This is a genomic window from Haladaptatus sp. CMAA 1909 (genome assembly GCF_043952005.1).
Taxonomy (GTDB): domain Archaea; phylum Halobacteriota; class Halobacteria; order Halobacteriales; family Haladaptataceae; genus Haladaptatus.
Genome location: NZ_JBIOAV010000008.1, coordinates 1 through 56,769, shown reverse-complemented (window position 1 = coordinate 56,769; position 56,769 = coordinate 1). Strand labels below are relative to the sequence as shown.

The window sequence follows — 56,769 nt, the reverse complement described above, 5'->3', positions numbered from 1 at the left end:
TAAATTCGGAAGATCCAGATCAACTCTTCGGAGGAACTGTGCATTGACAGCGACGACGACGGTAGAGAGAGACATTAAAAGGGCACCGACGGCAGGGGACAAAAGAATTCCAATTGGAGCAAGGATCCCCGCTGCCAGTGGAATGGCAAAGACGTTGTAACCGGCTGCCCAGACGAGATTTTCCTGCATCTTTCGGTAGCTCGCTCGACTGAGTTTAACGAGTCGCACGACATCAAGGGGATTGTTCTGAACGAGGATGAGATCCGCAGACTGGACTGCAACATCTGTACCACTCCCGATTGCAATACCTATATCGGCGCGAGTGAGTGCTGGCGCGTCATTGACTCCGTCGCCGACCATTGCGACGAGTTTCCCCTGCTCTTGTAACGTAGTGATTTTCGAATCCTTGTCTTCAGGAAGCACTTCAGCAAAGTACGTGTCAATACCAAGGTCGTCTGCCACGGCTCGTGCAACACCTTCGCTGTCGCCGGTCAGCATTGCAACCTCGATATCTAACTCGTGAAGTGCTTCGATAGTCTGTCGGCTTTCTTCGCGAATTACATCTGCAAGCGCAAATGCGGCTATAGCTTCGTTATCCCGCAGCAGATAGACGACCGTCTGTGCGTTTTTACCAGCAGTATTCGCGAATTGGGTGAGTTCAGGAGCCAGTTCAATAGCCTCCTGTTCGATAAGATTTGGACCGCCGACAAAGACTAAATCATCATCGATGGTTGCGCGGACACCACGGCCTTTGATGGCTTCGAAATTGCTTGCTTGTGGGACGGACAGTCCCTGATTGGCTGCTGCATCACGGAGTGCTTGGGCAATCATATGCTCTGAATCGCGCTCGACAGCAGCAGCCATTGCAACAGCTTCATCATCGTTGATTCCACTGACGGTCATAACGTCAACGACGCCCTGCTCACCTTTCGTGAGAGTCCCCGTCTTATCGAACACGACAATATCGATTTCACGTGCTTGTTCCATAGCGATCCGATCGCGAACGAGCATCCCATTTCGAGCCGCAAGTGACGTGTTGATAGCAACGACAAGCGGCACTGCCAGACCAAGTGCATGTGGACAGGCGATAACGAGGACTGTAACAACTCGTTCAATCACCATCGCATTAAAAGAGATGGCAATCGTCCATCCGATGGCTGTGATGATCGCTGCGGCAACTGCTGCATAGAACAGCCATCCTGCGGCTCGATCAGCAAGAACCTGTGTTCGAGACTTACTCTGTTGGGCTTCCTCGACGAGTCGCATAATACCGGCGAGTGCTGTATCATCGCCAGTAGCCGTGATTTGAACGCGAAGACTGCCATCACCATTGATCGTCCCACCGATCACCTCATCACCAGACTCCTTGAGAACAGGACGGGATTCTCCCGTGATCATCGATTCGTTGACCTCAGAGTGGCCTTCCGCTACTACACCGTCTGCAGGAACATTCGCACCAGGACGGACGAGAACACGGTCGTTGGTCTGGAGGTCACTGACAGGGACTTCTTCCGTAGTGCCATCGTTTCGAATACGTTCTGCAGTGTCGGGAAGCAGTTTTGCTAATTCATTGAGTGCACCAGATGCGCGCCGGACACTCCGCATTTCAATCCAATGACCCAGCAGCATGATGTCGATCAGCGTCACCAGCTCCCAGAAGAATGCTGACGTCGTGGGGAGAATAACGCTCGCAAGACTGTAGACGAAGGCAACGGTGATCGCCATTGAGATCAGCGTCATCATGCCTGGTGAACGATCTCGTAGTTCCGGGAGTGCCATTTTGAGGAACGGCACACCACCATAGGCGAAGACAATTATCGCAAACACTGGATTGATCCATTCACTCCCAGGGAATGCGGGAACCGAGAAGCTAAGCCACTGCTGAAGGGCCTCACTATAGAGGAGAACTGGGATCGAAAGGAGTGTCGACACGAAAAAGCGCCGGCGGAACATCTGCTCGTGACCAGCGTGCATCCCGCCATGACCACCGTGGTCCTGGTCTCCGTCTTTGTGTCGATTGTGAGTTTCGTGTTCTGGTTCTTTCGCGTCTCGTGCTTCGTCCTCTAAGAGCGAACGCTCTACGTGAGACGCCTCTCGTTCCTGCTTAGATTGCTCTCTTTCGTTATCTGAGTGCCTGTCGTGACTGGTTTCATCCTCAGTTTTTTCTACATCCTCTGTCGAGTCGTCGTGCTCGTCCATTACTGAACCTCGAAGAGTCATCTACGTCATCGAGCGTAAAGGAAGTATGGTTGGTTCTCACCCCTTGAATTGTCCTACCTACGTACGAACGCACGTTCCAAAAAACCGGATTGGGCTTCGGGGAAACGTCCGAATTCCGATTTACGCGGACGCCATGTCACGGCAGCTCTCTGCACACTCTTCGAGAACCTCGGCACAGACCTGACAGTGCTCGTGGTCGTGTCGGGAACACTCTTCGGCACATTCTTCGGCCGCACCAGCAGTGGCCTCGGCAAGTTGCGGGCTATAATTGGAGTTGCGCGCCATGAATCGAGCGTGATCGGCGGCGAGGTCGGCCACATCTCGGCACAGGCGAATACACCGCGACATGTCCATATCTTCGTCCAGACATTCGTCAGCACACCATTCGCACGCCTGAACAGCCTCAAAGCAGTCGTTCATACACTTTTCTCCAGTATCGCTCAGTTCGAGTTCTGATAGTGCCATCGCATTCATTACTTCAACGTCTCTCTTTTCCCCTCTTGTTGCTAGCAGGGTAAAGGTACGATGCGTCGAAAAAGGGAGAGAGAAAGTAGGGGCATAAAAAGGCGCCTAGCGTTTCAGATGTAGATTGCCGACACGCTTTACATGATCGCTGGTAGATGTTCGGGACGAGGGATAGATATCATGGTAGAACTCGATCAAACGGATACTGATATTCTGCAACTGTTAATGGACGATGCACGTCGTTCGTACACCGACATCGGAGAGCAAGTCGGATTGTCGGCCCCGAGCGTTTCGAACCGTATTTCCCAGCTTAAAGACCTCGGGGTCATCAACGGCTTTACGGTGAACATCGACCGCTCAATGCTCGCTACAGGAGATGATATTTTGATCGAAATCGAAGCACAGCCTGGCAGTGAAGAGGCGATCGTCGAGTCGTTATCCAATGTGGATACGGTTGAGTGTATCCTACAAGCAGTTGATTTGCGAATTAGTGCTCACGCGTACATGAACGACCAGGAGATCAAACAACTCTTCGACGAGAGACTGAATGACCAACACATCCAGTCGTACGAAGTTCGAAAGATCGCAAATTCGATCTGGAAGCCCCAAATTCACCGGTCTGACCTCGCAATCGAATGTATTGAATGTGGAAAACCAATTCAAGGAGACGGAATAACGGTGGAAACTGATGAACAACAATACTATCTCTGCTGTACGTCCTGTGAATCACTCTTTCGTGATCGATATGATGAGCTGAAGAGTGGCGTTTAAAAACGATATGGTGACACTCTCTGGGTGGCACTATTGGATTCAGTTAGCAGATGCACAGATACTGATAGGGGTATCAGAACCCATAGTAAATCACCATCTTTGGAGAAAATATCCTGCGTGAACTGAACGAAGCCAAGAGAGTTTGCGTTATAACCACTATGAAATTCATAATAATAGAACCCTTACTCTCTCCAAATAGTTTGTTTTATTATTAGTTCGGTTGTTGCCCCTTTGGGGGAAATTCCATGCCCAACGAACCACGAGTTACGAAACAGACACGCAGACAGTTCCTCGGTGTTGTGGGCGGTACTGCGATTGGATTGACATCCACCGTGGCCGCACAAGAAACGTCATCAGGAGGTAACCATCAAGGCATGTGCTGCTTTGCTCTCGGTGGTCGAGTCTCAGGTTGGCAAGGACGAGGGCCACAATCCATCGCAGGACAAAAGAATCCAACACTCCAACTCGAACCCGGCCGGACATACGGAGTAATGTGGCAAAACCTGGATGGACAACCGCATACATTCGCGTTGCGGGATTCGAACGGGAAGAATCTCTCCGTGATATTTCCGAATGTAAGAACGATGCAGAATGGTGGGTCGATGATGGGTGGTCAAAATGGAACATCAATGGGGGGACAGGATGGTCACATGATGGGTGGAGAAAACGGTCCAATGATGGGTGAGCACCAAAACGGTGGAACACCTCCGAAAGATGCCATCAAAGTCACACCGCAACTTGCGAAGAAAGGAGCGGTTCAGATGCTGGCATTTGTCGCCACTCGTGATATCAGTCAGTATCTCTGTACCGTTCACCCAACAACAATGGTCGGGAAGATAAGAATGACACAACAAAGCGGTGATAGCGGGAATCATGGTGGAGAAGGCAATCAAGGTAACACCGAAAATCACGGCCACAGAGAGAAAAGTGGCAACAACGGAGGCTCATAATTGCTGATTTGGAGCCCGTAGTCGACATCTCCAATGATATCGGTTGCTCACAGCGGTCGTAGTCTCTGCTGAGGAGGTGAACAGTCGCAAAAAAACTCACCTATTACTTTGTTCAGTGCCGAGCGCGTTGTCGGTGACGCAGAATTAGGAATCCAAGAGTAATGATAAGAAGTACTTGCACCACTTTATCAATCAGACCGAAACTTCCGACGTGGGGCATTCCATCATTGGTCCACAGGAGGATTTGAACAGCTGTATAGAGAATTCCCACACCATAGAGATACAATCGATTGACACCGATGAAGAACAGACCAATGCCACCGAGGAATCCGAGTCCGGCAAGGGCCATGATCTGTTCGCCGTGTTCGAAATAGAGATAGAAGTGCACAGCAGCAGTAAAGAGCGCAAGTAACGCGACGCCAAAGTGAATCGGAGAGACGGTGAAATCCTGCCGACGTGTACTGGTGTACCGATACGCTGGTGCCGTTGCAACTGTCCCTAACAGGAATAGTCCCCCGACCATCATCAACCAACCATTCAGGAATCCTTCTTCATCACCACTGTGTCCCTCTCCTTCGTGGCTGTGGCCTGATTCGGTCTGACCTTCCTCTGCGTGATCGTTCCCTGCGTCAGTTTCTCCACCATGACCATGTCCTGATGCAGTGGTTGTTTCGGTTCCATGACCGCCTCCCGATTCAACTGTTGTCTCTGTCCCATGGCTTTCCCCTGATTCAGTTGTCGTCTCTGTTCCATGTTGTCCTCCATCATGGTGGCCATCGTCTTGGCTCGATGTTGTCGACGTTGTTGTATGATCTTCACTACTTGCCATTGCAAACCCTGGTGAAGCAACCAGAAAGACAATGCTCAGTATCAAGAGTACGCGTCCGATTCGTTGCCAGTTGGGTTTCATGAGTGGCGGTTGACCGCGATGGGGTATAGTTCACCACGAGCGTTTTCATCCAGTGAAAATACCCTCGGAGGTAATCTTAGCAACTTTATGAAATATCTATTGAGAGAAAGAACAGATATGTACCATTCTATGATCAATTGATTCGGAATTCTATACCGTTCGCTCTATTATGATTTTAACCAGAAGTAGAATACACACCACCACTTCCAGTGTAAAACGCCGGTTCAAAGCCCATATCGTCCAATAACAGGCACCCAGATATCCATAAATTGCATATCGCTACATCAAACATTCAAGGCTCGATGAAGAGTATCTGGTAGAAAATTGATCATAAAATGAGGAATTGTCTCTAAATGTCGATTTTACTTAGAAAATACGAAGCGTAATGGTTTGTATACGATTGTATGGAACCACTCTCGGTACGTGTGGCTGACGATACGGCGGATCAGTACCGCCAAGAAGCCGAAAATCGGGATATGTCGGTTAGTAGCCTTCTGCGAGAAAAGCTAAACCATTACGAAACGATACGCAGTGAAAATGAGGGTAATCCGAATGGAGATGAGAAATTGCGAGAAGAACGGGAAGAATTTCTCAAGAAGTCAGAACGTTTGAAAGGCGAGTTGAATCGAACGAAAGACCTCCTCGATGAGAAAGACGAACGAATCGAAGAACTGCAAGCCGACAAACAAACCCTGAACGCCCGTCTCTCCGAAGCCCAGAAGGCACAGACCTACGCGAACAAGGCGCGAGAGGAAACCGCAGTGCGACCGGCAGAGTCCGCTGAGAACGACTCTCGCGGCCTACTCGCACGGCTCTTTGGCCGATGATCTACTACGGTTCCACTCAATCTTACTCTCCCGCGACTCCCGACAGGTACCACCGGTGCTACCCACTGTGATCGCAGTTCCGAATATGGATCGGCCACTGATTCGCCGCAATTGACTCCTCACAGAGCGGACACGGCCGCCTCCGTTGTCCCCCCTTGTACTGTGTCCGGCAGTTCTCACATACCCGATCAACGTGTGACCGTGCCTCAGATGAGGATATTGGTCGAAATGTGCCAGTGCTGAGACAGAGAGTCGAGCGCGCATCCTCACCGACCAGGTGACAGACACGGTCCGTTGGGGGAGGATCAACCGATACAAGGACGGTCTGCGTCCCCTCGGGTAACTCAAGATCGTCCGTCCGGTCAACGACGACCTCGTTCCCATGCTCGCCACTCATCATTCACTCGTTCCCACCCCTGTCCTGAAATATCTTTCACACCCGACTGCAATGGAACGCAAGTGACGATCTCCCACCCGACAATGAGTAGTACTAGAATCGCGGGAAATCTTTTCGGTGAGAGTTGCGGCTGAAACGTGTGGGCAGTCCCCCGGAAAACCCGCCGTTCTGGCGAGTTTTCATAACTCTTCCATAGAGAGTTATTAGGTTGTTCGACTGTCACCCCAATTCCGCTGACTGAGGGCGGTTGAACCTACTTTTGCGAGTGGTTCCCCCGATTCAAGACTGAAAGTAAGATCCCCCTAGTATGAAGAGTGTTCGAGAAGGGTGATTGCGTGAGAGAAATATAGTAGTGCGTTAGACGTCCGTCTGCTCCACACCGCTCGCGGCGAGTTCAGCGTTCAATTCGGCGACGAGCTGACCGGCTTCACTCTCTAAGTTATAGTGATAGCGGCGACCTCCCGCGGTCTCGGCGACGATACCCAGTTCGACAAGCCGATCAATGTGACGACGGACGCTTTGGGTGCTGATACCCGCGAATTCAGCAAGCTCCGTCTTGTTGAATTCTTTCTTTGGGTCGACCTGTAAGAGTGCGTCGAGTATCAGGTGAATGCTCTCATGCTGGCATAGGTACAACCAGCCGGACGGATATTCGAGCCGTTGCTCTTTCATCGTCATATCGTTGGGTGCGTCGGCGTTAACCGCTGGCTTGCTCATGCCACATCAGAGTATGTCTGGCTACTAAAGAGTTATGCATTTGACGACCAATAGAGTCTGATAAATGCTACATCAAAGTATGTATCTTTATGGTCTCTTACTCTTGAGTAGGGTGTATGAACGAAACAGAACTGATCTGCTCGATAATTCGAGTGCTCGTCACGAACCACAGCTATGGGAAACCTCTTCCTCGTGACGTGATCCTGAACAAAGCGTCATACCCGCCACACAAGGGTGGTGCCGCAAAAGACGCGTTCGAACACTTGTGTGAGCAACCGTTTATCATTGACCACGGTACGCGCGGAGTCAAACTTGATAACGGCGAATTCAGGTCACTCGTTCAGTTCCTGTATGACAAATGTGGATGGGAACGTTTTGAATTAGAATTGCGAATTAAGCATTTCGAAGGATGGGACGACATAAACTGGGAGTGAACTAAAACAGAAATTAGATGATTTACGTTAGTATAAGCTTCTAATCTACGAGTGATTGGTGGCCTGCAATATCGATATCGTCTCAACGAAGGTTCCATTCGGCGCGCGAACTATTAACGCACGTTTGGGACTCAGGAATCATCAACGTACTCTCGAATTGATTCGTGAGTACCTGTGAATTCGATCACATCTTCAATTGCATCGACTGTGAGCTGTAGATCAGCTGCAAGAGAGATTTGCCAATACTGACCACCACTCATACCTAAATTCTGTTTTGACGTATTGACGATCCCGAGCATGTCCATTTCATCGAGATGGTCGCGCATCCACCGACTCGTAAGTGCGTCTGTCGTCCGTTCAGCAAGCACCTGGTACCGCTCATAGAGTTTTTTCGAGCGGATCGGGGTATTTCCTTCAGCCTCAAACGTCGCAAGTGCATAGATAACAAGCCGTTCGTGTTCGTTGAGATTCGCAATTCCATTTGCTAGTTCCTCGCGCTGTAGTTCCTCACGACCGCGCCGAACATGCAATTCCGTAACTCGACCGTCGTTCTCACGGCGTTCGATATCTCCAGCTTTCATGAGCAAATCGAGTGCTTTTCGAGCGTCCCCGGATTCCTGTGCTCCATACGCAGCACAGAGCGGGATCACATCGTCAGAAAGTATGTCATCAAGAAAGGCAACATCTGCTCGTTGCTGAAGCACGGCTCGAAGTTCCTCAGCGTCATAAGGTGGAAATTGAATCGAGCGTTCACAAAGCGAAGAGCGAACTTTTGGCGAGAGTGAATCACGATACGTCATATCGTTAGAAATGCCAATGACAGCAATATTCGTGCTTTGGAGAGTCTCTTTCTCACCGGTACGTGAAAGTTGATAAAGAATACTATCATCTTTCAAATGGTCAACTTCGTCGAGGATAACGAGAAAGGTACCTTCGAGATCATCAATTTCGGCCCAAAGTTGGTCATACACATAGGATTTTGAATGGCCTGTTTCACTAATTTCTTCACCGGAAGCACGGAGTCGATTGAGAAGTTTAACTGCGGTTCGATAACTTGTGTCGGCGTTATCGCAATCAATATATTCAGAGCGAACAGGAATATCGTACTTGCTGGCGTCACTCTCCAGAATTTCAAGAATATATTTTGTTGCGGCAGTTTTACCGACGCCAGTTTTCCCGTATAAAAAGATATTATCGGGATCCTCGCGATTGATCACGGGTTGGAGGGCAGCATGGTAGTTCTCCATCTCGTCATCACGCCCTACAAGTTCATTTGGTGTGTAGTCGTTTTTCAACGCATCACGATTGTTAAAGGGATGATCTTCAGGAGCGAACCGGAGCGTCATACGTTAGTCAACTCCAATCACGAAGGTGTAATAAAACCACCGACCAGCCGTTCCAGTGTTTCCAATGTCCTCTGTTTAGCTGTCGGTGTTTAAATACACAGGTACCCCTCAGTTCCAGTGTCTTTGGTCTCTTGAACAGCCTAAATTTGTATGAGCACTTGAGAGGCGATAGTTTTATTTAGTAATAGATAAAACCATATCCGTAGTAAGTTGGCGAAAAATAGAGTAATAAGATATCTCTGCTTTCTTGGAGATTGTTATCGAAGTCGTAGAACACTGGAACCGAGGGGTGCGGGTATTTATAAGTGAAGTAGTCTATATCAGGACACTGGAACGGGTGGTGGGTTCCATAATTGAATGAGGTAAACAGTGGGACGAGTGTGCTGTATCCCGAGGATTTACGTCGGTAGTACGTGTCTTTGAGTATATCGATGATTTCAAATCGGCGAGCGCCACTCACACCACTTGCGCAAGACGCACTTGATGCACTCGCGAGCGCTGTTTCCAACGACAGTGAACTCACTTACCAGTACGCCTACGAAGTCCTGACCCAGGAAGAAGATCTGAATCGGGCTGCTGCCGAGGATATCATCGAGCAACTCTATCTGCGCGGACATCTCTACGAAGTTGAGGGGACACTCCGACTCACCGACTATTGAATACTTTTGAAGACGATATCGCGATTGGGTATCAAAGAATGGATACAAGCGCTTATGTTGAGGAAGAGTGGCTCGCGCTCTGACGTGGCGGTCTGAATTCTGGTGAAATGGTTGTTGAGCCGTTCCTATCACTCATTCTCATTCCCATACGGGCGCTCATAGAGTGCGTCGTCAAGCTCATCCGGAGCGAGCGATTCACCACATCGCCCTTCATTGAGTACGGCCATCTCATCCGCGACCGCAAAGAGCGGATCACTCGGATCTAGCTCTGCATGCGCATCAATGTATTCAGCAGCGGCTTCGCGCAGCATTTCTTTCAGCGATTTCCCTTCGTCCTGCGCGAGACGACGAAAGCGGGCGTATTCAGTGGTGTTGAGTTCGGTTTGGACGACTTTTGTATCGTCATTCGTGCTCGACCGATTCATAATTGCTTTTCTTTCTCTGTACCACTATATTGTTAGGATACCAAAACGTCCCTTCTCTCGTTCTCCTAGTCTTCGGGGAAGAGCGGTTCGGTGAGATCGGTTCGACGGGCTCCACTTTGACTGTTGATTTCTGCCACGAGGAGATCCCTTCTGGCACGTTCTTTTCACGTATCTCTTATCACGAGAGTAGTGTTCTGAGGTGGTACTAGAATCACGGGAGGTCTTCTCGGTGGAAAATTGCTTCGGAAGTATAGGCGGACCCCCCTGAAACCCCGACAGAATAACGGGTGTAACGACTTTCCGCCCAATACTTGTCATAGAATTTATAAGTTAACATTTTTAATTTGAGAACTAAAACAAAACACTTTTACCCTTACTTCACTAATGATACCCGTAGCAGCGAATGCGAAGCAACGGACGGACTGTGTTCGTCCGTAGCAGCGACCTTGGTCGCTGCTCTTTCCGTTTTCCCGATCTGCGTCCCACAGCACCGCTACCGCAGACAATCGACCGCCTTCGTACTGTTCTTTCCATCTCTCCGACGAGAAGATTTCCCGTGATTGTGGTACCACTTCCGTCCGAATCACATGACGTGACCGGGGTATTCTCGTCAAATCACCCCCTCCTCCAACGAAAGTAGTACTACTCTTCGACCAAGACCGAGCAATATCTCCCGGCCACACTCGTCACTGTGCTTCGACTGCTGCGCTCACGACAGTTTGGACCGATTTTCACTACCACCCGATTGGTTCGACGGACTCAGTACCGATCGCTGGGACTGTCTCGGCGTGTGACCCTGTGTGATCGAAGTGAAAAGTGAGAGCTGTCGCTACGGACTGAACGGGCGTTTGTGGGCGCTGAGCGGCCTATCGTAGCTCGTCTATGCTAGGCGGGGCGTGATGCTCTTCAACGCGGGTTCGATGGTAGGCTCTGACGTTGCTCTCGTACTGTTCGAACACGTGCTTGGCAAACCGTATCAGTTGATGGCATTCATCTTTGGAGTCGTCCTCAACCTCTATCCCGAGCGGTTCCAACTCGGTGGCGTGGAGGTCAAGCGCGACCCGCTGAACGATCACAACCTGTTTCAAGAATTCGCCAAGGTCCCGATGCCACTCCTGTTCAGACTTTTGCACGCCAGTTGCTGCTTGCCACTTCGCGTGCGAGAAGATCGTGGGAACGTTTTTCGCCAGCGATGTGAGCGGCGCGCCTAAGGTCTCTTCGACGGGATCTGCGTCTGCAACCACTTCGTCCATGATTCCCGTGACTGAACTCACGTAGTGGGCTTTCGAGACAAAGAAGACATCTTTGTCTGGGTCGGGGTGTCCCCAGAAGTGGGAACGCACAATCTCGCCGTATTTGTCTCGAATGTACTGTTCTCCACGCTTGTCATCCATCCGTGTCGTCAAATGCGGACAGTACGTCTTGACAAGCTCATCGAGGACGGCTCCCGGTATCATCCCACTCTTGGTTTTTGCTCGTGCCATCCCGGCGAGGATGCGAGAGGCGATTTTGTGATTCTGCCGGAGGGTCGTTTCACCCACGCGACTCGGATGCACTTCGAACGTTTCGTCCCAATAACCACCGTCAACAAGATCGCCAGCAACCTCTCGAAGAGTATCATAGCTACACTCCGCACCTTCACTTGCGAGTTGGTCCGGTGTGATCGGAGCCGAATAGTGGGCGGGATCGCGGTCGGTTGGGTCGTGAGTGTCCTCCTCGTCAAGTTCGAGGTCATCCACTGACAGGTTACCCTGTATGAGCGCGTGTATATCGTCCTCCGACACACGTCCCTCGATGAAGTGAGTGATGTCGAACTCGGGCAAGAGGTCGGCGAACCGGTGTTCAATTGCGTCGCGACCAGCGGCGGACTGCGAACAGTCTAAACCGACACTGATCGCTTCGAGCATTGCTTTCTGGCGTCTGTCGCTGTAGATTTTGACCTGCTCTGTTTTCGCGTCGGTGCTCGTGCTTGCCGCTGCCTCACTCATAGAAAATCACCTCTGTGTTCGACTGCGAACGTGCGTGGAGCGCTCGCGTACTGCACTGCTGACTGCTCTTATCTCGATGCTGCTGGGTCGTACCGCGTGATAGTGAGTCAATCATTGGACGTGTCGTGGGACACGCTGACTCGTCGCAGAGTCACTCTGTCGGACACAAACGGGATTGCTGTCGCTAGCGCAATCCGAACAATTATGCCGACTGAGCAAGAAACAACAGTTGTGTGTTCGTCGGTGGGAGCGGGTGTTGGGCCACCCATTGACCGCCGACGGGGCTGTTATTTCTTGGCGCTGTGATGTGGTTTGCGCAGTCGTACGTTTCTCGATATACGTTATAAATGCTACGGACACACCCCCTGACAAAAAGCTATCGGTCACAGTGGCATCCGTGCATGGACTGCAAGGGACACCGGTCTGACGCACCCTCATGACTGATCACACCTCCGAACGTGCTGCGGCCAGCGGTTCACTGGAATTCGCTGCCGACACATCGGACAGGGACGTGTTCGCGGTTTGCCTGTCTGTTGGGTTTGACAGTTGTCGCAAACACGATCAACTTCCGAGTCCGCTTCGAGGGAGGTAATCCGCTGAAAGGTCCCCTCACTGCCACAGAGAGGGGAGTGACCCCTATCGATTAGATGGCAGACGCGATCATTCGATGGGCCTTTTGTTGGCACGAGGACGGTTCGTGTCCCGTCCGGCAAATTCAGGTCGACCACTGCCGTGGACGAAGCTGTCCACTGTCGGAGATTGGATTGCGTTGTTTCCTGTTGGCTCTGGGGAAAACTCCTTGGGGGTGGCGTGGTTTGTGTCATATGCGGTTTGGAAGGCTTAACGCGGGCGTGTGTTGCAAGCACACGTCCGTTTGGCTTTTGAACGCTGAGCGCCCGCGCTGAGCCGTTGGTATACATTTTTAATCGAGGAACTTAATTCTATTCCTCGTATGGAGTTCCATGTTTCCTCAGAAGCAGTCATAGCTAGTTGGAATGTCGCTGACTTTAGTGTCAGAAGCAACTGTCTCAAACGAATGGTGACACACGTTTCGTGGTTTGCGAAAATCGACTATCCCATCTTTGTGTTCTTCGATAACTATGATATTCGCGCCACTCCGAAAGTCGTCGCCGGCAACATCCAGTACGATAGATCCTATACTGGCAAACGGTTGCGTGCGCTCCGCGATGCTGGTCTACTCATACAAGACGATGAAGGATTCTACACGATTTCTGACCTTGGTCGTGACTTTCTTGCTGGCGATCTTGCGAAAGAAGAGCTCGAAGCGCTCGACCCGAAGAAAACCGAAGACGACGTTGACGAATCCTAGTCCCTGAACGCTTTTCCTCTCTAAGGTGCTCGAACCCAGTCAGCAACAGCGTCTCGCCACATCTCAAATAGCTCTGGGTCAGCTTCTTGCATCCCAACTCGAACAAACATTCCTAACAACTCCCCCCGTGTCATCTGTTCATCTTCGGATGTGGGTCGTCCAAGCTCATTTTCGAGCTCTGTTCCAACTCGATCCAACAACTCAGGATTCGCTTTCAGTACGTCAGTGAGAGCGGCAAGTTCCTTATCCCATATTGAGACGGTTTGATTCGTTCCGCTCGTCGATCGGTTGTGCAAGCTCTCCACGACCGCTTCCTGAAACTCCCGATACGCGTCTTCTTTCGCTACGTCTTGGATTCGATTCCCGCCCTGTGTTTCTTCCTTTAGAGCCTTGAGATCGCTATCAAGATCGCTTTCGTCTACCATTTATGATCTCCTATGTGTATTCCCATGTGGTTTCTCATGTGTATCTCTAAGTGCCTTCCTATGTGCATCCATATGTGGATTCAACTGTGAATTTCTATGTGGTGCTGATGATTATGGTGCGTCATTGTTACTGCACTGATAGAGTGTTGGCAGTGGACTTGCCGACACGTGTCTCAAGGAGTTCTGCATTCGCTTCATACGCCTCTAACGCACGGTGGGCTGTCTTGGATGGTTCTTCGAGCGCAAAGACTGTCTCACCGCGTTTTTGCTGATTCTGAATGTCCTGACTTGACGGAATCTGCTCGCCGATTGCATTTGGGTACTCGTCGGCAAATGCCTCGACATAGTGCCTGCCGAGCTTTGTTCGGAGATCAACCTCGTTTGGAATGACGAGCGTGAGTTCAATAGCGAGGTCGAATTGGTCGTTGATCTCCGCAACATCATCTTGGAGTGCAGCGGCTTGTTCAGCTTCGAAGGGACCTGGACGGACAGGAACCATCACATTCTCGGCGGCCCACAACCCATTGAGCGTGACATTGTTCGTCACTCCCGGTAGGTCAATCAGTACGAAATCATAGCGGCCGTCGATCGAGTTGGTGAGAAACTGGTCGAATCGAGAATACCGCTCGCGAGCGTTGTCTACTGAGTTGAGTTCGGCATCAAGACCATCGAGTGCTTCTGTTGCAGGGATGAGGTCGGGGCCTTCGCCGGTCGGGGTGACAAGCTCGTCAACTGCATCGGGAAGTTTTTCGGTGATTTCCTTCCACTTGTCGCGGAACACGGTGGAGATATCGGGCCACGCATCGGGATCTGGCGTGATCCCAAACTGCTTGCTCAAATCGCCTTGTTTTCCAGCAAAATCGATGAGTAGTACATTGTATCCTCGCTGTGCGAGTGCGACGCCGAGATGGGCGGTAGTTGTGGTTTTTCCCACGCCGCCTTTGTCAACGAACGTTGCAACGGTGTGTGTCGGTTGAGAGTCTGTTTCTTCCGTCATTGGGATCGCCATCTAAACATAGCTAACGCTTTGTGTATAAATTTATCTTAAGCATTGTGTATCGATATGTGGATACACATAGGCGTGGTATGTAGCGATAGGATGCCTAAAAACACGAAATACGATTCTGGGAGAGTGATGACTTTCGCACTATTCAGCGTCGATATGGGCGACACTGACGACTGACTTTCTGGCGATAATTGAACGGAAGGCGGGATAATGTGCCTCTGACTTGGCAGTGGGCCCCACAGAAGTGAGAGACTTGTTGTCCTACGCTCGTGACGAACGCACGAGTAGGTCTCGCACATCGTCGCGGATCCCGATCCCCGCGAGGACAATGAGCGCGATCCCAACCACGGCAGTAACCGTCTTGCCAACGGTCGCGGCAAGCCAGCCGTGGCCGAACAGGGCGAACGCGCCAAGCAAGATCAGCAACAGTTCGTTGCTGTCTCGAATGTGAGTGATGACGTTCATGGCATGATCGGCGGATGTTATCTGTCCCGCCCCGCCGGGAGCGGACTGACCGACACAGCACCCCAAAAAATGGGGGGCTATGGCCTTAAATTAGGCCGAGGATTTTTTATCGCCGTTGCGACCGAATCGAGCGTGTAGAAGACGATTTTAACTTTTTGTTTGGTTTGGCGTGGGGTCGGGACCATCCCTGTTTCCTCTGCTATCAACTGCTCTGAGCAACCGCTACACCAGTCTACTCCACTTTATACGGCGAGCTGCGGGATTTTTATTCGAATTCTGCTTGTCACGACCCAGCAGCCACTCGCTGGAGAATCTGACTGAGAATGTGCATTCGCTTGCGATCGTAGTGGGTGAGGTCATAGCGATTGCTATTGTTGCGCTCACTGAATACCTCGATGATCTCAAACTGCACGAGTAACGCCAGCAAATTTCCCACCATTTGGGGTGTCAGACTAGAGTCGGGAAGATTTTCACTGAGTTGCTTGGTGGAGGGATAGTTCCGTGAGCAGACGTCGAGCGCTTCACGAACACTCTCGTGGTAAGCTTTCAAGAGTCCATACTTCTCAGGTGATGTTTCCTGCAGGCTCTGTGCTTGCTGTTGAAGCGAGTTAGTTATACTCTGTGCGTCACTATCTTCGACCATACTATACTATAAATTCCAGAACTACTTAATCAGAGAGAAATGGGGAGAAACCGACAAGTGGTTCATCCCGATTGAGACAAACCTTCAGAACACACTGATGACTGATTTCTCGACTCGACAAAAGATAGGTGAGTAGCGTTATGGCGCGTCAGACGCCCGGAACGCAGCGAGTGAGTCGCGGAAGTCGCGAACAGCTCCAATCCCGCTGACGATCACGAGGCCGAACGCGACGAGATTGACGGGGTACTGGGGCTTCTTGTGCTTCTTGTGGACTCCATCGCTTCTTGTGTATCTCGTGACCACACCTGTTCAACGAGCGTATCGAGATTCGGATACAGTTGGCCGTGATTGACATCCTTCTCGTACAGATCTTCCATTGCCCGTTTGATCGCAAGTCCGTATAATGGCCCATCTCGGACAATCACAGCGAGTGTACCTCGCTGGAATCCCGAGGGAGTCTTGATCGACGGAACTGCTTCAGTGCTCATCGCGACCCTCCTCTGGAAGCCACCAGATGACGACACGGGGACTGAGCTTCCCACGTTCGAGATCTCCCTGTTCGTGGAGTTGTGTGAGACGTTGGTGGGTTGGAGAGCGAGAGATATCAAATGTGTCTGCGACCCAGCGAGCGGTCACTGCGGGGAATTCTGCGTCGCGTATTGCTCGGAGTATTTCGTCGTCACTTGCATTTTCTGTGAATTGTCCTTGATCGTCCCGCTGTCTCTCTTTTTTATCATTTGGCATGGGTGATAGTATGACTGCCGTCCACTTAATACCACATCATACGAAGGATGCCGCAACCTTTATTACCATAGAACACATAGGATGTGGTAAGGAAGAACGGTGCCCTTGGGCGTGTGTAGAAACGCGCCGGGTGCTGACACACCCGGCACCGGTCTTCCTATGGAGCAAGACCATGAGTACGAAACCGCCTACGGAACTTGAATCTGACGAGAAGGCACAGAAACGCGCACAGTGGGAACAGTTCGGCTTCCACCTCGACGTCCCCGGACAGGTCGAAGTGACCAACGAGAGCCACGACAAGCCCGCTGACCACCAATACGTCGTCACGGTGGACGACGTGACCGAGGACGTGACGGCATGCACCTGCCCGCACCACGTCCACCGCGATGCGTTCTGCAAGCACATGGCCGCTGTCGAGAACGCGACGGACAACGGAACGCTCACGGCGTTCCCGTCGGATGACGACGAGACGGACGAAGACGACGCTGAACCGGACGAGTGCGACTGTGACGGCCTTGGTGACTTCCCGTGCTGGCCGTGCGTTCGTACGGGTCGCAAGGAACTGCCAGCCTAATCCTGTCTCACTCTTCTCATTTATGTCACGCCAAACAACGCTGTCCGATGTTGCCCAGCGAACGCTGAGCGAGTGTGCGGATGCGACCGAACGCGCAGACGAGACCCCGACGACTGAGCGCGATCTGCTCGACCGAGCGCAAGCGCACGCGGCGGACGTCGCCGCTGAGCATTTTCCAGATTTGCCGGTTGAGGCGATTGCGTGGGAGGTGTCCCAGCGACGACAGCGGTCGTCCGGTGCGACGAAGTACGACCCGGCGACCGGCGAGATAACGATCTCGCTCGCGTGGGACGCCTACGATTCGCACGGCTGGGAGCAATTCAGTTCGACCGTGCGTCATGAGTTGATCCATGCATGGCAGTACCACGAGTTCGGAGAGGCGGACCACGGGCGAACATTCGAGCGGTGGACGGATACGCTCGACACAACGCAGCACTGCGAGCGATTCAAATCGCCGAATTGGTGGGTGATTTGCGAGGGATGCGGTGGACAACTCCCGCGCTTCCAGCGTTCGAAGGTCGTCAAACAGCCTGAGAACTACAGTTGTGGCGACTGCGGCGGGTCGCTGCGCGTCGAGGAGGCCACCGAATGACGCCCAAGTACCGCTGTCCGCACTGTCTGCGGCTTATTGGGACGATGACGGTGGCGGGTCCGTCGCGGGTCCATGTGAGTCCGTGCGGTCATCGTCTCGCTGCCCCGAATGCCGTGCTTGAGATGGGTGATCTGCACCCACCGCGCCCTGATGTGTGGGTGACGGACTTCCTCGCTGACTCTCACTGATTCCCGCGAATGCTTCGGCCCTCCCCATTCTATCGTTTGTTTTTCGGTGGTACTGGTGCTAATGCGGGTTAGTATAGTATAGTAATCTTAGAAGCACCCGTCTTTTTGATCTGGCTGGATTTTACCCCGCTGTCGTCGTGTTCTTCCACAGGCCGTAGCTGCCTTGCTTGGCTTCCTGTTGCTTTCGCTCAAACTCCGCTCGCTTGCTGAACTCACCATCTGCCACTCGGGCATAGCCTGATCGGAGCAACTGGGTGTTATACAGCCACTCTCCCGTATAGACGTACATCTGGGGGTGGCCGTCACTGCTGGTTCCTACCTGTGGATCTGTGACGAGCGTGACGGTGCTGTACTCTAGTTGTGCTTTGGTGGTTTGAAGCGCTCGCGTGTGGTACAGACCGCTCTTCGGGACGCGTACACCGATCAGATCAATCGTCTGGGTTTTGCCATTGCGTTTGATTTTGATCGTCGTTGGATCGACGATTTTCGTCACCCGCGCTTCGAAGCGCTGGCTGCCACTGGGTGTCTCGACTCGTGCGGTGGTCTGTGTCGGCACTGTCGTCCGCGCTGTCGTGCTGTTCGGTGACGTTGTTGGTGCTGTGGTGGTCGTTGCTGTGGTCGTGCTGGCTGTCTGCGTGGCTGTTGTGGTTCTGGTCGCTGGCTTGGTTGTCGTCGTTGACGGCGTGCTGGTTGCCGTCTGCGTCGGCTCTGTACTGGCCGGGGTCGTTGTGGTTGTGGGTGAGTCGTCGCTACTATCGCCGAGTCCAAGGCCGCCGAGACAGCCTGCACAGACGATGAGTAGGACAAGGCCGAGAATGGGGAGGGAGCGATGCATACTGGTGGTCGTCTCTGTGTTTAGTTCAACGTTGGGGGTGCCGAATGATGCGCGATGGCGAGCGACTGAATGCGCCGACCCGAACGCACGGCAGCGGATCGCCTCGACCGACCAGACCGCCACTGCTAACGCGGGTGGGACAGTCAGATTGTCCTAGCCGGTGGACAGTCGGATTTCTCATCGGAGCACACCACATTTCCGTAGTAATTTGGCCGTCTTTAGCAGTCCTCGTCCCTCTCCGGCCCATATTGTTTCGCTCTGGGTGACAGTCCCCTTTGGGTCGTGCTGGGCTGACAGTCTGTTGGTGCTCGAGCTCAGAGAGTTCAATGTCTTGCCCGGTGGACAGTCGGCCCTGCTGTGCGTGATGGTTTGCACTCGGTGCAGTGGGCGGTCGACGCCGCAGTTAGCTAGAGGATCGGCGTACTGATCGCCAGATCTGACAGTCCCCTTTGTCGGTGGCCGGCGGACAGGGCAGTCTGTCGCTGATGGACAGTTTCTCGTGCTGGCCGTGCTGCCCGCTGTCGTTGTTGTCATTCTCGTGTTGGAGCGCTCACTGAAACTGTGGTGTGTCGTCCATGTTGGCACCCCACTGGTGCGCTTAAGCTGGCACCCAGATTATGCCGTCATACAGGCACCCAGATGAAGCGTGCTGGTGGTGGCACCCAGCTATGCCTCAGGCTGTGAGTAGAGATGTATCGCTCGTCGGCACCCCTTCTCTGCGGATGCAGAGGTGGCACCCTACACTAGACGCACAGCATTCTGTCGGGCTTGTCCAGCCAGAAGTGGACTGTCCGGCCTTGTCACGCCCAGTGACTGTCCTGCATGGTCGTGCTGCGCTCCTTCCCGTGGTCATCACTCTGTCTCTGGGGTGCTGCTGTTCGCGATGGTTTGCAAGAATTCCAGTGTGGTTCCATTCTCGTTGTCGGCTCTGCTGATGTTGCCCGTGCTTCTCAGGTTGTGATTCCCTCCTCCTCGCCTGCCGTGATCGCCGCGGTCTTCGTGCTGTCCTGGACGCCAGCGCTCTCGGTGACTGTCCCCCTCGATGTCGTGGCCCATCGGTGCTTCTTCACCCGTGGTCCATCTGTTTCCGCAATCTGATAGATTACTAGTGGTTGTGAGTGTTGTTGCCCCTAATTCCTGCTGGATGTCTCCTGTCGTTGATCGCGTTGCCCCACTTGCCCCACTCGCGCACTCCTCTCTTTTCTCTGATTTCTGACTATCTTTTCCCGTGCTTGTCGGTCGTGTTTTCTTCGCGCTAGTGCTCTCATTTTATGTCGCTGTTCTCGGCGCTAGCCTGACTGTCCCACTGTCTCATCTCTGGTGATCATTCTGGGTGCTCGCGCTGGGTGGACTGTCCCCACTCTACTCTGTTGTCCCTTCTCGTCGTTGGTGCTAATCTCGCCCATCACTCTGCTCGCACTCGGTGGGGTGCCCACTTTTGCACACCCTCAGTATCCTATCTTTCTCGTTATATTTCCCGGGCGCCCACTGCCGCGCGCTGGCAGGGTGCCAGCCTTCTCGTTACCATCTTCAATTTCCACTCTTCGCATCATCTATTTTCTGATATTTCTTGTTCCAGTCTCCCATCTCTGTAGTCGCGCCCATTTTTTGGTCCCATGACTAGTGAGTCGTTTCGCTTAGTAAGGCTTTATAGTGGATAAGTATTAAGGCCTTCAGAGCTTAATATGGCCTCATGAACGATGCTAACCAAACTGAAACATCCAATGAGTTCCCCCCGTCGTTCGATGAGATGCGTACCCACCTCGGTGAGGCCCGCTGCAACCTCCTCACCGTCCTCTATGCAACTGACAATTATTCGGCCAACACATCGGACCTCCGCCAACAGGCAGGCGTTCCCAGTGGGAGTATGAATCACCACATGACCAAGCTCCAGCGCTGGGAGCTAGTCGAGGAAGTGGACCGCGAGTATGCGGGTCGTGGTTCACACGCTATCGTCTGGCGGCTTACAGACCGTGGTGAATCGTTCTGTGATGATGGGTTAGAACTCCCCGAGAATCCACTTGTTGAACCTGAGGATTTCGAGGCGCTTCGCGCCGACGTTTCGGATCTTCGAGACGATGTTGAGACGATGAAAGAGGCGATGGTGCAGATCGCCGTGAAGGCTGGCGGGGTGAAAGAAGACACTGCACAGGAATGGCTCAGCGACTAGTAATCAGTTAAAGATATTTGAGAGATCGTCGGCCAGATACTCCTCTCCCTCTCCGCTGCTCGATGGCTCCTCACTCTTCTCTTGCGTTGCCTCTTCCTCGGTAGCCGCGCCACTTCCACCGTTTGTATCACCCTCTCTGTCCTTGTCTTCTGTGTCGTAGTGCGTCGGTGGATCGTCACGTAGCAAATGCGGCACAGAGATTTGCTGGCCGTCTTCGATCACGCGTAGGTCCATCGGCGTTAACCGCTGCTTGGTGCCATCTTCGTCGGTTTCTGGCTCTGGCACGATCATTACGTCCCACTCCACCGCGTCGAGGTCGCCGTCAATCTCATACTCAGGGATGATCGGCGGCTTCACGTTGCGTTCGCCGCCTGCGGGATACGCATCTGCATCCTCAAAGATTCGGGCTGGTGAGTCAAAGCGGGCGTGAACCGTCCCATCCGTATCGCGCAGAATGTAGTCGTCGGTCTCCTCGTCGTGGACCCAGACATTATCGCTGGCTCCCGGTCGGGTGATAACTTCACCGTCAATTCTGAGTGCTTGTGTGCCCGTGTAGAACCGTCGTTCACCGTCCACACTGTGATTGCTCCAACAGCCAAATGGTCCCTCACCAAGCGTTCGATAGACGTGTTCTGCCGTCTCCTCCCGCGAGAGGAAGAGGCACCGATGGCCTGCATTCGCCGCCTGTGCCAGATTCTCCACCGTCTGGGACGGCTGTGAACTCCCCGTTGTGTGCTCGGTCTCAATATAGGCGTCTCGTGTGCCTGCTAATCGATGTACGAGCGGGTGGTTGTCACGGAATTCAACCATTGCATCTGCAATCGTCTCGGGGTCATCGTCTCGATCAACGTCCAGCATATCGTCAAGGCGAACGAGGCCGTCCGGCATCGCGTCACCCGTCTGCTCGGGAATCTCGACGATAAACCCTAGCTGCGTCAAGGCAACGTAGGCGTCTTGCAGCGGTGCGATATGGTCGGGGCCGCCGTCGTTTTGTTTTGTGCCAACCGCGTAGACCGGCGCGGGATCGACCTGCAAGAGATGGCCACTGCCGCTGGTGTCCTCTTCGAGATACGGATCGTTTTTGGGCACCTGCTGGACGACACGCCGCCATGCGTCGTTGTGATCGACAAATGACTCCACGCCGGGCGTATAGTCGGCGAGTCGCTCGACCACGCGCGTGTCGGTCAGATCGACCCACCCACCGGGATCGCCTTGTCGGATACTCTCGTCCCACACCGTTTTGTAGACTGCTTCACACGCACTTGCCGCGTCGGCTTCCGCCTGTCGGGTGGGTTGGGCGAGTGGATCGTCCGTGTCGTCGTTCGGGCCGTTCCCTTCGTCAATCAGCAGTTCCTCACGCAATTCTTCGGACGAGCGTGGTGTCCGGCCATAGGTGCGGGCTGAATCCTCGATTATGTGCCAGCGCTCGGCTTCGCTCCGCAGCGGTGGATACGGTGGATGGCAGTATGTTCGGAAGCTGGGAGCAGTCTCTTTACGCCCATTGCGCTCGACGGTCATCTGCATCCACACGTGGTGGGGGGCTTCGGACGTGAGGATTGACGAGTCGATATCGAGAACATCCGCAATCTGGCGGGCGTGATTAGGATGGCCTGCTTTGAACGAAAGAACGGTGTTGCTGTTCGCAAACATCGCCTCTTGCACGTCACTCGGCACCTGTGAGGGATACTGCATCGCCATGAAAATGCCAAGTCCCAGAGATCGGGCTTTCGAGAGCATGGTCGGTAACGCACTGTCCTGATGGGCGACATAGTCGAACTCGTCAATGAAGAGATTGCAGGGGATGCGATCCTTCTCCCGCATTTCAGACCGTGCCCGAACATGCGACCATAACCGCCGGATAATCGCCGTACTCACCATTTGCTTGAGTTCGTCGCGTTCCGGTCCCATCCGCACGACGAGGATTTTGCGGTCTTCGATGATATCGGCGAGATTGACGGTCGAATCACGAAACGCAATCACACGGCGGGCGATAGGATCTTCCACCCAGTCCTTGAGACGGCGACGAATCGGATCGAGGTTGTCGTCGTCCATTTCCGCAATTTTCTCCGTATAATTCAGCCACTCAAGGCCGCTCTGATCAACGAGGTTGGCGAACTCACGGGCGTTTTCTTCCTCGGCGAGGATGTAATAGAGGTCGAGCAGGGTGAACTCGTAGTCGAGGCGGGCAGTCGCCCGAACCATCGTCTTCGTAATCCCGTCCATGCGCGGTCCCCAATACTCGTCGATACCGATCATCTTCGTGAGGTCTTCGACCAGATTTTCGACCGCCGTATCAAACATCGGGTCGTCAGACTCAACCCCCGGATCGAGAATATTCAGTCCTACAGTGGCCGTCCGATTTCCTCCCGGTTCGAGCCACACCAGATCACCATTGTCGATGCGATGCTCGGGTAGAATGTCGATGAGCTTGGGACTATCGTCACCCTTCGGCTCGATAAAGACAACCGGGAAGTCTGCCTCTGATTGCGCTCGAATCATATTGTCCATCAGTGTAGACTTCCCGTAGCCGGTCGGTCCCAGCAGCACCGTGTGCTTGAGCAGATCCTCCTGCTCGATGCCTGCATGTCGCCCGCGACGGGTGCCAACCCCAACGAACAATGGCTGCTCCGGATTCGCCCGTGGCCCTTCCATCATACTTCGTGAGAGCGGGCCCGCGAACAGTTCGTCCTGCTCGGTATCGCGAGCGATCATCGGTTGGCCCTCGACCAACTCCACGTCATCCTGCTGGTACTCATACTGCCATTCGTCGTCATCATCTTCGCTTTCGTCGTCAGTCTCGGGTTGCTGGCTGTCGCCCGAGAGGACATTGCGAATTGTGTCGAACATCACCACGCACCGTCCTGTTCCTGTGTATCGGTTGCATGCTGGGTTGAATCGGCGGGCGCACCCGGTCCCGATTGCATCCGATTCCAGTCCAAATCCGGGGCGTGAACATCGTTCTGGGTGGGAATGTGCGCGAGTACAGCCAACTCTTGGTCTGTCAGGACACTCTGGGTGCCGGTCAACCAACTCCGCGCACGCCCCGGCTGCTGACCGTGTAACCACAGATCACGAGTTGAGATTACTTCGATAGCATTCTGTATCGTCTCACTCGACGTGAGGGGTGTCGGGACGAGTGATTGGCCGCCAGGATGGCTGAACGTCGTTGTGAAGAACTCGCCGATAGACTGGGCACGTGTTTCGGCAGCCTCGGCGGTTGGGCCAACCGCAAGCACGCGGAGACTCGCGTGAAACGCGGGGCGTCCGCGCTGGTTCTGAATATCGGTCGCAATGTGGCGGTCGCGCTTTGACTCCACGACATGCGGATTGATCTCACCAACGAGACGGCCATCCTGCATCGCATCGGCCACTTCATCGCTCGTACTGCCGACTTTCCCGCGTTGGAACCAACTGTCCCTAACCGGTTCGAACGTCACTTGCACGATCACACGTTCACCATCGGCTGCGGCGACTTTCGGTAAGAGCGACGTATAGGGATCGCCAGAGAGAGGATCGACTTTCGACTCTTGGTGGCGGAGCGGGAAACAACAGTCTTCTTCGAGATCGAACCGAATCCCAGCAACGTACTCACCGTCATGCATCGTCGGGAAGGCGTCGGCTGGATCGACGTCGTTCACGGTCGAATTTGGATAGGTACCAGAAACGTGACCGCGAATGCGTTCGGGTTCGGGCGAACTCATCAGCACCCGCACCGAACGCTCCTCGTAGAGGAGACTAAAGCTGTAAGTCGGCGGCGCTCCGTGCTTCGGGTCGCGGTAGAGATCCCGAAAAAGGGTAGTTCCGGCGTCGATACCAGGTGTATCACGGAAGGGTCGAATGTGCAAGACGGGCTGGTTGGGGGTACCGACAGCCTGCTGGTAGCGGTCAGTGACTTCGTGGGCGAAACTGTTGTTCGAAAGGGGGTTGAGACGACTGAAGAGGCTCATTGGTTTTCACCGTTATTGATCGTTGGATTGGGAGTGGTTTGGGAGCGCGTCACTGGAAATTTCCGGGCGAAAGACCACACCTGATCGAGCGCATCGCGAGCAGTCTGCCCAACGCGATCTGCCGCATACGTCCGCCCGACGGCATAGGCAACAGCGACAACCGGACCAAGTGCGAGCAGTGACATGGTGAGTGCGGGCGACCACACTGGGAGGACTGTGGCTGGTGGGGCGAGAATGATCGTAGCTCCAAGTAACGCGCCGAGTCGGATAGGGAGCGTCCAATGGTACCGCGATTGATGCCAGATAAAGTATGCGTCGTCGCATTTTCGAGCGCGTTCGATGGCATATGCGCTGACCGCTCCGGCCAACAGGTAGACGGCAGCTGCGAGCGGTTCGATCAAGATCGGCAATCCAGCGCGTCCGAGGCCAACAAAGATGGCAGCGACGACGCCGACAACGCCGCTGAGACCGACCACGAACCACATCGGTTCCCACTGTGTTCGTGTCCCAGTCCGGTCGTTCCGCTCGCGCTCGACACAGTGGGCAGTATAGCCGAGTGCGAGAACGATACTCAGTAACCAGAGACGGCTTGGTTTGATCGCTCCACGGAGGACATCACTGGTTCCCGTGATGATCCCGACAACCCAGTCCGCGCCGGTCTGTGGATCGACGAAAATCGCGCCGAACACGCCTGCGGCGATAACGAGCGCGACAATTCCGACAACAGCAGCGCCGACCACTGTGAGGAGCCGCCGCCAAAACAGGGGGGCGGCCTGCTCGGTTAGCCAGCGTTCGAGTCGATGTACACTCTCATGAACGCGACCACGGGGAGTGTCGGGGAAATTAGGGCGGCGGTTCTGTGCACGAAGTTCGCGGGCTCGCTCGATGTGATCGATCTCTGGATCAGTCACACAGTCTCGGCAGATAACAGCGTGGTTGTCTGTCGAATAGTCCAATGGGTCGATCTGGACATGAAACCAGTCAAGGCCCTTGGGAGTGACGCGGCTGTTGCAAAGTTCACAGAATGCACTCTCGCGCCCCAAAATCGCCTCTTGAACCTCAAGCGGATCATAATCGGACGGTGGATCGCCGAGGTGTTCGGGGGTCCGCTCCCGGTGTTTCTTTTCGTCGTTTTCGGGGTTAGTCATTGGTGACTCCCCCATCCGTCGCCGCAGTCATCCGATCAGAGCGTTCTACATCGGCCATCGTGTTGCTCGACTCGCTGGCGTCTGCTGCCGTGTTGATGTCGTCACCGCCCGTCGTATCCAGCGCTTTCGCTCGCTCAAAGCGTTCCTCGCGCTCTTCGTGGTTCTCGATGATTTCGGCCTCCTTCTCTAGCGCTGAGACCTTTGTGGGGTACTTCGCTACTTCCGTCTCGTCGTCTACCACCATGAGCGCATGCGAGAAGCCCCGCGACCGCGTGCCGGGCAACGCATTGCGAACGAACTCGCCTTCGCGTTCGGTGAGATCCAGCTTCTTGCGGTTCTCCTCCGAGAGGTCGGGCAAGCGGTGGAGGAGACGAATTGCGCAGTTATTCGCAATTGTCTCGGCTTTCTCATGGACGAAGAAGTCCTTAGCCTCCTGTGTGATGAAGTGTAGCGAGAGGTCGTGATGGCGACTGTGACGGACGGCCAGCTCTAGCCAATCGAGTTGCTGGTTTTGCATTAGATAGTGGGCTTCGTCAATCGCCATTATCACGTTCTTATCCGTCTCTTTGGCCCGCTCATACACCGAGTCGAACAGAAGTTGCACCATCAGGCCGATGCCCGAACTGCCCTCGCCCTGTTGGAGGTCAAGATACACCGCGTCTTTCCCTCGAATGTCGATGTCGCTTTCTCCGGAGAGATTCGAAAACTCACCGCCGATAAAGCTCATCATCGCATTACGGAGGTCGGCGGCATGTTCTTCGATCTTGCCGCCCTCAAGGTCAGTCACGGTGCTGTTGACGCCTTCATTCTCCCGAATTCGCTGGATGAACGCACCCCCGTCGTCCGCAATTTCACCGAGAATCTGATCAATGCCGTCCTCTCCGGCGATTGTCGGACTGGGATTGCTGTGCGTCTCCGGGTCGGTCGTAATGCCGTGGCGCGCATACGCTTCACCGAGCGCCAAATCCAGGACCGCTCGCTCGCCCTTATTAAGTCCGTTATCGCCACTATCAACGTGGGCGAAGAACGATTCGAAGAAGCCCATCACGCTGGAGAAGCGCTCACCGAACGGGTTGAGTTGCGGGTTGTTATCTAGCACATGCTGGGGTGTCCGGCGGATCTCCAGCGGGTTGATGCCTTTCGACCCACCGACGACCACGTTCTCGGCCTTGAGCGAATCGGCAAGCGAACTGAATCCCGACAGTGGGTCAATCATCACCAAGATCGTGTCCGGGTCCTTGGCAACTTCACGGAGATTGAGGAGCTTGGTCCCGAACGACTTGCCCGCGCCAATTCGTCCGGCGGTGAAGATATTGTACCCGTTCGAGCGGTTCCAGCGATTCACAACGAGCGGTTCGTCAGTCGTCGCATGATAGCCCGCGAGAATGCCGCGTTCCTCGAAGATGGTCCCGGCGCTCCACGGCATCAGACATCCGACCGCCCCCGATAGCATGGTCGTGGGCGCGTCAATCGCGTCGTCTACGAGTGGACTCCCAGCGAGCAGGCCGTCGGTCAAGAGGTTGTGGGTAGCGAACTCGGCGGTGATCTGTTGCTTTTGCAACTCCGAGCGCACGGTCGAAGCCTCGCTTAGTACCGCGTCGTGTGAATCCGCCCGCACGGTGATCACGACCGTCACGTCGAAGGCTGAGGTTTCGCCACGCGACAGTGCTGAGAGCACTTCTCGATGCTCGTTCATGCGACGTTGGGTCTGATCGACACTGGGGTCACCATTCTCTTTTTTCGACTGGATAAGCGCCTGTAGATCCCGAATCGCACTGTCGAACCGGCGTCTCGCCTTGTCGGTGCCGGACGGGTCAGCATGGATCGACAAGTCCACATCCGTACTGGGGTGGGTCGTCAACTGTTCGAGCATACCGGGATACGCAAACTGCGGCCAGTTCGTAATCACGAGGGGAACCGCCCAACGCCCGCTGGCGGTCATCTGCACAGCGTTGGGCTCGATCTGAAGGCCAGCGGCCGCCACCGCTTTAGCGTCGGTTGACGGGCTGTCGGCGTCGGGTTCGACCGCTGGTTCATCGGTGCCGTCCGGTTCGTCGTCTGATTCGTTGTCGTCGCTGGCGTCGGTGAATGGGAGGTTTAGATTCATTGTTCTGAATGATGGATTGATGGGGGTTGATTGTTAGGGTCGCTGCTCGGCGCTGCCGACCGTCACAACCGGGAATTCGTTGAATCGTCGGTCGGTCGTTGCGTCGGTGTCCGCATAGTGCGTGCGTTCACCCGACCAGTGTTCTTCGACAAGATCAGCGAGTTCGTCGGCGGTCAAGATCGATGCCGAACAGCCATCGAGACTGTTGATGGCACGGCGAACGGTCAACAGTCGCTCACGCAACTCCTGCACCTGCTCGCGTTCAATATCGGCTGCCGACATGCCACTCGTCACGCCGAGGATTTCCGAGAGGAACATCCCGATACCGGGGAGGTCGGCGAGCTTGGAGAGGCGACCGTGGCTGTCTAGCTGAACGTCCAACTCACTCACCTCAACCAGAATCTGATACTGGCGAATGCTCGTGCCGCGCTGCTCGAACTCTCGCGGGAGTTCGTCACGGTAGGTCTCGACCACCTCTTGCAACGCGGGGATTGCTTGCACGTCCGGGTCAGTGAGGCGGTCAGTGTACACCCCGGCAATGCGCTCAGGGTCGATAGCGCGGCTGGACGAGTGGATTTGCAGGGGGAACTCGATGGCGTCGAGGGTATCGCGGAAGTTGTTCGCCATCGAATTCCACTCACTATCCGTTGCAAGTGCCATATTCGCTGGCGTGACACTCACGCCAGCGACGAGCGAGCGGTCGTCAGCGCGCTGGATAGCGGCGCTCTCGGCACGGATCTTGCCGACGTTCGTAAGCGATGCGCTGTTCTGATGCGGATCGTTGCTAAAGACGGTCATGGTTTCGGGGGCACGATAATACTGCGCAATGCTGACAAGCCATTTGTGCGGGGCTTGGAGATTGCGCGGAGCAATGTAGATGATCGCCGCTGTGACGAGCAACAGCACGACAGCGATGATCCCGCCGATGATCGGACCAATGATCGCGTATTGGCCGAGGTCGGTGGTGAGCGACGAAATGATCAGGAACGTGAGAACGGCGATGAAGCCGATAGGGACGAACAGTTTGAGGTCTTCAAGGCTGACATGCAACTGGACGCCCATGATTTCGTCGTCGGCCCCCACCGCATCGAGGACACGACGCGAAATCTGATGACTGCGGCCCGTATTGTCGGTGATAGTGTTGTCAGTCATGGTTGATTAGCGGGTGTTCTGAACGACGTTCTGGCTTTCTTCGTGTGTGGCGCTCCCATTCGGAACCCGACCTTCTTCGACGGCGGTCGTCACGTCATAGAACTGGCCGTCCTCCTCGCCTTTGAGGAGCATCGGGCCGTCGAAATTGTGGATCGCTAACGAATCATAGCGTTGCAGCAGGAAGTTTCGCCGACGAAAGTTATCCAGCGCGTTTTCGTATAGGCCGTCCGAGCGCTCGTAACCACCCTCATACCGCTGTCCGGTCGGCAGTTCTTCGGAGGTCGTCACTTCGTGGATGCCGCGGTCGGCGACAGTGATTTTTTCGTCGTCGCTGCTCCCGGCGGTCGCATTCGGTGTTCGTTTTGGCCCGTCTGTTGTTCCAGTCGAACGTGCTGAACTCCCAGCACGCGTGTAGGCCGATTCGCTCGTCTCACTGGTCGTGCTACCCGACGTCCTGGCTGTCGTCCCGGATGCCTCACCGGCACCGATAGCGGACGCCTCGCTGGGGGTTGCGGTTTCAGAGCCACTCGCTGACTGGCTCGCGACCGGTGGGGAACTGCCACCGCCGAGCGCACTCGACGCGCCACTCCCGACACTCCGTGCGTCACTGTCTGCGCTGCCAAGGCCACTCGCACTTGCGCTCGTGTCGCCAGCGAGCGGATTACCCTTGATTGGATCGACACGCCCAGCGGCGGTACCCATCCCGGTCGTGGACGAACTGGCTGCGTTGCTCGTCGTGTTCTCACCGACCGAGGAGAAGCGATTTCGCAGGCCGCTCAATCGATTCGACATGGAGATGCCGCTCATGGCTCCGGCAGCGGCCATGCCTGCCATGGCGAGTGGGCGAACGTGGCGACTCTTCGCAAACAGCGCCATTGGAGCACTCAGCGCTGCAAACCACATAATCACCAATCCGATGACGTACGTTGGCACACCAACGAAACTCTCGAATGGCCCGGACATTGCTCCACGAAAGGCGTTCAGGATGGGATAGCCAAAGCCAAGAATCATGGCCGTGGGAACGGGAGCAAATGCAGCGGGAACGAACCAACCACGGGCTTGGTCGCCGAATTCTGCGATATACTTGAACAACCATATGCGAGGGGTCATACTCAAACCAATGAAGATCGGTTGCATCGGCGCAAGGAGCAACGGTGCAACGATTCCCAGCCCGAAGACGATCACCGCCATGGCGAAGATGAATCCGGACGAAAACCAGAGGATGAGTGCTGCAACGCCGACCGCAGAGGCATGATTAATCAGGGTGTCGAAGCTCTCGATGATCTGTGGTCCTTCCGGGGCAACCCAGAGGGCGAAGCCAACCGAGAGATGCAACACGATAGCGGCGAGAATCCACGACGCGAGGATATTCAATCCATCAAAGCTGCCTTTGAGGAGTTGCTTTTTCGCGCTTGCTTGCGTGCCAGTCGCCGCATTGGGCGCTCCGATACTGAAGTAGCGCAGTAGCATGAAGAACGCCCACAGTATCAGCCCGCCGACGAGTCCCGTGTTGAGCCACACGTTGTAGGCCGTTTTCATCGGCTCATTCGTCGGCTGTCCAGCGAACGCTGGGTTGCCATTCCGTTCGGGCACCGGGCGGTTGATGAGCATTTTGACAAGCTCTTCAGCACCCTGTTGCAGGGTCTTCAGCAGCTTATCGAAAAAGCTGTTCACAAGCTCTGAGGCGGCTGTCATAACACCCTGACAGACCATCCCTTTCATGCCACCGCCGCACACCTTCGAATACTTGCCACCACCGCCGCCGAGACCAACCCCAACACCGAGTCCACCGAGGTTGACTCCAAGGCCACCGCCGAACCAGTGGTTACTTTCAGATTGATTCGTCGAATTCGTCGTGTTCGTTGTTGTGGTCGCTTGTGCGGCAGCTGTCGATGTGAACAGTGGCGCAAGAACAAGTGAGCTTACTAGCGCGATTGCTACAAGGATCACGAGTGCGCGCGTTTGGCGCGACCGTCGGTTTCGGGTCATAACGGGAGTAAGCGGGGAAGTTCGGGGATTAGTTGAAGAACGGAACGAGGTTGATGCAGTTGGCGAGGTTCGCGCCAGTGAAGCCGAGGAACAATTGGAGCATGAACGCGAACAGCGGGGCGGTCACAGCGGTGAACGCGGCGTTGTTCCGCCAGCTTTTGATCTCCTTTTTGCTGTTCGGATTCTTCAGGAGGCCACTCGCGGCGTGCAATGCAACGGCCAGCAGTGCGCCACCGAACATCAGCAGGCCAATAACGAGGGGTGCAGCCTGATTGATGGTACTTGCAAGTGGCGTTCCGCAGAGGCCTTGCCCGACGGGACCACCGCCCTGCTGGGCGACTGCAGCCCCGGTGGTGACGGACAGTGCGGTGAGCGACACGGCAGAGTGACGGACAAAGGTGTTCGTATGTGATGCGACAGTGTCGAGGACCATATTGTCGGAATTCATTGTTTTTCCTGTTTTCCGCATTTTGTAATTATTGTCCATAATATGATTATGGACCAATTCTATCCAATAGTTATTATTGTCCCAATAGACTTAAGTTTTACCCCACTAAGTATCTGATTGAATTGTATGGCACGACCCAACGTTGATGTTTCACACCTCGTGATCGGCGCGGTGAAAGACTACGCAGACAAACACGATATTAGCCGCAGCGAAGCGCACGAAGAACTACTCAGAAGTGCGCTAATCAACGCTGAGCTACTTGACGGTGAAGATCCAGTCCGAAAGCCGACAGACGAATAGCACACAATCACCCCACCGTTCCTGAATCAATGTCCTCACACACCCACCACTCACGACGCCGATTGCTGACCGCAGTCGGTTCCGTTACAGCAAGCACCGCACTCGCTGGCTGCTTTACTGGCGAGGAGAAAAACTCGGACAAACAAACGCAACCCCAGACCCAAACAGGCAACCAGTCGAACGCAAGCAAGGGCCTTCCGACGGGAATCAACCCACAACGGTACGCGAAACACTTCGACAAGCGGGTGAATATCGTCAAGCAAGGCGCGGACAAGACAGGCAAGAAGGCGATAGACCACGTGCTGGAACAAGTCATCGACAACGATACGCTCGTCTACTTCCCACCCGGTCGGTACAAATTGAATACGAACCACCGCCACGTTGGGCTGCAAAATCTCGGGATTGTCGGCAATAACGCGGTTCTCACCCACGGGAAAGTCGAAGCGATTGAGGGCTTCGACGTGACGAGCGGTGAGTACCACGGCCCGGCACAACACTTCAAAATTGGTGTGCCTGACAACCCGCACAAAGGCAAATTCGTGTTCGGCGGCTTCATTGCCGATTGGCGCGGGAAGAATGAGGGCATGCAGATCCTCAACCATCACACCGATGGCACGTCGGTGATCGAAAACATTCGCCAGCAAGGCATTCACAGTCTCGGCTGTCAAGGCCCCTTCCGAATCGACGCCCACGGAGCGAGCGCGAAAGCAATCGTCAGAGGAGTTGATTTACGCTTCGGGGGCAAGAGCTACCAGTTTACGATTAACACGCGCGAGGAACGGTCAGGCGGTGGGACAGAAACAGGTCGGTCGTGGGCGACGAGCGGGATCACGACCCATCCCGAGGCGAAAGGCCATCTTCGCGTGCAGCAATCGCTGTGTGGGGGCTGGCCTGACAACGGTTTTTACTTAGCTGGTGGCCCACAGCAAACGGTAGAAATCGTCAACTGTGTGGCGGCAAATAGCCACCCCTCGAATATCCGAATATCAGGTACAGACTGCCGTATCAAGGGTTGTACTGTTGTGACGGATTCAAATTTCGACAAGAAAGAGTTCTACTTTGAACAGCGACCACTCCGGCTCGACGGCGGGACATGTACGGTGTCGAATACCCAGATCAAACAGTTGCTCCCGACTGGCTGGTCGGTGACCGTCCAACACGCAATGGAGAAAGCAACGCTCAAAAATGTCTCTGTCGTGATTCACAAACAACCGCAATTGGCGTTAGTCGTTGATGATGCAGTCAACCAATGCACAGTCAACGGATTCGCGGTACAGACGAAGGGCTGGCAGGGAACAAAAACGTCGTTATTCCGTGGGTGGCCGGACGTCGCCAAGAATATCAGTGTGAATGGCCGATCTATCGCGTGAAATGCTGTCTCTCTGTGGTTGTTCGTTACTTTCGTGAGAACCCCGTCACAGACGCCTGCGCGCACGCCCAGTCCGTTCGTATCGCGTCCCGTTCAATGGCTTTACCACCGTACTGAATCGTCACAGAGTAGCGCTGGGGAGAATTATCACGAACGCCTTTGATGAGCAGCGTTGCGGTCCGTTTCTCGCCATTACAATGCTTGGCTTTCAATTTCTTCCACGGCGTATTCTCAGACATGCTCATGTCGTAGTAGACGAGCGTTTGATCGTCGGTTTTGAATGGCACCCGCTGGCCTGCGCCGATATAATTGCGCTCGTTGATGGGTATCTGCTCGGCGTTCATGCGAACATGGCTAGCAGTATCTCCCATGCCACCCTTTCCAGGTGGCGCAACTGGACTCGGCACGCCTTTCGTTACCCCAAGATAGTCGAGTTTGATCGGCACATCGCCCGTGTTTTTGAGTTGTACAGCAATATCCGCTGCATACTGGACCTCCTTCGTTGTCGAAAAATCAGTCCCCGATGTCTCATTCACGACCTTTGTCCCAACCATCTTATACGAGCGCGTCAAGTCAACAGCCTGCTCTCCTACTGTCTCATTGTCTTTCTCAGCAACCACCGTGTACGTGCCAGCACGAAGCGGTAACAGATCACCCGGCTGTACAAGCGGTAGCTGTACCTTTGTTTGACCGTTCGAAATCCGTTTTGTGGTCACTGGTTGCCCATTCGGATTGATGAAGTTGACCGCCGTGGCCGCATCGCCGCTGCGGAGCGTCACGGTCAATGCCGCCATTTGTTTCGTGATCTCCTTGATCGCGGATGGATCAGACCCACCGAGCGCGTTGCAGCCTGCAAGAGCTGTCGCGCCAAGCGTCCCGCTGGTTGCAAGCACCTGCCGACGAGAGAGAAGAGTCGTCTCTGAGTGTTTTTGAGTCATAAATCTAGATAGACGTACATATTAGAGGTAGTTAATTGCATCGCCATCTCATATCGACATTATAGTACGCGAGTCGAACTGCGTCAGAAAGGTGGATGACAGCAACCTACTCTCCCCCACTCTTGCGAGCGAAGGGTTGCAGGTTGAACTCCCTGATGGCGTAGAAGGAACGCTCTCACGTTGGTTAGTCCCACAGGGAAGTAATGCGTGGTCTCATGAGCAAGACTGACCAATGTGAGTGCGGACCGACACTGTGGCGTGCGTGCCACAGCTGTCCATTAATTTTCTCCCGGATATATTTTATCATTAAGTAGGTGCTTTGAGGATAAGAGAATGGAACATTGCCCGAATCATGAACGAGAGGTACCGGGCACGAGTTCCCACACGCGGTCAGTCGCGACATACTCACCGTCCTGCTCTTCGATATATCCCTCGGCACGGGCTTCGGCTATCGCGTCATCGAGATTACCGTCAAAGCGACTGTGATGGTGTGCTATGACGCCGATGTGGTTGCGGTCTATCGTTGACTGATTCTGCCCGTCCGTGTTATGTTCGATGATCCGTGCGACGATGGCTGCATTGTCGCTCATAGCTTCATCTAGCGAACGAGTGCCGTTAAGACTCCGTGTTGTATATCGCTACCCGAAATAATTTTGATGGATTAACTAAATAATTGGCATATGGAAAATAGAACACACGGACACTCGGCCACCCAGTCCCCAAGCACTGCACCACTCCATTTCACCGCCGGAGTCTCGATAGGAATCGCTGCGCTCGTCGCATATCTCTTTCAGCCGAGTTTTATCCCGCTACCGAATGCATTGCTCGAATTGGTTGCAATCACCGGTCTTGCTTGCGGAGTCCTCCTGACTCTCAGCGGAGTCCTTACTCTGGTGATGGACAAACGCAAAGCGGGCAACTGACAACACTATTTTAGACTTCTATTGAGCCGGTCGCAGTTCTAGAAGAGTGAAGCACGTTCGTGTATAGTGACGACCATCGCGAGAGCTGTTGCGTTGTGGCGGTCATGCATACTTCGATTAGACAAAATAGAACAGAATCAAATATCCGGCAACGAGGGAAATTACTGCGGTCGTGAGACGGACTTTCAGATCTAAATCGGGGAATCCATAGTAGAACACGAAAGGTGACAGTAGCCACCCGAAGACGATCATATCAGTCACGCAACCACCCGTGTTCTCGAAGCTTGTCCTTCATTTGCTCGGCTGCTGCGTGTTGATCGTCCGCGGTCACTTCCATTCCACTTTCGTAATGGATAGACCGCCATTGGTCCGCTTCTTCGAAGATTGCCGTTCCGAGTTCTCGACTGATATACTCTGGATGATGATCGCTGGCGGGTTGATGGTAGAATTGTAGAGCAATACCGAGCGAAAAAACAGAAAGCCCAACGATGGACCCTAACGAGATCACCTGACTGAAAATAAACATGACTCCGGGGATGCATCCCGAAGCAACCGCTCCCTCCTTCGCCAGACAGGTAGGGAGTGCGGGGATGAGAAAAACAGCCGTAATCAACATACCTGCCATGGTCAGTAGATAGGTGAATATCGAATAGAGCCGATCAATTGGTATCCCAAATCGTCTTGTCTGGCCCATATTTTCGAGTGATTACTGAAAGAGTATAAATTGGCCGGGGATACGTTAGTATAAAATACTAACCAGCGAATGCCGATTGAGGATAGCACTTCCGCGAAACCCCACCCTCGAAGCGTCAAAGCTGCTTTCAAAGCGCTCTTGTTGTGGCAATCAAGGGTTTACACTTCCCGAGAAGAACGGCCTACGGTCTGCAAATGAACGAACACACATCAGCAAGTAACAGTCATCGCGAGAGCTGCTATATCGTCGTAGCCCAGCATACTTCGGCCAAGAAGTTAGACATCAGCGGTATTTATGAGCGTGCAGGAAAAACGGCTACGTGCATTCAAGGGGACGCCGCCCGACTTCCTACAGTAGTCGAAATGTGCCGACTACACTAAAGACCCACCGGTCATCACGCGAGTTATTTTATATCAATTTTTCTAAAATAAAATAGCGTCGGTTTCTTGCGATTACCCGATAAATTATTCCTTTTCTAGAAAATACTATATTCTTTTTATAAATTTTATCCTTCATGGGTTATTGTGGTGTAAAAATCAGTCTAGGTCTGTATCTCGATGTATATATGGAGATTTACCATAGTGTCCAGTACGCCGCCCTCTACACCACGCTGATGAACACTGCAAAGAGAATGGGTAGCCTCCAGAAACGGTGAATGATGTGAAACGGCAAAATATGCTCTCTTGAGGGCGGCCAAGATGTTCGACTACTACTTAGTTAGGATTGGCAATTATACGAAATAAGCTACTAACCAGTGAGCAGCCGATTGCGAGCCCGCAATCTCAATCATGATCCGACGAACTGCCTCACGCACACCCATTCCCTACACTTCGAGCAGTCGAAATCAGCTTCCAAAGCACTTCCGTCGTGTCGAGCAAGGTTCACGCTTTCCAAGAGAAGCAACCTACGGTATGCAAGCTGATTTGGGATACGTTAATTCAGAGTGACAGCTTGCAGTAGAGCACACGTCGACCAGCGTCAGAGAAAGCGATCCGCAATCGACTTCACACGGCTCTTGATGCCACTCTCACCACCAACCGTTCCGTCCTGGTCAATGGTATGCTCAACACCAAACTTCTCGACTCGAATCACTTGCTCGCCTACATCGTAGCTCACCGTGAACTCGTTCTGCTCAAGTCGCTCGATGACTGGCCTGAACTGCTCCGGCGGTTCGGCCTCATTACCGGTCGGTTCTGTATTCTCCGGTGAAATTTCACTCTGGTCAACGGGTGCTAGGCGTGGCTCGGGAAAGCCGTAGCGATGGACGTGATTCGCTTCAACACCGTCGCGGAGGTCAGCAGGGTCAGCGTCGGTCCATTCTTCCCAGTAGCCATTGAGGTCCGAGAGAAACGATACCAGCACTAGTTGTGCGTCGGCTGGATACTCAGGATTTGTATCAGCGGTCGTCATCGGACCCTCGTTCGTGGGAAACTCCCACTCTGCAATCGTCGTCTCTGGCGGTCGTGCAATGACAACTGCTTCGTCTGGGTTGTCATCGTCCGTGTCGATGACGCGATCCCCGACTGACAGTCGTGTCGTCCCCATTTCGCTCATACTGTCGCGTTGCGACTGAGAGGCGATAAATCGGCGGGGTCGAAACGTTAGTATGTAGTTCTAACCAAGGATGCCCAAAACGTGGTTTCGTCACTCGTCCATCTCAGTATAGACATGCTCTGCCGTCACGTTCTCTAAGCCCTGTTTGATCACCGCCGGATAGAAGTGTGCGTTCTTCTCTACGTCGTCCATCGGTACGTCAAACTCTCGCGAAAGCTCGAGCTTTAATTCCTGATAGCGGTAGCCGAGGTCGTCTTTCAGCGACGGTGGCAGGTACATGTACGTTCCGACCGGCTCTTCGTCGTCCGATTTGTTCGCTTCGCCCGTTTTGTGTGTCTCGCTTGTTTTGTTCGTTTTGTCTACTTTGCCCGTTTCGCCCGATTCGTTCTGTTGGCGTTGTTTGCGCTGTTCGTGGTTACGCCGCTTCTGTGCCATTCGGCTGGCTCGCTCGTCTTGATCGTTACTCATCGATGGACAATGGTATTGAGTTCGAAGTGTTTGACAATCCGATCTGCGATCTGCAAAAACACGTCTTGCTGGTCGCATGCTTCCTCTGCCGCGAAGATACTATGGCCCGCTGAAAAGGCCCGTTGGATCTGCGCCCGCTCGCGAACTTGCCAGATTCGGAGTTCTTCAAAACCTTGCTCGAACCACTCGACCATCTCGGTTGCCTCATTCTTGCGCACGTCGATCCGATTGATGAGGATCCCAAGATCGTTAATCGTCATGTCAAAATCCTCTTCCAGCACATTGATGTGATCATACAGCAGTTCGACTGCTCGTTTACTCGTCGCCTCGGCTAGCGCGGGCACGATCAGCGTGGGTGCAGCGTGCAGTGCGTTGTCGGTGAGATAGCCCAGATGAGGCGGGCAATCAACGATGACGGCATCATAGTCGTCTTTGATCACCGCCAAGGCGGGGGCCAACTGTTCGCTCCCACGGCGCATGAGCGTCAAATCGGGTTCGACACTCGTCATGTCGATATTGCTTGGGATAACGTCCATCTCGTCGTGTTCGCGAACGATGTCAGTAATCGCGTCTCGCTGATCCGAATCGGTGAGCACGTCGTAGAGTGTCGGTGGCTCTGCGAGGTAGGCATCTTCCATCCCGAGACCTTCGGTGGCGTTGCCCTGGGGATCGAGGTCGACAAACAGCACGTCGTACTCGCGAGCATTGAGTGCGCCAGCGACGTTAATCGCGGTCGTGGTTTTCCCGACGCCGCCTTTTTGGTTTGAAAACGAAATTGCAGGGGTTTCAATTTTCATCGGACGGCACCTCCGTCATGCGTTTTGCATGCTTTGTATGGTTTGTGTTGTTTGCTCATTTTGTATGCACAAGTTGTGCAAATCACGCAAATCACATTAAGCTTATGTCGAACAGTGATGCAAGTAGCCGTGACAGTCTGTGCAAAGTGATCTACATCGCCGTCAAAGTCAATTATTCTGTGATAAATTACCAACGAAGACAGCCAGACGACATTGAGACATGGCTTAACCCGCACCTCGATGGCTTAGACTGGATCCACCCGGACTATTATCCCACACAAAATCTACACTCGGCCGTGATGGCGATAGGACAGTTATTCCGACCATCAACGGATATTTGCTGGTATCCCGCGATTTTTCTCATAAGCCACTATCGTTCCCCTGCACATGATCATCGAAAAATCCCTGGAAGATATCACTCTTGACGATATCCACCAGCTAGTCGACGAGGAGGTCCAAGAGGGCAAGGAAATCGAGTATAAAGAGTTCCTTGACCTTGACAAGGACGATCACAAGGAAAAGTTGCTGGGAGAGGTCACGTCCTTCGCGAATTCTAGGGGCGGCGACCTGATCGTCGGGGTACCGGACGATCAAGGCACTCCTCGCCACGTTGGCGGGATGCCTGTTCAGAACCTTGACAGCATGATCGAACGGTGGTCAAACACTACACGGCGCGGTGCCGACCCAAAACTGCCGCCATCGATCTTCGACATCAAGGAACTTCATATCAAGGACGACCGATACGTATTCGTTATCCGTGTCAATAAGAGCTGGAACCCGCTACACAGGGTGACCTATAATAACAAGTTCTATGGCCGGGGGCCAAGCGGCAAATTCCCGCTGGATACCGGTGAGATTCAGCGGCGGATGCTTGAGGCTGAACAGTTTGAAGATGACTTGGAGGAGTTCCGAGACGAACGAATTTCGGAGTTTGAAACCGGTGACACACTACTACCGGTGATCAACGGGCCAAAGCTATTGTTGCACCTAGTACCAGTCGGCGCGTTCTCGCCGGGGCAGAAAATCGACCGCAAAACCGCGGGCACAATGTACAAGAATCGGCCCCAAATGCTTGCCAGCCGCCCAGTGACGGGTGGATTCACAGATAATTACGCGGTCGATAGCGTGATCGTGCACCAAAGTGTACCGGACGGAGGACTGTACGAGTACGTCCGGACATTCAGTAGTGGAACAATCGAGATGTACACTGCGTGGCCCTTCAATCCGACGAATGACGAGAGCGCGGTTCTAAACGTGGATATGGTGCAAAAGGCATTGGAGTCCACACTGCCGATCCAGTTGCAGTATCTCGATTCGCAGAATATCGACCCACCGATCTACGCTTGCATGTCGATTCTCGATGCAGATGGGTACGGGGTCGACACCGGATTTACGCGTCGCCAGCAATGGACGTTGGATTCCGCGATGCAGCTTCCGGAGGTGATGATTGAATCGTACGATACCGATCTCGAGAATGTATGCGACCAGCTTGTAGAGTATATTTATAACACTGGTGGACAGGCCGGCCCCAACTCGAAGGTGTACGAGTAGCATGAAATCATCCCTTGATCTCAAGCACCACTCTAATTGGCATACTTATCGACATACCGATTAATGGCAAAAGAGAGGAATGTACTGGACTGGTGTAGTGACAGGTGAACATAATCTGGATCAAACTCCTCATGTCGTTTATGATCAGCACCTGTTCGCTGAACTCCGGCTTTAACCCCCTCTAGTCTGTCTTAGGGAGGTCTAAATAGGACTACTCTTCTTCGCGAATAGGGAAGTCTAAGTCATCAAGCTCATCTTGATGCTCTTCGGCTTCTTCACATCGAGAATTATATTCGCGTTCGATAGCTCCTAGATTTTGTAATCTCTCATTCGACTCCTTAATATCACTATAGAGACTGTGGGAGTTATTGCTGATACTATCCAATTTTTGATCAATTTTATCCGCCAAATTATTTGTCTCGGGATCTATATCAAAACACAGACAGTCATCCTTGACATAGCATGTGTAGTCAGCTACCGTTCTGCTTTGTGGTCGCCACTTGAGCTGCTCTTCTTTTCCCTCAAACGGAATGCGGATAGTCAGGATTTTCTTACCGTTTTTTGTCCGTTTGATCCCATCTTGGTTGTCAAAGTCTAATTCGAAGGTTTCGAACGAGTATTTTGAAATGAGATTGCTGATAAAATCTTCCTTATTAGTGGATAGGATTTCATCGAAATCAGCAGTGCGAATATCTTCAAGAAGGTCGCTTTCACGTCTTCTTCGGATATCTAGTATCGATTTCTCGCCAAATATTGTAAACGTTCTTGACACAGGAGGAATTAATCCATTCCAGAATTATCAATGTTTGTGTGATTCATCAGATACAAAGAATAGAGGCAGGAAACCGATTTCTCTTCACAAGCATCAAAGAAAGTAAATGAAGGCAATAAGGAACAATCGCTGATCGCTTGACCAAAGAACTTCATTAAAAAATGGGATTGAAGCAATAAATAACAATTTTCAAATAAATCAATAGCAGAGATACAGTATTACCGGAAGAAGCGATATCGATTTTAAATCGACGCAACCTGATGCAGCACACTGCTGATAGCCCAGGATCAGTGGGGTTCGACGGACAAGAGTACGTTCTCTCGGACGCCAAGCGCGAACTTGCCCGCTTACCAGAGCAAAGAGAATAAAATAAGCATAGAAACATAGTTCAGGCTTTTAGCGTTTTCTTGCTTTAAGCAGACATAGTTACACTGAGGAGTCAATATGTATCCGATTCAGGATGAAAAGTATATTATAGCGAGTATGAGATTTGGACAACAATGGATGAATCGTCTGGACATCAAATTTTAACAGTTCCAGATGGATACAAGCAATATAAACCCACCTGGAACCAATACTCTCACTGGAGTACATTCTGCAACGTTACTCTCTGGATTTCGCTCATATTATTAGCCGGTTCCATACTCTATCTAGATGCGCGGTATCCCTCTCATGGGTTTACAACCACCATAATACTTATAATTTCTACATATATTATATATAATATAATATATTTTATCAGAACCATTAGAAGTCAGAAGAGTATTGGAGTCCAGTATAGTTGTAGTGGTTTGTTAGAGCATAATTTGAGAATAATTTCAAAGAACAATTATAAACGGCCTAAGTCTCAATTTTGGGATAAATTATTGCCGGTTGTGTCGATTATTACGATGTCATTATTTGTACTAGTGTTTGTGGATACATCTACAGGCATCGAAATTTCTGTAGTTGTACCCCTCTTATCGTCGATTGTGATTTCAGTATGGGGCCAAAATTCCGATTTATTACTCGCCATCAAAATGTGGAAGTTACCTAAGACAACACTTGTGGCAAACGACGAAAAAGGGCAAGTACATTATGCCCATCCTTCATCAAAAGATGAAGAAAACACATACACAGAATTGCAAGTATACAAAGGATATGACAAAGAATCATTAGAAGATGTTCTTGAACAACAGTCGATGTTAATTGACCGATTTGTAAACGTGATTAATGATGTGGATAAAAAAGCGGCACAAACACTGCGGCTAAATATTCTCCTTTTATCTTTGATGATTGGTATTTTGTCATTCTCATCTAATAAGGAGTATAACATCTTGAATCAGCTTTCTAATATAGCATTATTCACTGGAATAATTGGTACTATATCATCAGTGATTGCAAGTCTTATTGCATATTCACGTACAAATATCGCGGCAGGTCTATCCTCAGAATCCACAGATGTTCTATTCAGCGAACCACTAAAGCGAAAAGAAGTCCTCTATTCGCTGATAATAAGCCATCAAGACTGGATTAACACCAATGCAAGAGTAAATCAAACAGATTCTTCTATTGTTTTTATAAGTCATATATTATTATTGCTATCAGTATTTAATTATTTATTAGCTGTATCGTGGGTCGCATACCCACATATAAAACAAGCTTACCCAAAATCAACACAGGTGGTTGTAATCTCTGTAGCAGGAGTATTAGCACTCTTGGGGCCCTACTACCTACTAAACAGGCGAGGGTAAGCTGACAGGGAGTTTATTTACCTGGAGGCCATAGAGTCAGACATGGCTAAGTCCGATAACAAGAACGACAAGGATAATCCTTTATTAAAGGTCCGTCACTTAGAGCCGCAAAAAATTGTAAAAGGACCCAGTTTCGGACGAAAGAAGAAGAACAAAAAAGGTGACGAGTAAACTCCTATTTGTGGTTGGCAGTAGATATATATGTTCTGAGAAGTAACTATGTATAATGAGTGAGGATGCTGAATCTGAAGCAGAAGACAAGGTCCAATCATCTAGCCTTGACAAAGTAAAAATATTAGAAGCAGAGTCTGCTGCACTGGCAGAAAACCTAGATGAAATTGACGATGAAAAATACGAAGAAATCGAATCGTCGAAGACTACTATCAAGCTCACAGATAGTGAAGAGTCCTCGGAGACAAACGATGAGTGAAGAATCAGACGAAGAAGCATCAAGCAGCTCTGAGGAAGAAGAGAGTAGGATACCGAGAATCCGTCAACTTGGACCACAATTTCTTACGAATGCAGATCCAGATGAATCTTCAGATGCGAAATCAGATAGTGATTCAAAGAACAAAGAAGACTGATCTTCTAATATAGAAGTTCTCACTATAGTTTTTCGCCATTTGAAATTCATTGTAATTTAGCCCTGTCTTAGCACAACGACGACTACTCGATATCATCCATTTCCTCGATCTGCTCTTCGGTCGGAACATAGAACAGGTCTTTCTCGGGGTCATGCGGATCACTAGAGGGCATTTCGTCAGAAGAGACAACCTGTACAGTCTCCTCTTCACGGGTGACACCGAGGTTGTCATTTTCGAATGCCGCTTTTGCTTGCCGGACATTCTTCCGAATCGCCTCAACTCCCACGCCTCGCTTTGTCGCCCACTTTGCCGAATCTTTGTTCATCCGGTTGACTGCCCACCAGTCGAGTGCTTCTGCAGGCGACATCTCGTACCGGAATACTAGCTCTTCTAGCCGCTGGTAACTATGCCACTCCCCAGCCCCCCAACCATCGGGATATCGAACGTTAATCGGGAAATAGAACGGGTCTTTCAGCTGTCGAGCAAGCATACCAGGGATTGCAAGAGTGATTTCGCTCTCTTGGAATTGTTCTAAGTGTGCTGCAGCAACCGCAACGAGTCGGTCGTAAGAGAGATCAGTATCTGTTTCCCGAAGTTCCTTCTGTAGATCGAATTTGGTAAATGCAAGCCAGACGCTCCGACCTCCGTGTTCCTCGAACAACCAGTAGTCGCTCCCGGTCTCAAGTCGGCACCGCTTGAAGTGCTTGTGCAACCGAGATTGGATCGCTTCCTCTAGCTTTTGATCTGCATCTCGAAGGTCATCTGCTGTGTATTCTTTCTGCGCAGCAATTTCATCTACAACATCATCCCTGAGCGTCATGTGAGACAACCATAAGTTGAAAAAGGTAAAAAATTTTCTGTTTCACAACATATAGTTGGATCCTCGGGTAAGCAATTTAACGAGGACGCCAAAGCCGAGCAAGCCATCATCAAATAAGGAGCTTAGAGCGGGAGTGAACAGAGACCGTGACTGAACGAAACCGCTCTACAGAATCAACACTCACGCATCGATTACAGCAGCACTCCCGAGGTGGTTCTACTTCCGCTGTCTGTACTAAGCGCCGGTGGACAACAAGGGACCTCCTCGACCAATACTACTTCTCTGGTGTGTGTTCTTCTAAAATAGCAGCCTGAACCTCGTCCTCGATCTCCTGAAGCACGTCGAAGTCGGCACCCGTAGCGACATCAGGGAGTTCACTGGTAGGGATCTCTCGGTACTGCTCCATCATATCGAACAATGCTTTCACTTGATGGTTATCCAGGTTAACTGTAACTGTGCCACGCCAGTCTTTATCGTATCCTCGCATGGTCAACATGCTAAACTCAATTTATTAATAATTTACTGTTAGTAGGAATATCACGCCGAGTGATTGACCTACCGCGCACAGATTACAGCGGCATTCCCGGGGGTCATCCACTTCCTCTTATGGATTAATGAGGAATTCTCAAACGAATCCATCCTTCCGACAGAAGTGGTTTCTCATCCGCCGCCTTAATCGGAATACAAATAGGTTTTGCTGCTTCTCAGCGCACGCAGTTAGTACAGTGAGCTTATCCCAATTTCGTACAACAATATCAATAGATGCAACGACGGAAATTCGTCTCAGTAACTGGCACGCTCGGTGCGTTACTCCTTGGGAGCGAATCAACAAGTGCGAAGAACACGGAACATCCCGCACAGCACGACTCGTGTGCGCGACCCGCACCGAAAACTCAAACCGTCCTCCATCTCTCGAGCGGCGACTCGATGGCCCACAAAGGTGCCCTAATGAACGGAAAGAATCTTCTGGACGATGAGAGTGTTCCTGTTAAGGATCTCGTCGTGTTAGCGAACAGCAAAGGGGTACAACTGTACACACCGCCGACCGACGACAACGAGTTCGCAGACCAAATTGCGTCGCTCCAGGATCGTGGCGTTACGTTCCGTGCATGTGGGAATGCAATGGAGATGCTGGGCCTCACGAAGGACGATCTCCTCTCAGGAGTCGAACGGGTCCCGTCTGGTGTCGGTGAACTCGCTCGCTTTCAAGCACTCGATTTCGGATACATCAAGGTTCCATAGCACAAAATTACGATGCCAAATCAATATTCCGATACATAGAGAAAATACCTATGACAAACCTCAATCGCCGTGCCTTCCTCGGCACACTTACGACAGCAGGGCTGGGAGCAGTTGCTGGCTGTACGAACAGTGATCAAACCAAGACCAATATAAAATACAAGACGGGTGGGAACGAAAAGCAGCTCCGTCAAGCAGCGACGACATATTTGACGAAAGCCACCCTCTACAAAGCACCAAACTGCATGTGTTGTGAAGGGCATAAGAAGTACCTCGAATCAACAACAGATGTGGATATATCAGTGAACAATGTGAATGACCTAATGAAAATGAAATCAAGATTTGATGTGCCAAAAAAGCTCGTGAGCTGCCACACTTTGGACACTGGGAAATACATCGTTGAAGGTCATGTTCCTCGAGAAGCAATCGGAAAGCTGTCACTTGAAAAACCGGACATTCTCGGTATTGCACTCCCAAAAATGCCAGCGGGATCACCGGGAATGGGAGGCGAGAAAACCGAGGAATTCGTCATTTACGCAATGGAAAAAGATGGCTCCTATCGTAAGTTCATGACTATCTGATATCATGACTTCGATGCTGATGATTCTGACACCTGCAAGTAAATGAACCAGACATCTCTGGATGGGAAGAACCGTTATCCGGGTACTCTACACCAATGTGAGGCCTTCTACTGTGTAAACACATATCCCGAGTAGCTATCCCCTGACGTATTTAATGACACGGGCCATCCCCGACTCCAAGTGATAGAGGTTGTGACAGTGGAAGAGCCAATTGCCGGGATTGTTTGCGAGGAAGTCGAACGTCACCGACCCCATGTGACCCGGAACGATGACCGTGTCCTTCATTGCGTTTCCGACACGGAAGAAATGCCCATGGAGGTGCATCGGATGAAGCACCGGACTCCGATTCGTCATCTTCACGCGCACGTGTTCTCCCTCCCGGATCTGTAACGGATCAGCGTCGGGATATGCTTGCCCATCGATGAGCCAGCCATACGAATCACCCATCTCAGGCGATAGCGTCAGGTCAAACGTTCGATCGGGACTTCCACGGAGTTGCTTCGGAATTTGCTTTGCTCGCAGATCACTATACTTGAGTGTCCGTCCCCGTGAGTTGAGACCGGCTGGTGACCCTGACGTATTCTCATACCGAAGAATTGCCCGAGCTGGCTGTTCGTCGCCATCGACTGCTTCCCCTCGTATTTCCCATGCACCGGGATTCGTCGCCTCGATGATCGCATCGTAGCGTTCGCCAGCACCGAAAACGAACGAATCCACTGGGACGGTGTCAATAGGTTGCCCGTCGGCATGCGATATCCGTAGTTTATGCCCGGCAATCCCGACACGGAACGCCGTCGCACTGCTTGCGTTGACGAACCGTAAGCGAACTCGTTCTCCTTCCGTCACGTCGAAGGATGCAGGGTCTGCTGGAAGACGCCCGTTGACGAGTAATCCGGCGTACGGTGGGCGTTGGTCACCCATCATTCCACCGCCGCCCATACCACCCATGCCACCCATACCGCCGCCCATTCCGCCGCCACCGCTCGACGATTCCCCGAGCGGTTCGGGTGAGCGGGCCAGATAGTCGTCGAAGAGGAGGGTGTATTCGCGGTCGTACTTGACGTGTGGCGATTTTTCTTCGATTACGAGCGGTGCGTATAGTCCACGATCAAGTTGGAGGCCAGCATGGCTGTGGAAGAAGTACGTTCCCGCCGGTTCAGCCCGGAATTTGTACGTGAACATCTCGTCGGGCTGGATGGGCTGTTGGGTCACGTTCGGTACGCCGTCCATTTGGTTGGGAACAGGAAGCCCATGCCAGTGTATCGTCGTTTCCGAAGAAAGCTGGTTCTGCAAGTCTACGTGAACGATGTCGCCTTCTTTGGCGCGGAGTCCGTTGCCAGGGAACGACCCGTTGTACAGCCAATTCTGTGCCGACGAAGAGGCGGGCGACACTGTACCAGGGGAGGCAGTCAGTGTGGTTTGCACGTCCGGGTTGCCCGACACCGTCGTCCGTGGGGCGACTGTCTTTTGCTCGTCGAACGACGGGACGGAACTGGAGGTACACCCAGCGAGGGAACCAATCCCTGTGATACCGAGTCCACGAAGGAGGGCGCGTCGAGAGAGACGTGAGTCGTTCGTCATCGGTTGGCGTACGAACTGAAGGGTAATAAGGTGCGGTATTGGGAATATTACGAAAAATACTGGAAGAAGATCTAAATATGAACGAGGTGACGTCGAGATCATCACCGTAGATGACGAGGCCGCCCTGGTCAGGATCGAGAGGAGTACCGATGTCGACACCATCGCACAAGCTATCGAAGACGCAGGCTACATCGTCTTGGTTCTCTACTATCTGTCGTGTCCTCACACTCGTTTCAGTACCTCTGATAGGTGAACCGCCTCGGGTCAAGTGGTTCGAGACGCCTCCGGCGTCTCGTCAACACGAGAGAGCGACGCTCTCTCGAACGACCCCGAGGTATTCGGCCTGTTCCTCCTGTAGATGCTCTATCTGGAGTACCTCTGCCAAGTCTTTATGACCCAGTCACTCACCGGCAGGAATAACTCGTCAGTACTCGGCGGCGACATCGTCTAACACGCGGTCGAATCGTTCGCGAACGTCTTCGGCGATACCGTTGAGGGCTGGATTCTCGACGACACCCAGCAGGGTATCGGGGTCAACGGCGCTGACGACCACGTCGCCGTCGTCCTTGTAGACGATGACGTTACAGGGCAGCAGCGCGCCGAGGTCGCGTTCGGCATCCAGTCCTTGTTCGGCTAGCGGTGGGTTACACGCGCCGAGGATGCGGTACTCCGGATATCCCTCGAGGTCGAGTTTCTCTTCGAGCTTCGCTTGTAGGTTGATGTCGCTCAGCACGCCGAACTCCTCGGCTTCTAGCGCGTCGACGGTCGAGTCGACGACATCTTGGAACGGGCCATCGACGCGGCGGGTCATTGTGTAGCTCATAACCATTTCACGGTTCGTCCGCTACCAGTATAGTGTTTAAGGCACAATCTTGATAGCAGCTGATGCATCTAAAATGCAGGAAATCGAGAGCTTCGTTCAGGCGTACGATTCCCAGAAGCTCGATGCGACGAGCCTACATACTTGTGCTCGGCTTCCTGCTGGCCGACAACGCCTGCGTCCATCGACTATCGACGCGATTCTGGACCAGCTCACGACCGACGACGGACCCGCCGCCCGCTATGAGGGGGATGATGGACTCTCCGGCGAGGAAGGAGCGTTCGTCATCAGCTCGTTTTGGTTGGTCACGAAATTGTGATCAGAGGTGAGGGATCGTCCCCGATTCGGTCACGAATGACTCTCCAAGGGTCTCAAGATAGTGCTGGAGAGCAGCGCGAGCGTTAGAACCGTTCGAGCTACGAGACCAGACTACCATCGATGGTTTCCCACACGGTGCTCTCAGCATCTGCGAAGACGAACGTCTACCCGATCCAAAGTAATGAAATCCAGATCATGAGCCCGATTAATACGATAAGCAGGTCTGCGGGTGTCCAAGCCCATGAGATCGAAATGGAGCCGGGATTCTAGAAGACAATTGGGAACCCGAGATTATCGCTGACGACCAATAGCGACCGCAATTCAAACCTGTTAGACGTGGATTTAGAGGAGCAATAAATTTGCACCACAGACTGCACACAGATTCTTTTAAGGGTCCCGGGGTGATTCTACTTCCGCTTACAATCTTATGCGGAAGTGGACGGCACACCACCACTTCCAGTGTTATCCGTCGCTACAAAGGCTCTATCGCCCGAGAATGGCTGTTTTCATATCCATAAATTATATGTTGCTACATCAAATGAGTTATATGGAAAATGAGACCACATAGGCAATAGCGTTCCCAGAATGCACGATTTTAGCCAATCCAGCTTGCTACGTGCGCTTCCGAATACCTCGGTGCGTGACCCCAAGGCAGTTGATAGCTGCGACTGATATACTTCTTATGAGTACGTTCGTGGTCGTGGGCGGTGATGCTGCCGGTATGTCAGCTGCGAGTAAAGCGAAACGGGACGATCCAGATTTAGATGTCATCGTCTTCGAACAAAGTTCCTGGGTTTCGTATGGTGCTTGTGGGTTACCGTATTACATCAAAGGAGAAATTCAGTCATTGGACAACCTTGTCTCCGTGACACCTGAGGAGTTCCGGAAGGAACGGGATATCGATCTTCGAACAGGCCATGAAGTGATTGATATCAACCCCGACAAACGTGTTGTTACTGCTCGCGGTACTAACGGAGAGGTCACTCAGGAATACGACGACTTGCTCATTGCGGTCGGAGCCGAAGCCATACTCCCGTCTATCGATGGAATCGATCGCGAAGGGGTCTATACCCTTGATTCGATGACTGATGGGGAGGAGTTACGTGAGTACATAGCCCGGGCACGATCCGATGGTAACTTACAACAACTCGACAGAGGCCCTGCTTGCCAATATCTTGAGACCTGTAACGGGCCAGTCGGCATCGTTGGCGGCGGCTATATCGGCATTGAGATGGCTGAAGCGCTTGCAGCGAACGACTTCGAAGTACACCTCTTCCAACGGAGTGACCGCATCCTAAAGACGTTCAGTGAAGCGACGAGCGAAACTATTGCGGAACACCTCTCGGAACAGGATGTTGCAGTCCATCTGAATGCGGAAGTTAAAGCACTCGCCGGCGACGATAGAGTTGAAGCAGTGGTAATCAGCGATACCCACGTTCCTGTCGAAATGGTTCTTCTCGGAACGGGCGTGAGACCTCGAACGGAACTGGCTGAAGACGCCGGAATTAAACTTGGTGAGACGGGGGCCATTGCGACCGACTCGTATCGGGAGACAAACCAACCGAATGTGTACGCAGCAGGAGACTGCGCCGAGGCAAAGCATGTCATCACCAATAAAGCAGTCTACGTCCCGTTGGCACTGACTGCAAATCGACACGGTCGAGCAGTCGGACAAACCGTGGCTGGTACCCCGACTGAAGGTGGTGGTGTTGCAGGGACAGCTGCAGTCAAAGCCTTCGATGTCGAAGCAGCCCGAACTGGGATTATCGACCACAGGAAAGCCTCCGAAGTAGAATTTGATCCGATCACAGAGACGATCGACGCCAAATCCCGAGCCGGCTATTATCCAGGAGGGGGAACAGTACGAGTGACGCTCACTGCTGACCGTGAGTCTGAGCGCATCCTCGGCGGCAGCCTCGTATCGGACTACGGAGAGGGTGCTGTCCACCGCAGTCACGCTCTCGTAGCTGCAGTGACTGAAGGGGTAACCGTCGATGAGCTAGCCAATTATGATCTCGCCTATGCACCGCCGTTTAACACGACCTGGGATCCAGTCCTGACCGCGGCGAAGGTGTTGGGTGCTCGTTTTTAACAAAGTATTTTACGAGCGACTATCAATCGGGATCCTATCGCTGGTCAGTCGATTGCGTGGCACGCCGCCATTGACGCCGGAACCACCTTACTAGGTTTACACATGGTCGTCCTAATCCCCTAGTCCTTCGTTGGTGAATCCGTGCTAGCAAATGGCGGTTGCGCGGTACGCGAGCGTCTTGAGCCGCTCTTAGAATGAGTATTTGGCAGCAATGGTCGGTCATAGTAAGGGTTCGTCGAAGCGAATAGAATTTGTCAAAATATATCGTTCGACGCGACAGGTCAATGAGTACAGTCGTGGTCGCCCTTGCGAGGGCTGTTCGAGTTGTTCGGAGGATCCTATACAGTGAGCGCATCGGTCTCATCTTCTGACGGCTGCTTGTCCAACTTCGATTCCAGACAAAAAGTTCGTGGGTCAGCGCGCAACGATCTCGTGAAAGACCCCAAAAAATGTTCTCTTCGTCGAAATCGGCTGCAGCCCGGCTCGCTCAACGAGTTCAAGCGGTTCTCGATTCCAGTGACAGCCAAGTTGTTTTGCATGGGCTTCTTCTCGGATGTCCTGAAAGCGCCCGACCAACAAATTGTCACTCCGACCGTGTTCTAGGAGTAGGATCTGACCATCTTCCTTACAAACCCGTTGCAGTTCTTTGAGTGCAGCAACTGGATCAGGAAAGGTACAGACCGTTAGTGACGACACGACTGTGTCAAAACTTTTGTCAGGGAACGCGAGAGCTTGTGCATCCATAATCTGAAAATCAATATCTAACTTCACCTTCTCTGCTCGCTCTCTGGCAATATCCACCATTGCAAGACTCATATCAATCGCAGTGATCTCACACTCGTTCGGATAGTATGGAAAGTTCGCACCAGTCCCACATGCAACTTCTAATACTTCACCTGAAGCTCGATGCAAGAGTCGCTGCCTGAGTTTTCTCACGCCTAAGAACTCTTGAACGCGCTCTATAGAGGCGTACGTGTTGGCAAATCCATTGTACTTCTGCTTGATCTCCTCGGTAGTGAAGTTAGTTCCCATGGATATAGCGATGCTTAGAGACAGGAAAATACCAGTGCAAGGTATCTATGATGGTTTAAGACAATTCCTTTAGAAAGGTCTGTCGTCGAGTCACTCTCTAGCGAGAGAGGAGAGGATTCGCGCCTCTATTTTTCGAAGGTGTTCAGATGCAGTACTCGATGCACACCCAACAACATCGGCAACCTCGTTAGCAGTCCCATAGCGGGGAACATCGTAATATCCAACAGCGACAGCTGCATTCAAAACTTCACGCTGTCGTTCGGTAAGTGCTGCAACCATGCTTGCATCCATGGGCGAGTATTCGCCCACTCGCTCAATTGATGTCCGTTGCCGAACCTCCAATGGAAGCGCATCAAATCCACTTTGGATGTCTGCTTCACTTCCGATAATTTCGAGTGTTAGACCAGTTTTGTCATCAAACGGAATCGGGAACATAATCATGAGCCGATGGTCATTGAAGAGTTGCAGAAGTTCCTGTGTCTGTTCAGTTGGACGACAATGTTGATAGATGTACCACTGGTCGTTCTGTGCCTCAACAACCTCACGACTGAAGTGGGCTGTATGAGTACTCGTTTCCAGTAGAGCGCGAATTTCATCGGGATCTGCATGAACAAGTGACAGCTCCAGCAGTGTGCCATCGGGCAAGAGTTGGATATTGAGGAGACTTCCTTCACTCACGATAGACTCAGGAGCAACTACGTCGTGTGGAACAGTCATCTTGAGATATTTCATTACCAGTGATTTGGTATCGCTATCCTTCAATACCACTCTCATTCGTACAGCTAATAACCACGGCTGAGACTTTCGAAATCTAAGGGCAAATACAATTAGTCGGTAGTCCGTAGTAATGTACGTGACAGGGGATGATCAGATATATCGAAGTCAAGAAAGTGGTTCACTGCAAGAATCAGTACCCGACTTATTGGCACGATTGTCGACATTAGGCACCTACGCATTTATTCTAGGTTTTGTTCTCATGGGTATCTCGTTCGTGACAAACCCGATTCCCGACCCATCGTTTCCGTGGGCGACTCTCTCACCGTCGCTCAGAATTTCATACACACAGCCGCGTATCGAACATTGGCCAGTCACGTATACTATCGGACTGTGGTCAGTCGTCTTCACGCTTCCACTCGTGCTGTTGAAATCGTATCAGTGGAATAGGTCTCAAGTCCCCATTCAGTCGAGTCTCTGGCTTACTGGGTTACCTGTGTCGGCGATGCTTTCGTTTACCACCTACTGTCGATTTTTCTGGCCGAAATTATCTCCGCCGACATGGAATGCTCCGTCGTACACTGTCGTTTGTTGGCTGTATTGTTCAACGTACGATCCACTATGGAGCAATCTGGCCTATGGAGTCGCCTTCTTTGGGGTGGGTACGACATATCTCGCCTACAGAAATTCGTCATTTTCGAGATACGCACTCGCAGCATTCGGGATGCTTGCGTTCCCATTGGGTGTTCCTGCTCTCTTCGACGCCTACCGACGGCACACCCGTTAATTTGTTCTACAGAGGATGAGTTAAATAGAAGTACGTTATCGTTCGATCACGCGTCCAAAATAAGTTCGTAGTGAAGAGTTAGTCCGCCGTCTGCGCGTGTTCGCCGTGTTTTTCAGTGGACTCGGACCGGTGGAGCCAGTAGAGGAACAAGAAGAACACCGTCGCCAACACGTTCAGTACCATCTTGTAGTTCATCTCGATTTTGACCTCGGCAATTTTGGCTGTCGAGGGATCTGGGATAAGCCCGGCACCGAGGAACAGGAAGTGGATGACGAATCCAGTGAAGACTGCTGCGACGAAAATCATCCCCGAGAGGATGGCCGCAAACTTCGTTCCGTAGTACTCCCGATAGGCGTCCATGATCGGCGGGACGATGAGGTCCGCGTAGATGTAACTCAGGACGCTCCCGAATGGGAGACCGTTCGTCCAGAGGACGGTACCGAACGGAACGTTCCCGACCGAACAGACGAACGTAACGACGCCAATGACGGCGCCAACTACCGCTGTCCAGAAGATGTACACCGGTACGCCGAATATCGGCCCGGAAAAGACCGACGTCCAGACTTGCTTGGGGATGAATCCGGCAATGAGACCGGCGAAGATGAATCCGATGGCGATTTCGTCCCAGAGCATCCCCCACTCTTTCCACTGTTTGTCGGCAAGCGCCTTCCATCCGGAGAGCGACGTCGCCTGCTCGCGGATCGTCGTATTGACTTCTTCGGGATCGAAACTCTCCTTACACGACTGCGAGCAGAAGTAGTAGGTCTGCCCGTCGTGTTCGGTCGAATAGTCGGTCTCCTCTGGGTTGACGTCCATTCCACAGACAGGATCTTGTACTGTTGGACTTCCTTCGTCGAGGACGTTCTGTCGGGCTTGATCGAGAACCTCGTCTGGCACGAGATAGATGAATCCGAAGGCCATCAACCCGATGAGCATGAACCCGCCGATGATGTCCGCGGCGAGGAACTGCCACCCGAGAAGGATCCAAATGACTGCGCCGATCTCAATGACGAGGTTCGTCGACGCGAACATGAATGCCCCAATAGTGGCCGCTGCAGAACCACCTTTTTTGAAGAGGTTCTTCGCCGTGGCGATGGCACTGTAGGAACACGATGAAGAGATGAATCCGAACAGCGACCCATAGCCGATCTCACGGAGGCCATTACCTTCGAGGAGATCGGCGACTTCTTCATCCGACGTCCACGCTTCAACACCCCCAGCGATGGCGAACCCGATCACGAGCGCCCACCACGTAATCCACGCCATGGCGACAGTCGTCGTCGCTGCGTGCTTTGTACTCTCGATAAAGAACGTACCCAATGGCTTCGAGGTCGTGAATACCCCGATGCCGATGGTCGCGAGGGCGATGACGACTAGGATTGCATATTCTTTTTTCTCCATGTCCAATGATACGGGAGTCATACCTAATCGTGTTATGCCTAGCACATCGATAGTGAGTGCGACCAATAGAGTCTGTTCGCTAACTATGTGAGACCCTCTACTTATCTTTTCAAAGTCAAGGGTGGAACCGAATCAATTTTGACGGAGACAGAAGAGATTGATCGGCTAGATAATCTACTTAGAAGATCAATTAAGCCAATTTCTAAAACTTCGAGTCTGAATGAGAAGCACTAGGCAGAGAAAATCCATACTGCTTTATTGGAGCCACAACCATCCACATCTGTGTGTGAGGACAGTTCCCCTCGTAAACTCCTATCCCTCCTAGGAGACGAACACGTCCAAGCCATACTTTCTGTCACGAGTGAGCGACCCATGTCCGCAAATGAACTGAGCGATACCTGTGGTATTTCACTACCAACTGTGTATAGACGACTCGAGGAGCTAGTTGAGTACAATTTACTTTCTGAACAGAACCGAATAGCACCCGATGGAAATCACTATAAGAAGTACGAAGCGGCAGTCGAACAGATCGGAGTTCGCCTCTATCAGGGAAAGTTCGAGGTAGATATTGGAGACGAGCCAGCGACCGATGCTCCAGAGCGGTTCAATCGGTTGTGGGACGACATCCGAGGGGATGATTCCTAATGCACGCGGGGCTCATCATCGCAAAAATCATCGTGATAATACTTGGTGCTCTTATTGCGCTCCAAAGTTATCGTGCGTACAAGCGATACAACAATCAACCGATGCTCTATCTAGCGATTGGATTCGTGACGATCAGCATCGGCGCAGTCATTGAAGGAATACTGTTCGACCTCGCTAACGTTTCCATCTTCTATTCAGGTATGATTCAGTCGATAATTGTAATCATCGGGATGGGTTTCGTTCTATACTCTCTCTACTATCAACCAACGTAAGATCGTCACAGAACCGGAAAATACCCCGATATCGGCGAGAAATAGATGGAGTTCTATGACCGATTCCGACATGTGAGGTACTATAAACAGATCCTCAACTACTGTACTCTGTGTGAATCATCACCGGTTATTCTGTTTCTGTCGAAGGCGACTACGACGGGTATCGAACTCCTCTTCGGAGAGATCTCCTCGTGCGTATGCCAGCCGAAGTTCTTCAAGTGCCGGGTCGGTTCCCAGGTCATCTTTCATGACGCCACGATAGAGGAGATAGCCCCCACCAAGCAGGACGATCAGTGGAAGGAGCATCATGATCCACCCCCAAAGTGGAGTGACACCACCGCCATATCTCGGTCCCATCATCCATCCACCCATAAGTGGGAACGCAACCAGCATCATTACGGCTGGGACGAGGAGAAGGGCGGCAAGGACTATGAAGACGATTCTGACGAACGAACCGCTCTGATCTGCTGTCGTCATAGGTAGAGATAGACTCCGCGAACACATACAAGTTCCCTCCATAACGAGCAACCCAATCATAGATCGATTGAACTAGAGAAAAAGAAAACCCGACGAACAGCTCGGACCAACAGATTACCTACAAGACATACAATTATGATCTTTGTTACATGAAATCACTCACCACCAATCGGCAATAAATATATTCCATATTTCATAGCTTTGGCTCATCCGACCTGTTGTTGATTTTGGAGATAATTTTTGGTCCCGAATGACACTACAATAAGAGTCACGAATAGCGCCGTTCCGAAAAGAAGAACGAGGCTGAGCACATGCAGGAAAGCAATACCGTACGCGTGGCTGACTGTCTTGCTTGCAACAGCAGCGCTGTCGATTAACAGCATCCCGGCAAAAATCCCCTTAAACTTCGTCTCATTGACGAACTCTGTCAGCTGT

General features: G+C 52.4%; 56 protein-coding genes and 1 pseudogene (1 of these 57 only partly in view). 21 read left to right on the top strand and 36 right to left on the bottom strand.

Translation table 11 applies throughout. The features are described 5' to 3' along the window. Both ACGYLY_RS28495 and ACGYLY_RS28490 read right to left on the bottom strand, forming a co-directional pair. On the bottom strand, positions 1–2,199 hold the 5' portion of the coding sequence (locus tag ACGYLY_RS28495; protein WP_395286094.1) for a copper-translocating P-type ATPase. Its footprint begins 42 nt before the window's first position; the window shows 2,199 of its 2,241 coding nt (coding positions 1–2,199); the start codon lies at positions 2,197–2,199; the stop codon falls past the left edge of the window. Positions 2,200–2,340: 141 nt separating this feature from the next. Further along, the gene (locus ACGYLY_RS28490) at positions 2,341–2,685 is read right to left on the bottom strand and encodes a four-helix bundle copper-binding protein (protein WP_231189927.1); all 345 of its coding nucleotides are present in this window, start codon (positions 2,683–2,685) and stop codon (positions 2,341–2,343) included. 180 nt (positions 2,686–2,865) lie between these two features. On the opposite strand from ACGYLY_RS28490, the gene ACGYLY_RS28485 reads away from it, so the two are divergent. Then, positions 2,866–3,456 carry an AsnC family transcriptional regulator gene (locus ACGYLY_RS28485; protein ID WP_395286093.1) on the top strand — a complete coding sequence of 197 codons (591 nt, stop codon included), beginning with the start codon at positions 2,866–2,868 and terminating at the stop codon, positions 3,454–3,456. A 245-nt stretch (positions 3,457–3,701) separates the two neighbouring features. Then, positions 3,702–4,406, top strand: coding sequence for a hypothetical protein (locus tag ACGYLY_RS28480; RefSeq protein WP_395286092.1), 705 nt, complete (start codon positions 3,702–3,704; stop codon positions 4,404–4,406). A gap of 112 nt (positions 4,407–4,518) precedes the next feature. Here the strand turns inward: ACGYLY_RS28480 and ACGYLY_RS28475 are convergent, their stop codons facing one another. Next, on the bottom strand, positions 4,519–5,316 hold the full coding sequence (locus ACGYLY_RS28475; protein ID WP_395286091.1) for a hypothetical protein: 798 nt from the start codon (positions 5,314–5,316) through the stop codon (positions 4,519–4,521). A gap of 425 nt (positions 5,317–5,741) precedes the next feature. On the opposite strand from ACGYLY_RS28475, the gene ACGYLY_RS28470 reads away from it, so the two are divergent. Further along, positions 5,742–6,143, top strand: coding sequence for a hypothetical protein (locus ACGYLY_RS28470; protein ID WP_395286090.1), 402 nt, complete (start codon positions 5,742–5,744; stop codon positions 6,141–6,143). Between the two features lie 754 nt (positions 6,144–6,897). Here ACGYLY_RS28470 and ACGYLY_RS28465 read toward each other — a convergent pair. After that, positions 6,898–7,257, bottom strand: coding sequence for a winged helix-turn-helix domain-containing protein (locus tag ACGYLY_RS28465; RefSeq protein WP_395286089.1), 360 nt, complete (start codon positions 7,255–7,257; stop codon positions 6,898–6,900). A gap of 116 nt (positions 7,258–7,373) precedes the next feature. On the opposite strand from ACGYLY_RS28465, the gene ACGYLY_RS28460 reads away from it, so the two are divergent. Next, the gene (locus tag ACGYLY_RS28460; protein ID WP_395286088.1) at positions 7,374–7,691 is read left to right on the top strand and encodes a hypothetical protein; all 318 of its coding nucleotides are present in this window, start codon (positions 7,374–7,376) and stop codon (positions 7,689–7,691) included. Between the two features lie 131 nt (positions 7,692–7,822). Here ACGYLY_RS28460 and ACGYLY_RS28455 read toward each other — a convergent pair whose 3' ends face one another. Then, entirely contained in the window at positions 7,823–9,037 is a 1,215-nt protein-coding gene (locus ACGYLY_RS28455) for an orc1/cdc6 family replication initiation protein (RefSeq protein WP_395291326.1), read from the bottom strand. Between the two features lie 431 nt (positions 9,038–9,468). Here ACGYLY_RS28455 and ACGYLY_RS28450 point away from each other — a divergent pair, with 431 nt between their 5' ends. Next, positions 9,469–9,696: a hypothetical protein gene (locus tag ACGYLY_RS28450; protein WP_395286151.1), complete on the top strand. Its 228-nt coding sequence runs from the start codon at positions 9,469–9,471 to the stop codon at positions 9,694–9,696. Positions 9,697–9,824: 128 nt separating this feature from the next. Here the strand turns inward: ACGYLY_RS28450 and ACGYLY_RS28445 are convergent, their stop codons facing one another. Together ACGYLY_RS28445 and ACGYLY_RS28440 are read right to left on the bottom strand one after the other, a co-directional pair. Beyond that, complete coding sequence (locus ACGYLY_RS28445; protein WP_395286150.1) at positions 9,825–10,121, bottom strand: ribbon-helix-helix protein, CopG family; 297 nt, start codon at positions 10,119–10,121, stop codon at positions 9,825–9,827. A gap of 866 nt (positions 10,122–10,987) precedes the next feature. Next, complete coding sequence (locus ACGYLY_RS28440) at positions 10,988–12,028, bottom strand: hypothetical protein (RefSeq protein ID WP_395286149.1); 1,041 nt, start codon at positions 12,026–12,028, stop codon at positions 10,988–10,990. 1,033 nt (positions 12,029–13,061) lie between these two features. On the opposite strand from ACGYLY_RS28440, the gene ACGYLY_RS28435 reads away from it, so the two are divergent. Then, positions 13,062–13,439, top strand: a complete 378-nt coding sequence (locus tag ACGYLY_RS28435) for a phage repressor protein (protein ID WP_395286148.1) — start codon at positions 13,062–13,064, stop codon at positions 13,437–13,439. Between the two features lie 20 nt (positions 13,440–13,459). On the opposite strand, the gene ACGYLY_RS28430 is transcribed toward ACGYLY_RS28435, so the two are convergent. The 5 genes from ACGYLY_RS28430 to ACGYLY_RS28410 form a co-directional block, all read right to left on the bottom strand. Further along, a complete protein-coding gene (locus tag ACGYLY_RS28430; protein ID WP_395286147.1) occupies positions 13,460–13,864 on the bottom strand; it encodes a hypothetical protein in 405 nt (134 codons plus the stop codon). 127 nt (positions 13,865–13,991) lie between these two features. Beyond that, a complete protein-coding gene (locus ACGYLY_RS28425; RefSeq protein ID WP_395286146.1) occupies positions 13,992–14,873 on the bottom strand; it encodes a ParA family protein in 882 nt (293 codons plus the stop codon). 258 nt (positions 14,874–15,131) lie between these two features. After that, a complete protein-coding gene (locus ACGYLY_RS28420; protein ID WP_395291325.1) occupies positions 15,132–15,335 on the bottom strand; it encodes a hypothetical protein in 204 nt (67 codons plus the stop codon). 283 nt (positions 15,336–15,618) lie between these two features. Next, positions 15,619–15,978, bottom strand: coding sequence for a hypothetical protein (locus ACGYLY_RS28415; protein ID WP_395286144.1), 360 nt, complete (start codon positions 15,976–15,978; stop codon positions 15,619–15,621). 212 nt (positions 15,979–16,190) lie between these two features. After that, on the bottom strand, positions 16,191–16,466 hold the full coding sequence (locus tag ACGYLY_RS28410) for a helix-turn-helix transcriptional regulator (RefSeq protein WP_395286143.1): 276 nt from the start codon (positions 16,464–16,466) through the stop codon (positions 16,191–16,193). Positions 16,467–16,894: 428 nt separating this feature from the next. Between ACGYLY_RS28410 and ACGYLY_RS28405 the strand changes: the two genes are divergently transcribed. Then, positions 16,895–17,296, top strand: a complete 402-nt coding sequence (locus tag ACGYLY_RS28405) for an SWIM zinc finger family protein (protein WP_395286142.1) — start codon at positions 16,895–16,897, stop codon at positions 17,294–17,296. A 22-nt stretch (positions 17,297–17,318) separates the two neighbouring features. After that, a complete protein-coding gene (locus ACGYLY_RS28400; protein WP_395286141.1) occupies positions 17,319–17,888 on the top strand; it encodes a SprT-like domain-containing protein in 570 nt (189 codons plus the stop codon). Positions 17,889–18,197: 309 nt separating this feature from the next. On the opposite strand, the gene ACGYLY_RS28395 is transcribed toward ACGYLY_RS28400, so the two are convergent. Beyond that, positions 18,198–18,632, bottom strand: a complete 435-nt coding sequence (locus ACGYLY_RS28395) for a thermonuclease family protein (RefSeq protein WP_395291324.1) — start codon at positions 18,630–18,632, stop codon at positions 18,198–18,200. Positions 18,633–20,661: 2,029 nt separating this feature from the next. Between ACGYLY_RS28395 and ACGYLY_RS28390 the strand changes: the two genes are divergently transcribed. Continuing rightward, positions 20,662–21,081, top strand: coding sequence for a transcriptional regulator (locus ACGYLY_RS28390; RefSeq protein WP_395291323.1), 420 nt, complete (start codon positions 20,662–20,664; stop codon positions 21,079–21,081). A gap of 3 nt (positions 21,082–21,084) precedes the next feature. On the opposite strand, the gene ACGYLY_RS28385 is transcribed toward ACGYLY_RS28390, so the two are convergent. The 7 genes from ACGYLY_RS28385 to ACGYLY_RS28355 form a co-directional block, all read right to left on the bottom strand. Further along, the gene (locus ACGYLY_RS28385; RefSeq protein ID WP_395286138.1) at positions 21,085–23,928 is read right to left on the bottom strand and encodes a type IV secretory system conjugative DNA transfer family protein; all 2,844 of its coding nucleotides are present in this window, start codon (positions 23,926–23,928) and stop codon (positions 21,085–21,087) included. Continuing rightward, a complete protein-coding gene (locus ACGYLY_RS28380) occupies positions 23,928–25,028 on the bottom strand; it encodes a hypothetical protein (RefSeq protein WP_395286137.1) in 1,101 nt (366 codons plus the stop codon). Before ACGYLY_RS28380 ends, ACGYLY_RS28385 begins: the two co-directional genes overlap by 1 nt. Next, entirely contained in the window at positions 25,025–26,176 is a 1,152-nt protein-coding gene (locus ACGYLY_RS28375; protein WP_395286136.1) for a hypothetical protein, read from the bottom strand. The genes ACGYLY_RS28380 and ACGYLY_RS28375 overlap by 4 nt, the downstream gene beginning before the upstream one ends. Continuing rightward, the gene (locus ACGYLY_RS28370) at positions 26,169–28,283 is read right to left on the bottom strand and encodes a VirB4 family type IV secretion system protein (RefSeq protein WP_395286135.1); all 2,115 of its coding nucleotides are present in this window, start codon (positions 28,281–28,283) and stop codon (positions 26,169–26,171) included. The genes ACGYLY_RS28375 and ACGYLY_RS28370 overlap by 8 nt, the downstream gene beginning before the upstream one ends. A gap of 33 nt (positions 28,284–28,316) precedes the next feature. Next, the gene (locus tag ACGYLY_RS28365; RefSeq protein WP_395286134.1) at positions 28,317–29,435 is read right to left on the bottom strand and encodes a hypothetical protein; all 1,119 of its coding nucleotides are present in this window, start codon (positions 29,433–29,435) and stop codon (positions 28,317–28,319) included. A 6-nt stretch (positions 29,436–29,441) separates the two neighbouring features. Further along, positions 29,442–31,157, bottom strand: a complete 1,716-nt coding sequence (locus ACGYLY_RS28360; protein ID WP_395286133.1) for a hypothetical protein — start codon at positions 31,155–31,157, stop codon at positions 29,442–29,444. A gap of 295 nt (positions 31,158–31,452) precedes the next feature. After that, positions 31,453–31,872 (bottom strand): hypothetical protein, encoded by a 420-nt coding sequence (locus ACGYLY_RS28355; protein ID WP_395286132.1) that lies wholly within the window; start codon positions 31,870–31,872, stop codon positions 31,453–31,455. A gap of 126 nt (positions 31,873–31,998) precedes the next feature. Between ACGYLY_RS28355 and ACGYLY_RS28350 the strand changes: the two genes are divergently transcribed. Both ACGYLY_RS28350 and ACGYLY_RS28345 read left to right on the top strand, forming a co-directional pair. Beyond that, entirely contained in the window at positions 31,999–32,172 is a 174-nt protein-coding gene (locus ACGYLY_RS28350; RefSeq protein WP_395286131.1) for a hypothetical protein, read from the top strand. Positions 32,173–32,234: 62 nt separating this feature from the next. After that, entirely contained in the window at positions 32,235–33,542 is a 1,308-nt protein-coding gene (locus ACGYLY_RS28345; RefSeq protein ID WP_395286130.1) for a hypothetical protein, read from the top strand. Positions 33,543–33,567: 25 nt separating this feature from the next. Here the strand turns inward: ACGYLY_RS28345 and ACGYLY_RS28340 are convergent, their stop codons facing one another. The 6 genes from ACGYLY_RS28340 to ACGYLY_RS28315 all read right to left on the bottom strand — a co-directional run bounded on the left by ACGYLY_RS28340 (position 33,568) and on the right by ACGYLY_RS28315 (position 38,915). Continuing rightward, positions 33,568–34,479 carry a hypothetical protein gene (locus tag ACGYLY_RS28340; protein WP_395286129.1) on the bottom strand — a complete coding sequence of 304 codons (912 nt, stop codon included), beginning with the start codon at positions 34,477–34,479 and terminating at the stop codon, positions 33,568–33,570. 350 nt (positions 34,480–34,829) lie between these two features. Next, the gene (locus ACGYLY_RS28335) at positions 34,830–35,069 is read right to left on the bottom strand and encodes a hypothetical protein (RefSeq protein WP_395286128.1); all 240 of its coding nucleotides are present in this window, start codon (positions 35,067–35,069) and stop codon (positions 34,830–34,832) included. Between the two features lie 586 nt (positions 35,070–35,655). Beyond that, the gene (locus tag ACGYLY_RS28330) at positions 35,656–36,096 is read right to left on the bottom strand and encodes a hypothetical protein (protein ID WP_395286127.1); all 441 of its coding nucleotides are present in this window, start codon (positions 36,094–36,096) and stop codon (positions 35,656–35,658) included. Positions 36,097–37,074: 978 nt separating this feature from the next. Next, a complete protein-coding gene (locus tag ACGYLY_RS28325) occupies positions 37,075–37,650 on the bottom strand; it encodes a hypothetical protein (protein ID WP_395286126.1) in 576 nt (191 codons plus the stop codon). Positions 37,651–37,740: 90 nt separating this feature from the next. Further along, complete coding sequence (locus tag ACGYLY_RS28320; RefSeq protein ID WP_395286125.1) at positions 37,741–38,118, bottom strand: hypothetical protein; 378 nt, start codon at positions 38,116–38,118, stop codon at positions 37,741–37,743. After that, complete coding sequence (locus tag ACGYLY_RS28315) at positions 38,115–38,915, bottom strand: ParA family protein (RefSeq protein ID WP_395286124.1); 801 nt, start codon at positions 38,913–38,915, stop codon at positions 38,115–38,117. Before ACGYLY_RS28315 ends, ACGYLY_RS28320 begins: the two co-directional genes overlap by 4 nt. Positions 38,916–39,302: 387 nt before the next feature. Here ACGYLY_RS28315 and ACGYLY_RS28310 point away from each other — a divergent pair, with 387 nt between their 5' ends. Further along, positions 39,303–40,466 carry a helix-turn-helix domain-containing protein gene (locus tag ACGYLY_RS28310; protein WP_395286123.1) on the top strand — a complete coding sequence of 388 codons (1,164 nt, stop codon included), beginning with the start codon at positions 39,303–39,305 and terminating at the stop codon, positions 40,464–40,466. A gap of 211 nt (positions 40,467–40,677) precedes the next feature. Here ACGYLY_RS28310 and ACGYLY_RS28305 read toward each other — a convergent pair whose 3' ends face one another. After that, positions 40,678–41,238: a hypothetical protein gene (locus ACGYLY_RS28305; RefSeq protein ID WP_395286122.1), complete on the bottom strand. Its 561-nt coding sequence runs from the start codon at positions 41,236–41,238 to the stop codon at positions 40,678–40,680. A 914-nt stretch (positions 41,239–42,152) separates the two neighbouring features. On the opposite strand from ACGYLY_RS28305, the gene ACGYLY_RS28300 reads away from it, so the two are divergent. The 3 genes from ACGYLY_RS28300 (at position 42,153) to ACGYLY_RS28290 (ending at position 43,555) form a co-directional block, all read left to right on the top strand. Continuing rightward, positions 42,153–42,971, top strand: coding sequence for a hypothetical protein (locus tag ACGYLY_RS28300; protein ID WP_395286121.1), 819 nt, complete (start codon positions 42,153–42,155; stop codon positions 42,969–42,971). A gap of 226 nt (positions 42,972–43,197) precedes the next feature. Next, positions 43,198–43,401 carry a hypothetical protein gene (locus tag ACGYLY_RS28295; protein WP_395286120.1) on the top strand — a complete coding sequence of 68 codons (204 nt, stop codon included), beginning with the start codon at positions 43,198–43,200 and terminating at the stop codon, positions 43,399–43,401. Further along, a complete protein-coding gene (locus tag ACGYLY_RS28290; RefSeq protein WP_395286119.1) occupies positions 43,394–43,555 on the top strand; it encodes a hypothetical protein in 162 nt (53 codons plus the stop codon). The genes ACGYLY_RS28295 and ACGYLY_RS28290 overlap by 8 nt, the downstream gene beginning before the upstream one ends. 82 nt (positions 43,556–43,637) lie before the next feature. Here the strand turns inward: ACGYLY_RS28290 and ACGYLY_RS28285 are convergent, their stop codons facing one another. Continuing rightward, on the bottom strand, positions 43,638–44,375 hold the full coding sequence (locus tag ACGYLY_RS28285) for a hypothetical protein (RefSeq protein ID WP_395286118.1): 738 nt from the start codon (positions 44,373–44,375) through the stop codon (positions 43,638–43,640). A 274-nt stretch (positions 44,376–44,649) separates the two neighbouring features. Next, on the bottom strand, positions 44,650–44,862 hold the full coding sequence (locus ACGYLY_RS28280; RefSeq protein WP_395286117.1) for a hypothetical protein: 213 nt from the start codon (positions 44,860–44,862) through the stop codon (positions 44,650–44,652). A gap of 461 nt (positions 44,863–45,323) precedes the next feature. Between ACGYLY_RS28280 and ACGYLY_RS28275 the strand changes: the two genes are divergently transcribed. Continuing rightward, the gene (locus ACGYLY_RS28275; RefSeq protein WP_395291322.1) at positions 45,324–45,617 is read left to right on the top strand and encodes a DsrE family protein; all 294 of its coding nucleotides are present in this window, start codon (positions 45,324–45,326) and stop codon (positions 45,615–45,617) included. A 50-nt stretch (positions 45,618–45,667) separates the two neighbouring features. Further along, complete coding sequence (locus ACGYLY_RS28270; protein ID WP_395286115.1) at positions 45,668–46,195, top strand: DUF411 domain-containing protein; 528 nt, start codon at positions 45,668–45,670, stop codon at positions 46,193–46,195. Between the two features lie 135 nt (positions 46,196–46,330). Here the strand turns inward: ACGYLY_RS28270 and ACGYLY_RS28265 are convergent, their stop codons facing one another. Both ACGYLY_RS28265 and ACGYLY_RS28260 read right to left on the bottom strand, forming a co-directional pair. Then, on the bottom strand, positions 46,331–47,776 hold the full coding sequence (locus ACGYLY_RS28265) for a multicopper oxidase family protein (protein ID WP_395286114.1): 1,446 nt from the start codon (positions 47,774–47,776) through the stop codon (positions 46,331–46,333). Positions 47,777–48,200: 424 nt separating this feature from the next. Then, positions 48,201–48,599, bottom strand: a complete 399-nt coding sequence (locus tag ACGYLY_RS28260; protein WP_395286113.1) for a DUF302 domain-containing protein — start codon at positions 48,597–48,599, stop codon at positions 48,201–48,203. A 73-nt stretch (positions 48,600–48,672) separates the two neighbouring features. Between ACGYLY_RS28260 and ACGYLY_RS28255 the strand changes: the two genes are divergently transcribed. Beyond that, on the top strand, positions 48,673–48,915 hold the full coding sequence (locus ACGYLY_RS28255; protein WP_395286112.1) for a hypothetical protein: 243 nt from the start codon (positions 48,673–48,675) through the stop codon (positions 48,913–48,915). Between the two features lie 681 nt (positions 48,916–49,596). Continuing rightward, complete coding sequence (locus tag ACGYLY_RS28250; RefSeq protein WP_395286111.1) at positions 49,597–51,006, top strand: FAD-dependent oxidoreductase; 1,410 nt, start codon at positions 49,597–49,599, stop codon at positions 51,004–51,006. Between the two features lie 414 nt (positions 51,007–51,420). Here the strand turns inward: ACGYLY_RS28250 and ACGYLY_RS28245 are convergent, their stop codons facing one another. From ACGYLY_RS28245 to ACGYLY_RS28235, 3 genes are all read right to left on the bottom strand, one after another. Beyond that, a complete protein-coding gene (locus tag ACGYLY_RS28245) occupies positions 51,421–52,038 on the bottom strand; it encodes a class I SAM-dependent methyltransferase (RefSeq protein WP_395286110.1) in 618 nt (205 codons plus the stop codon). Positions 52,039–52,128: 90 nt separating this feature from the next. After that, a complete protein-coding gene (locus ACGYLY_RS28240; RefSeq protein ID WP_395291321.1) occupies positions 52,129–52,800 on the bottom strand; it encodes a helix-turn-helix domain-containing protein in 672 nt (223 codons plus the stop codon). 817 nt (positions 52,801–53,617) lie between these two features. Continuing rightward, positions 53,618–54,940, bottom strand: a complete 1,323-nt coding sequence (locus ACGYLY_RS28235) for a permease (protein ID WP_395286108.1) — start codon at positions 54,938–54,940, stop codon at positions 53,618–53,620. A 282-nt stretch (positions 54,941–55,222) separates the two neighbouring features. Here ACGYLY_RS28235 and ACGYLY_RS28230 point away from each other — a divergent pair, with 282 nt between their 5' ends. Next, the gene (locus ACGYLY_RS28230) at positions 55,223–55,585 is read left to right on the top strand and encodes an ArsR/SmtB family transcription factor (RefSeq protein WP_395286107.1); all 363 of its coding nucleotides are present in this window, start codon (positions 55,223–55,225) and stop codon (positions 55,583–55,585) included. After that, on the top strand, positions 55,585–55,857 hold the full coding sequence (locus tag ACGYLY_RS28225; protein ID WP_231189966.1) for a hypothetical protein: 273 nt from the start codon (positions 55,585–55,587) through the stop codon (positions 55,855–55,857). The genes ACGYLY_RS28230 and ACGYLY_RS28225 overlap by 1 nt, the downstream gene beginning before the upstream one ends. 120 nt (positions 55,858–55,977) lie before the next feature. Here ACGYLY_RS28225 and ACGYLY_RS28220 read toward each other — a convergent pair whose 3' ends face one another. Both ACGYLY_RS28220 and ACGYLY_RS28215 read right to left on the bottom strand, forming a co-directional pair. Beyond that, complete coding sequence (locus tag ACGYLY_RS28220) at positions 55,978–56,334, bottom strand: SHOCT domain-containing protein (protein ID WP_395286106.1); 357 nt, start codon at positions 56,332–56,334, stop codon at positions 55,978–55,980. A gap of 206 nt (positions 56,335–56,540) precedes the next feature. Further along, positions 56,541–56,769 (bottom strand): annotated as a pseudogene (locus tag ACGYLY_RS28215) (sulfite exporter TauE/SafE family protein); the annotation flags it as partial.

What these genes read in the sequence shown, in the direction of transcription:
- ACGYLY_RS28325 (WP_395286126.1), bottom strand. Translation starts at nt 37,650, where the DNA reads ATGAGCGAAATGGGGACGACACGACTGTCAGTCGGGGATCGCGTCATC.
- ACGYLY_RS28265 (WP_395286114.1), bottom strand. Translation starts at nt 47,776, where the DNA reads ATGACGAACGACTCACGTCTCTCTCGACGCGCCCTCCTTCGTGGACTC.
- ACGYLY_RS28490 (WP_231189927.1), bottom strand. Translation starts at nt 2,685, where the DNA reads ATGGCACTATCAGAACTCGAACTGAGCGATACTGGAGAAAAGTGTATG.
- ACGYLY_RS28450 (WP_395286151.1), top strand. Translation starts at nt 9,469, where the DNA reads ATGATTTCAAATCGGCGAGCGCCACTCACACCACTTGCGCAAGACGCA.
- ACGYLY_RS28365 (WP_395286134.1), bottom strand. Translation starts at nt 29,435, where the DNA reads ATGACTGACAACACTATCACCGACAATACGGGCCGCAGTCATCAGATT.
- ACGYLY_RS28320 (WP_395286125.1), bottom strand. Translation starts at nt 38,118, where the DNA reads ATGAGTAACGATCAAGACGAGCGAGCCAGCCGAATGGCACAGAAGCGG.
- ACGYLY_RS28410 (WP_395286143.1), bottom strand. Translation starts at nt 16,466, where the DNA reads ATGAGCACTGAAGCAGTTCCGTCGATCAAGACTCCCTCGGGATTCCAG.
- ACGYLY_RS28415 (WP_395286144.1), bottom strand. Translation starts at nt 15,978, where the DNA reads ATGGTCGAAGATAGTGACGCACAGAGTATAACTAACTCGCTTCAACAG.
- ACGYLY_RS28380 (WP_395286137.1), bottom strand. Translation starts at nt 25,028, where the DNA reads ATGAGCCTCTTCAGTCGTCTCAACCCCCTTTCGAACAACAGTTTCGCC.
- ACGYLY_RS28480 (WP_395286092.1), top strand. Translation starts at nt 3,702, where the DNA reads ATGCCCAACGAACCACGAGTTACGAAACAGACACGCAGACAGTTCCTC.
- ACGYLY_RS28225 (WP_231189966.1), top strand. Translation starts at nt 55,585, where the DNA reads ATGCACGCGGGGCTCATCATCGCAAAAATCATCGTGATAATACTTGGT.
- ACGYLY_RS28235 (WP_395286108.1), bottom strand. Translation starts at nt 54,940, where the DNA reads ATGGAGAAAAAAGAATATGCAATCCTAGTCGTCATCGCCCTCGCGACC.
- ACGYLY_RS28250 (WP_395286111.1), top strand. Translation starts at nt 49,597, where the DNA reads ATGAGTACGTTCGTGGTCGTGGGCGGTGATGCTGCCGGTATGTCAGCT.
- ACGYLY_RS28335 (WP_395286128.1), bottom strand. Translation starts at nt 35,069, where the DNA reads ATGAGCGACAATGCAGCCATCGTCGCACGGATCATCGAACATAACACG.
- ACGYLY_RS28260 (WP_395286113.1), bottom strand. Translation starts at nt 48,599, where the DNA reads ATGAGCTACACAATGACCCGCCGCGTCGATGGCCCGTTCCAAGATGTC.
- ACGYLY_RS28340 (WP_395286129.1), bottom strand. Translation starts at nt 34,479, where the DNA reads ATGACTCAAAAACACTCAGAGACGACTCTTCTCTCTCGTCGGCAGGTG.
- ACGYLY_RS28475 (WP_395286091.1), bottom strand. Translation starts at nt 5,316, where the DNA reads ATGAAACCCAACTGGCAACGAATCGGACGCGTACTCTTGATACTGAGC.
- ACGYLY_RS28425 (WP_395286146.1), bottom strand. Translation starts at nt 14,873, where the DNA reads ATGGCGATCCCAATGACGGAAGAAACAGACTCTCAACCGACACACACC.
- ACGYLY_RS28485 (WP_395286093.1), top strand. Translation starts at nt 2,866, where the DNA reads ATGGTAGAACTCGATCAAACGGATACTGATATTCTGCAACTGTTAATG.
- ACGYLY_RS28245 (WP_395286110.1), bottom strand. Translation starts at nt 52,038, where the DNA reads ATGGGAACTAACTTCACTACCGAGGAGATCAAGCAGAAGTACAATGGA.
- ACGYLY_RS28400 (WP_395286141.1), top strand. Translation starts at nt 17,319, where the DNA reads ATGTCACGCCAAACAACGCTGTCCGATGTTGCCCAGCGAACGCTGAGC.
- ACGYLY_RS28275 (WP_395291322.1), top strand. Translation starts at nt 45,324, where the DNA reads ATGAACGGAAAGAATCTTCTGGACGATGAGAGTGTTCCTGTTAAGGAT.
- ACGYLY_RS28330 (WP_395286127.1), bottom strand. Translation starts at nt 36,096, where the DNA reads ATGGGCCAGACAAGACGATTTGGGATACCAATTGATCGGCTCTATTCG.
- ACGYLY_RS28465 (WP_395286089.1), bottom strand. Translation starts at nt 7,257, where the DNA reads ATGAGCAAGCCAGCGGTTAACGCCGACGCACCCAACGATATGACGATG.
- ACGYLY_RS28455 (WP_395291326.1), bottom strand. Translation starts at nt 9,037, where the DNA reads ATGACGCTCCGGTTCGCTCCTGAAGATCATCCCTTTAACAATCGTGAT.
- ACGYLY_RS28405 (WP_395286142.1), top strand. Translation starts at nt 16,895, where the DNA reads ATGAGTACGAAACCGCCTACGGAACTTGAATCTGACGAGAAGGCACAG.
- ACGYLY_RS28350 (WP_395286131.1), top strand. Translation starts at nt 31,999, where the DNA reads ATGGCACGACCCAACGTTGATGTTTCACACCTCGTGATCGGCGCGGTG.
- ACGYLY_RS28315 (WP_395286124.1), bottom strand. Translation starts at nt 38,915, where the DNA reads ATGAAAATTGAAACCCCTGCAATTTCGTTTTCAAACCAAAAAGGCGGC.
- ACGYLY_RS28310 (WP_395286123.1), top strand. Translation starts at nt 39,303, where the DNA reads ATGATCATCGAAAAATCCCTGGAAGATATCACTCTTGACGATATCCAC.
- ACGYLY_RS28370 (WP_395286135.1), bottom strand. Translation starts at nt 28,283, where the DNA reads ATGAATCTAAACCTCCCATTCACCGACGCCAGCGACGACAACGAATCA.
- ACGYLY_RS28420 (WP_395291325.1), bottom strand. Translation starts at nt 15,335, where the DNA reads ATGAACGTCATCACTCACATTCGAGACAGCAACGAACTGTTGCTGATC.
- ACGYLY_RS28360 (WP_395286133.1), bottom strand. Translation starts at nt 31,157, where the DNA reads ATGAAAGGGATGGTCTGTCAGGGTGTTATGACAGCCGCCTCAGAGCTT.
- ACGYLY_RS28430 (WP_395286147.1), bottom strand. Translation starts at nt 13,864, where the DNA reads ATGGTAGACGAAAGCGATCTTGATAGCGATCTCAAGGCTCTAAAGGAA.
- ACGYLY_RS28220 (WP_395286106.1), bottom strand. Translation starts at nt 56,334, where the DNA reads ATGACGACAGCAGATCAGAGCGGTTCGTTCGTCAGAATCGTCTTCATA.
- ACGYLY_RS28290 (WP_395286119.1), top strand. Translation starts at nt 43,394, where the DNA reads ATGAGTGAAGAATCAGACGAAGAAGCATCAAGCAGCTCTGAGGAAGAA.
- ACGYLY_RS28255 (WP_395286112.1), top strand. Translation starts at nt 48,673, where the DNA reads ATGCAGGAAATCGAGAGCTTCGTTCAGGCGTACGATTCCCAGAAGCTC.
- ACGYLY_RS28390 (WP_395291323.1), top strand. Translation starts at nt 20,662, where the DNA reads ATGCGTACCCACCTCGGTGAGGCCCGCTGCAACCTCCTCACCGTCCTC.
- ACGYLY_RS28295 (WP_395286120.1), top strand. Translation starts at nt 43,198, where the DNA reads ATGAGTGAGGATGCTGAATCTGAAGCAGAAGACAAGGTCCAATCATCT.
- ACGYLY_RS28460 (WP_395286088.1), top strand. Translation starts at nt 7,374, where the DNA reads ATGAACGAAACAGAACTGATCTGCTCGATAATTCGAGTGCTCGTCACG.
- ACGYLY_RS28285 (WP_395286118.1), bottom strand. Translation starts at nt 44,375, where the DNA reads ATGACGCTCAGGGATGATGTTGTAGATGAAATTGCTGCGCAGAAAGAA.
- ACGYLY_RS28435 (WP_395286148.1), top strand. Translation starts at nt 13,062, where the DNA reads ATGGAGTTCCATGTTTCCTCAGAAGCAGTCATAGCTAGTTGGAATGTC.
- ACGYLY_RS28375 (WP_395286136.1), bottom strand. Translation starts at nt 26,176, where the DNA reads ATGACTAACCCCGAAAACGACGAAAAGAAACACCGGGAGCGGACCCCC.
- ACGYLY_RS28280 (WP_395286117.1), bottom strand. Translation starts at nt 44,862, where the DNA reads ATGCGAGGATACGATAAAGACTGGCGTGGCACAGTTACAGTTAACCTG.
- ACGYLY_RS28355 (WP_395286132.1), bottom strand. Translation starts at nt 31,872, where the DNA reads ATGAATTCCGACAATATGGTCCTCGACACTGTCGCATCACATACGAAC.
- ACGYLY_RS28440 (WP_395286149.1), bottom strand. Translation starts at nt 12,028, where the DNA reads ATGCTCGAAGCGATCAGTGTCGGTTTAGACTGTTCGCAGTCCGCCGCT.
- ACGYLY_RS28270 (WP_395286115.1), top strand. Translation starts at nt 45,668, where the DNA reads ATGACAAACCTCAATCGCCGTGCCTTCCTCGGCACACTTACGACAGCA.
- ACGYLY_RS28445 (WP_395286150.1), bottom strand. Translation starts at nt 10,121, where the DNA reads ATGAATCGGTCGAGCACGAATGACGATACAAAAGTCGTCCAAACCGAA.
- ACGYLY_RS28385 (WP_395286138.1), bottom strand. Translation starts at nt 23,928, where the DNA reads ATGTTCGACACAATTCGCAATGTCCTCTCGGGCGACAGCCAGCAACCC.